Source organism: Streptomyces sp. NPDC051136 (genome assembly GCF_044455745.1).
In the GTDB taxonomy this organism is placed as follows: Bacteria; Actinomycetota; Actinomycetes; order Streptomycetales; family Streptomycetaceae; genus Streptomyces.
This window is the reverse complement of record NZ_JBITFE010000002.1, coordinates 1-57,671: the sequence shown is the minus strand read 5'-3', so window position 1 is coordinate 57,671 and position 57,671 is coordinate 1. Positions and strand designations below refer to the sequence as shown.

General features: G+C 73.5%; 38 protein-coding genes (1 of these 38 running past the window's edge). 23 read left to right on the top strand and 15 right to left on the bottom strand.

What is annotated here, in order from left to right; translation table 11 throughout:
* On the bottom strand, positions 1-1,399 hold the 5' portion of the coding sequence (locus tag ACIBCJ_RS05780; protein ID WP_362094252.1) for a serine/threonine-protein kinase. It extends 239 nt beyond the left edge of the window; the window shows 1,399 of its 1,638 coding nt (coding positions 1-1,399); it begins with the start codon at positions 1,397-1,399; its stop codon lies off the left edge, out of view.
* A gap of 396 nt (positions 1,400-1,795) precedes the next feature.
* On the opposite strand from ACIBCJ_RS05780, the gene ACIBCJ_RS05775 reads away from it, so the two are divergent.
* The 9 genes from ACIBCJ_RS05775 (at position 1,796) to ACIBCJ_RS05735 (ending at position 19,675) form a co-directional block, all read left to right on the top strand.
* Positions 1,796-5,659: an FHA domain-containing protein gene (locus ACIBCJ_RS05775; protein ID WP_365978952.1), complete on the top strand. Its 3,864-nt coding sequence runs from the start codon at positions 1,796-1,798 to the stop codon at positions 5,657-5,659.
* 245 nt (positions 5,660-5,904) lie between these two features.
* On the top strand, positions 5,905-7,302 hold the full coding sequence (locus tag ACIBCJ_RS05770; protein ID WP_362094245.1) for an ABC transporter substrate-binding protein: 1,398 nt from the start codon (positions 5,905-5,907) through the stop codon (positions 7,300-7,302).
* 76 nt (positions 7,303-7,378) lie between these two features.
* The gene (locus ACIBCJ_RS05765; protein WP_365979268.1) at positions 7,379-8,662 is read left to right on the top strand and encodes a sugar ABC transporter permease; all 1,284 of its coding nucleotides are present in this window, start codon (positions 7,379-7,381) and stop codon (positions 8,660-8,662) included.
* Positions 8,659-9,594 (top strand): carbohydrate ABC transporter permease, encoded by a 936-nt coding sequence (locus tag ACIBCJ_RS05760; RefSeq protein ID WP_362506929.1) that lies wholly within the window; start codon positions 8,659-8,661, stop codon positions 9,592-9,594. Before ACIBCJ_RS05765 ends, ACIBCJ_RS05760 begins: the two co-directional genes overlap by 4 nt.
* A gap of 164 nt (positions 9,595-9,758) precedes the next feature.
* The gene (locus tag ACIBCJ_RS05755) at positions 9,759-12,044 is read left to right on the top strand and encodes a bifunctional glycosyltransferase family 2 protein/CDP-glycerol:glycerophosphate glycerophosphotransferase (protein ID WP_365978951.1); all 2,286 of its coding nucleotides are present in this window, start codon (positions 9,759-9,761) and stop codon (positions 12,042-12,044) included.
* A 183-nt stretch (positions 12,045-12,227) separates the two neighbouring features.
* Entirely contained in the window at positions 12,228-14,438 is a 2,211-nt protein-coding gene (locus tag ACIBCJ_RS05750) for a CDP-glycerol glycerophosphotransferase family protein (RefSeq protein WP_365978950.1), read from the top strand.
* Between the two features lie 4 nt (positions 14,439-14,442).
* Entirely contained in the window at positions 14,443-16,680 is a 2,238-nt protein-coding gene (locus tag ACIBCJ_RS05745; RefSeq protein WP_365978949.1) for a CDP-glycerol glycerophosphotransferase family protein, read from the top strand.
* Positions 16,677-17,966 (top strand): hypothetical protein, encoded by a 1,290-nt coding sequence (locus tag ACIBCJ_RS05740; protein ID WP_365978948.1) that lies wholly within the window; start codon positions 16,677-16,679, stop codon positions 17,964-17,966. Before ACIBCJ_RS05745 ends, ACIBCJ_RS05740 begins: the two co-directional genes overlap by 4 nt.
* 155 nt (positions 17,967-18,121) lie before the next feature.
* On the top strand, positions 18,122-19,675 hold the full coding sequence (locus ACIBCJ_RS05735; protein ID WP_365978947.1) for a hypothetical protein: 1,554 nt from the start codon (positions 18,122-18,124) through the stop codon (positions 19,673-19,675).
* Positions 19,676-19,691: 16 nt separating this feature from the next.
* On the opposite strand, the gene ACIBCJ_RS05730 is transcribed toward ACIBCJ_RS05735, so the two are convergent.
* On the bottom strand, positions 19,692-20,105 hold the full coding sequence (locus ACIBCJ_RS05730) for an organic hydroperoxide resistance protein (RefSeq protein ID WP_133885409.1): 414 nt from the start codon (positions 20,103-20,105) through the stop codon (positions 19,692-19,694).
* A gap of 136 nt (positions 20,106-20,241) precedes the next feature.
* Here ACIBCJ_RS05730 and ACIBCJ_RS05725 point away from each other — a divergent pair, with 136 nt between their 5' ends.
* Positions 20,242-20,712 (top strand): MarR family transcriptional regulator, encoded by a 471-nt coding sequence (locus ACIBCJ_RS05725; RefSeq protein WP_365978946.1) that lies wholly within the window; start codon positions 20,242-20,244, stop codon positions 20,710-20,712.
* Positions 20,713-20,789: 77 nt separating this feature from the next.
* A complete protein-coding gene (gene galE / locus ACIBCJ_RS05720; protein WP_362094221.1) occupies positions 20,790-21,770 on the top strand; it encodes a UDP-glucose 4-epimerase GalE in 981 nt (326 codons plus the stop codon).
* An 82-nt stretch (positions 21,771-21,852) separates the two neighbouring features.
* On the opposite strand, the gene ACIBCJ_RS05715 is transcribed toward galE, so the two are convergent.
* Positions 21,853-22,290 carry a glutaredoxin domain-containing protein gene (locus tag ACIBCJ_RS05715; RefSeq protein WP_362094218.1) on the bottom strand — a complete coding sequence of 146 codons (438 nt, stop codon included), beginning with the start codon at positions 22,288-22,290 and terminating at the stop codon, positions 21,853-21,855.
* A gap of 123 nt (positions 22,291-22,413) precedes the next feature.
* On the bottom strand, positions 22,414-23,043 hold the full coding sequence (locus ACIBCJ_RS05710) for a TetR/AcrR family transcriptional regulator (RefSeq protein WP_362094216.1): 630 nt from the start codon (positions 23,041-23,043) through the stop codon (positions 22,414-22,416).
* 171 nt (positions 23,044-23,214) lie between these two features.
* On the opposite strand from ACIBCJ_RS05710, the gene ACIBCJ_RS05705 reads away from it, so the two are divergent.
* The 4 genes from ACIBCJ_RS05705 to ACIBCJ_RS05690 all read left to right on the top strand — a co-directional run bounded on the left by ACIBCJ_RS05705 (position 23,215) and on the right by ACIBCJ_RS05690 (position 29,154).
* A complete protein-coding gene (locus tag ACIBCJ_RS05705) occupies positions 23,215-24,147 on the top strand; it encodes an ABC transporter permease (RefSeq protein ID WP_362094213.1) in 933 nt (310 codons plus the stop codon).
* Positions 24,140-25,051, top strand: a complete 912-nt coding sequence (locus ACIBCJ_RS05700) for an ABC transporter ATP-binding protein (RefSeq protein ID WP_365978945.1) — start codon at positions 24,140-24,142, stop codon at positions 25,049-25,051. Before ACIBCJ_RS05705 ends, ACIBCJ_RS05700 begins: the two co-directional genes overlap by 8 nt.
* Positions 25,052-25,195: 144 nt before the next feature.
* Positions 25,196-27,445 carry a CDP-glycerol glycerophosphotransferase family protein gene (locus ACIBCJ_RS05695; RefSeq protein WP_365978944.1) on the top strand — a complete coding sequence of 750 codons (2,250 nt, stop codon included), beginning with the start codon at positions 25,196-25,198 and terminating at the stop codon, positions 27,443-27,445.
* Positions 27,442-29,154, top strand: coding sequence for a glycosyltransferase family 2 protein (locus tag ACIBCJ_RS05690; RefSeq protein ID WP_365978943.1), 1,713 nt, complete (start codon positions 27,442-27,444; stop codon positions 29,152-29,154). Before ACIBCJ_RS05695 ends, ACIBCJ_RS05690 begins: the two co-directional genes overlap by 4 nt.
* A 313-nt stretch (positions 29,155-29,467) precedes the next feature.
* On the opposite strand, the gene ACIBCJ_RS05685 is transcribed toward ACIBCJ_RS05690, so the two are convergent.
* From ACIBCJ_RS05685 to ACIBCJ_RS05675, 3 genes are all read right to left on the bottom strand, one after another.
* Positions 29,468-34,429 carry an NAD-glutamate dehydrogenase gene (locus ACIBCJ_RS05685; RefSeq protein WP_365978942.1) on the bottom strand — a complete coding sequence of 1,654 codons (4,962 nt, stop codon included), beginning with the start codon at positions 34,427-34,429 and terminating at the stop codon, positions 29,468-29,470.
* Between the two features lie 469 nt (positions 34,430-34,898).
* Positions 34,899-35,570: an HAD family hydrolase gene (locus ACIBCJ_RS05680; protein ID WP_362094198.1), complete on the bottom strand. Its 672-nt coding sequence runs from the start codon at positions 35,568-35,570 to the stop codon at positions 34,899-34,901.
* A gap of 61 nt (positions 35,571-35,631) precedes the next feature.
* A complete protein-coding gene (locus ACIBCJ_RS05675; RefSeq protein WP_365978941.1) occupies positions 35,632-36,135 on the bottom strand; it encodes a DUF6912 family protein in 504 nt (167 codons plus the stop codon).
* A gap of 318 nt (positions 36,136-36,453) precedes the next feature.
* On the opposite strand from ACIBCJ_RS05675, the gene ACIBCJ_RS05670 reads away from it, so the two are divergent.
* Positions 36,454-37,566: an Rv3235 family protein gene (locus ACIBCJ_RS05670; RefSeq protein WP_399281885.1), complete on the top strand. Its 1,113-nt coding sequence runs from the start codon at positions 36,454-36,456 to the stop codon at positions 37,564-37,566.
* A 206-nt stretch (positions 37,567-37,772) separates the two neighbouring features.
* Here ACIBCJ_RS05670 and secA read toward each other — a convergent pair whose 3' ends face one another.
* Positions 37,773-40,616 (bottom strand): preprotein translocase subunit SecA, encoded by a 2,844-nt coding sequence (gene secA, locus ACIBCJ_RS05665; RefSeq protein WP_362094192.1) that lies wholly within the window; start codon positions 40,614-40,616, stop codon positions 37,773-37,775.
* A 278-nt stretch (positions 40,617-40,894) separates the two neighbouring features.
* On the opposite strand from secA, the gene ACIBCJ_RS05660 reads away from it, so the two are divergent.
* A complete protein-coding gene (locus ACIBCJ_RS05660; protein WP_365978940.1) occupies positions 40,895-41,461 on the top strand; it encodes a GNAT family N-acetyltransferase in 567 nt (188 codons plus the stop codon).
* Positions 41,462-41,800: 339 nt separating this feature from the next.
* Complete coding sequence (locus ACIBCJ_RS05655; protein ID WP_362506965.1) at positions 41,801-42,976, top strand: DNA glycosylase AlkZ-like family protein; 1,176 nt, start codon at positions 41,801-41,803, stop codon at positions 42,974-42,976.
* Positions 42,977-43,005: 29 nt separating this feature from the next.
* Here the strand turns inward: ACIBCJ_RS05655 and ACIBCJ_RS05650 are convergent, their stop codons facing one another.
* The 7 genes from ACIBCJ_RS05650 to mtnA all read right to left on the bottom strand — a co-directional run bounded on the left by ACIBCJ_RS05650 (position 43,006) and on the right by mtnA (position 51,792).
* Positions 43,006-43,770, bottom strand: a complete 765-nt coding sequence (locus tag ACIBCJ_RS05650) for a response regulator transcription factor (protein ID WP_133885395.1) — start codon at positions 43,768-43,770, stop codon at positions 43,006-43,008.
* Between the two features lie 229 nt (positions 43,771-43,999).
* Positions 44,000-44,692, bottom strand: a complete 693-nt coding sequence (gene hpf, locus ACIBCJ_RS05645) for a ribosome hibernation-promoting factor, HPF/YfiA family (protein WP_133885394.1) — start codon at positions 44,690-44,692, stop codon at positions 44,000-44,002.
* 313 nt (positions 44,693-45,005) lie between these two features.
* Entirely contained in the window at positions 45,006-45,929 is a 924-nt protein-coding gene (locus tag ACIBCJ_RS05640) for a ComF family protein (protein ID WP_399281883.1), read from the bottom strand.
* Positions 45,930-46,044: 115 nt separating this feature from the next.
* A complete protein-coding gene (locus ACIBCJ_RS05635; RefSeq protein WP_365978939.1) occupies positions 46,045-47,892 on the bottom strand; it encodes an LpqB family beta-propeller domain-containing protein in 1,848 nt (615 codons plus the stop codon).
* The gene (mtrB, locus tag ACIBCJ_RS05630; RefSeq protein ID WP_362094176.1) at positions 47,882-49,954 is read right to left on the bottom strand and encodes a two-component system sensor histidine kinase MtrB; all 2,073 of its coding nucleotides are present in this window, start codon (positions 49,952-49,954) and stop codon (positions 47,882-47,884) included. The genes ACIBCJ_RS05635 and mtrB overlap by 11 nt, the downstream gene beginning before the upstream one ends.
* Position 49,955: 1 nt before the next feature.
* Positions 49,956-50,645, bottom strand: a complete 690-nt coding sequence (mtrA, locus tag ACIBCJ_RS05625; protein ID WP_003975799.1) for a two-component system response regulator MtrA — start codon at positions 50,643-50,645, stop codon at positions 49,956-49,958.
* A gap of 4 nt (positions 50,646-50,649) precedes the next feature.
* Positions 50,650-51,792, bottom strand: coding sequence for an S-methyl-5-thioribose-1-phosphate isomerase (mtnA, locus tag ACIBCJ_RS05620; protein WP_365978938.1), 1,143 nt, complete (start codon positions 51,790-51,792; stop codon positions 50,650-50,652).
* A gap of 140 nt (positions 51,793-51,932) precedes the next feature.
* Here mtnA and ACIBCJ_RS05615 point away from each other — a divergent pair, with 140 nt between their 5' ends.
* From ACIBCJ_RS05615 to ACIBCJ_RS05595, 5 genes are read left to right on the top strand one after another with little or no spacing between them, the layout of a single operon-like run.
* Entirely contained in the window at positions 51,933-53,279 is a 1,347-nt protein-coding gene (locus ACIBCJ_RS05615) for a glycerophosphoryl diester phosphodiesterase membrane domain-containing protein (protein ID WP_365978937.1), read from the top strand.
* A 22-nt stretch (positions 53,280-53,301) separates the two neighbouring features.
* Positions 53,302-54,015, top strand: a complete 714-nt coding sequence (locus tag ACIBCJ_RS05610; RefSeq protein WP_365979265.1) for a DUF4129 domain-containing protein — start codon at positions 53,302-53,304, stop codon at positions 54,013-54,015.
* Entirely contained in the window at positions 54,012-55,229 is a 1,218-nt protein-coding gene (locus tag ACIBCJ_RS05605) for a DUF4350 domain-containing protein (protein ID WP_365978936.1), read from the top strand. Before ACIBCJ_RS05610 ends, ACIBCJ_RS05605 begins: the two co-directional genes overlap by 4 nt.
* Positions 55,229-56,218 carry a MoxR family ATPase gene (locus ACIBCJ_RS05600; protein WP_362095497.1) on the top strand — a complete coding sequence of 330 codons (990 nt, stop codon included), beginning with the start codon at positions 55,229-55,231 and terminating at the stop codon, positions 56,216-56,218. The genes ACIBCJ_RS05605 and ACIBCJ_RS05600 overlap by 1 nt, the downstream gene beginning before the upstream one ends.
* Positions 56,218-57,528: a DUF58 domain-containing protein gene (locus ACIBCJ_RS05595; RefSeq protein ID WP_365978935.1), complete on the top strand. Its 1,311-nt coding sequence runs from the start codon at positions 56,218-56,220 to the stop codon at positions 57,526-57,528. Before ACIBCJ_RS05600 ends, ACIBCJ_RS05595 begins: the two co-directional genes overlap by 1 nt.
* Positions 57,529-57,671: the final 143 nt, after the last annotated feature.

Sequence of the window (57,671 nt, the reverse complement as noted above, 5' to 3'; positions counted from 1 at the left end):
GCCGGGGCTGCTGCGGCTCGGGCACGGGCGGCGGGGCGTAGCGCTGCGGCTGGGGCCGCTGCGGCTGCTGGGGTTGCGGGGTGGCGTAGCGCTGGGGCTGCTGCGGATAGCCGTAGCCCGGCTGCTGGGGCGGCGGGGCCTGGCGCGGCTGCTGCGGGCGGGAGACCTGCCGCTGGGGGCGGCGGCGCAGCGGGTCCTGGTTCGGGTCCAGGTACTGGACCTGCGTCTGCTCGTTGCGGTCGCGGGCGGCGCGCAGCTGGTTCTGCCAGGGGTGCGGGTCCTCGGGCCCGCCCTGTCCCGGCTGCCCCGGCTGCCCCGGGGGGACCGGCGGCATGACGGCGGTCGGGTCGGGCGCGCCGGTGCTCGGGAGGACGGTCGTGGGGTCGGCGGCGCCGGCCGGGCCCCCGGTGTGCGGCAGGACGCTGGTCGCGCCGTTCGGGTCGTAGGCGCCGTCGGGGACGCCGGGGACGCCGGGAACCTGCGCGGGTGCCGGGTCGGGGGCGAGGAGCGCGCCGACGCCCTCGGCGGCGCCGATCTGCGCGCTGTTCGCGTGCACGCCGATGCCCTCGGCGACGACGCGCAGTCCGCGGGCGAGGTTCTCGGCGCTGGGGCGTTCGTCCGGGTTCTTGCGCAGGCAGCGCTCGATGACCGTCCACAGCGGGTCGGGGACGGTGGAGGGGCGGCGCGGTTCGGCGCTCAGGTGCTGGTGCAGCACCTCGAGGGCCGATCCCCCGCCGAACGGGGGACGGCCGGTGACCAGCTCGTACAGCAGGATGCCGGCGCCGTACACGTCGACGGCGGAGGTCTGCGGGCGGCCCTCGGCGGACTCCGGCGCGACGTACGCGGGCGTGCCGACGAACTCGTGGGTGCGGGTGAGGCCGGGCGAGTCGGCGAGGCGGGCGATGCCGAAGTCGGTGAGCATCGGGTGCATCTCGCCGCCGGTCTGCTTCAGCAGGACGTTGGCCGGCTTCAGGTCGCGGTGGACGACGCCGTCGGCGTGGCTCGCCGCGAGCGCGTCGGCGATCTGCGCGGTGAGCAGGGCCGCGGCGACCGGGGTGAGCGGCCCGTTCTCGCGCAGGTAGCGGTGGAGGTCGGGGCCGTCGACGAGGTCCATGACCAGGGCGAGCAGCTCGCCCTCGACGACCAGGTCGCGGACCCGGACGATGTTGGGGTGGGTGAGCCGGAGCAGGACGGAACGCTCGCGCAGGAAGCGCATCACGATGTCGGCGTCGCTCGCGAGCTCCTCCTTGAGGACCTTGATCGCGACGGTCTCGCCGGGCTGCCCGGCCACGGCCGCCTCGGCGCCCGCGGTCTCGCGCTGGCGGGCCCGCCAGACGGTGCCCGTGGCACCGCGGCCGAGGGGCTCCTCGAGGAGGTACTTGCTGCCTACCGGCCGCACGTCATGCGCTCCTAGTTGCTTGCTGGCTGTTCGGACCCACTGTCGCAGAACCGGTCGGTCCCAGTCGGACCCAACTGTAGTGCCGCCTCCGCACCACGTTCGAAGGAAAGACGCGCGACCCGGTCCCTTGGTTGCCGCCGCCCGTACGTGACCGATCTCAAGCGGACGGCATTCGATCATCCGCAGAGCACCTGTCAGGCATTTTTGGGGGCAGAGCCGACCAATCAAGATCATTTGACGGCGGGCGGCGGGCGCGTTGTCAGTGGCAGGTGCGAGGATGCGTGCAGTACTGGCCGACGTGCTCGTGTGACGGTGGGGGAAGTCCGCGGTGGGGGACCATGGTGGCGGCTTCCGTCCCGGCGCCTGGGCGCCCGCGCGAAGGGACCGCTTACGGCGATGCAGATCCGGCTGACCGTCGTAGACCCGCTGGGCCCGCATGCTTCGGCTGCCCCGGCCGCGTCCGCCGCTCCGGCGGGGGGCCGCGCCGCACGGTGTGACGTACTCGTCACCGCACCGGCCGGCACCGCCCTGGCCGCGGTCGCCCCGGCGCTGGCCGCCACGCTCCCCGGCGAGGCCCCGGGCACCGGTCAGGTGGTGCTGTACGCGGGTGCCCAGCGCCTCGACGCCCAGCGCAGCACCCTGGGCGAGCCTCCGCTGATCGACGGCGCCGTGCTCTGCCTGGGCGCCCCCGGCGAGCCCGACCCGCACGCCGAGCCGGCCGACGTCCCCGCCCAGCTCCACGTGGTCGCGGGTCCCGACGCGGGCGGCGTCCACCTGCTGCACGGCGGCCAGATCAGGCTCGGGCGCTCCGCCGACGCCGACGTCGCGCTCGACGACCCGGACGTCTCCCGCATGCACTGCGCCGTGACCGTCGGTCCCGACGCCCGCGTGTCGGTCGCCGACCTGGGCTCCACCAACGGCACCACCCTGGACGGCACCCGCGTGGGCGGTCGCCCGGTCCGTTTCGCGCCGGGCGCGCTGCTGCGGATCGGCGAGTCGGCGCTGCGGCTGGTGCCGGTGCCCCCGGCGGCGGAGGTACGGGTCGCGACGACGCCGGACGGGGAGGGACACGTACGGCTGTCCGGGCTCCGGACGGCCGCAGCGGCGGACGGGGACGGCGACGCGGGGGCCCACACGCGCGTGGCGGACGGGTCGGAGGGGCAGGTGCGCGACGGGGACGGCCGCTCCCGCGCGCGGAGCGCGCACCCGGGACCCGCGTCCGCGCACGGACCGGCCGGAGCGCCAGGACGCGCACCGGCGCCCGACGGGACCGACGGGAGGTCCGCGGCCGACGACCGGACGCACCACGCGTACGGCTCCTCCCGTTACACCGCGGGCGGGCCGTCCGCGGCGCCGACGCACGTCCCCGGGCAGGGCGGCGCCCCCCGCATCGAGAGCCACGGCACCGGCCCCACGGCGGGCCTGCCCCGGCAGACCCCCGCCGGGGGCGAGACGCACGGCGGCGCGCGGGGCACGGGGCCGTACCCGGCCGGGGCCCCGGGAGCGGGCGGGTACGGCCCGGGCTCTGCGGCGCCGGGAGCGTACGGAACCGACGGACACGACACGGACGGGTACGGAAGCGGCACCCGCGACGCGGACGGGTACGGAAGCGGCACCCGCGACGCGGGCGCGCCCGGCGTTGGGTCTCCCGCACCGGCGGCGTACGGCGTCGGGTCTCCCGCACCGGCGGCGTACGGGCCGGACGCAGGCGCGTACGGCGGCACCGGCGGCCCCTCCGGAGCGGGCGGCCGGGGGGACGGCTCCGGCCCGGACGACCGCACCGGCCGGGAGACCGGCACCGGACGCGGCGGCGACACCGCCGCGGGTGCGCGCACCGCCCGCGAAGGGGCCCCTCTCCCGGGTGCCGACGTGCCGCAGGAAGCGCGCAGGCGCGGTGGGATAGGCGCGTGGGCGCGACGGCTGACCGGCGGGCGCGCGAGCGCCCCGGAGGCCACCGCGTCCGGCGGTCCCGCGCACGACGAGGCGGCACCCGGACCGGCCCCGGCGGCTCCGTCCGGTGCCCCGGGCGCCCGGGAGACCTGGCCGGACCCCGCCTCGCTGCTGCTGACGGCGCTGGGACCGGGGCCGCGGCTGTGGGAGCGCGGCCCGGGCCACCCGGAGGCGCTCACCGTGCGGCTCGGCACGGCCGACCGGGTGGCGCCGGGCGGTGCCGCCCCGCTGCCCGCGGTGCCGGTGACGGCCGATCTGCGCGAGGTCGGCGCACTCGGCCTCGCCGGCCCGCGGGAGCGTCTGGCCGGGCTGGCCCGCTCGGTGCTGGCGCAGCTCGCGGCGCTGCACTCGGCCGACACCCTGGAGATCGTGCTGATCAGCGCGGACCGTTCCCGGCCGCTCGCCGAGCGCAGCGCCGAGTGGTCCTGGCTCGGCTGGCTGCCGCAGGTGCGCCCGGGACACGGCCAGGACTGCCGCCTGCTGCTGGCCCACGACCGCGAGCAGGCCACGGCCCGCGCCACCGAGCTCCTCCGCCGCCTGGACGACCGCCTCGCCGACGAGAACCGGCCCGCCGCCCGCCAGGAGGACGCGGACGCGACCACCGCGGCCCCCTCCACCGCGGCCCCCGCCACCGGGGCCGTCCGGCCGCAGCCCTCCTGGGCCCGCGCCGACGACGGGAGCGGCGACGGGACCGACCTCACCGGCGGCTTCACCGGGCCCTGGACCGTGCTCGTCGTGGACGGGGACCCCGGCGGTGCCGACGTGCGCGAGGCGGTGGCCCGGCTGGCCCTGGAGGGGCCCCGGGCCGGTGTCCACGTCGTGTGCCTCGCCGAGACCGCCGCCGCCTCCCCCTCCTCCCCGGTGACCCGGACGTACGAGGCGGCCTGCGCGGTGTCACCGGTGTTCCGGGAGTGCGGTGCCGTGGCGCTGCTCAGCGGCGACGTGGCGACGACCCTGCGGCTGGTGCGCGTCGCCCGCACGGCCGCGCATCCGGGCCCGGGCGCCCCGGCCGCACCCGCCGGGCCGGTCCGTCACGGCACCCTCGGCACGGTGGACGCCGTCTCCCCGGCCTGGGCCGAGCGGTTCGCGCGCGCCCTGGCCCCCCTGCGCACCGACGCCGCCGGCACCGGCGGCGAGCACCACGCGCGCGTGTCCGCGCCCCTCCCCCAGGCGGCCCGGCTCCTCGACGAGCTGGGCCTGGCCCGCGCCACCCCGGCCTCGCTGATGGCCCGTTGGGCCGCCGCGGCCGACGACACGGAGTCCCTCGGGGGACGCGCGCAGGCGGTGCTGGGCGCCGGACCGCGCGGCCCCGTCCTGGTCGACCTGGCCGTCGAGGGACCGCACCTGCTGGTCGAGGGCCCGCCCGGCAGCGGCCGCACCGAGCTGCTGCGGGCGCTGGTCGCCTCGCTCGCCTCGGCCGAGCGCCCCGACCGGCTCGGTGTCGTCCTCATGGACGGCCGCGACAGCGTGAGCGCGGGCGGCGCCCACGGCGAGGGCCTGCGCGTGTGCACGGACGTCCCGCACGTCACTACCCACCTCACCGCCAACGACCCGGTGCGGATGCGGGAGTTCGCCCAGTCTCTGAGCGCCGAGCTGAAGCGCCGTGCCGAGCTGCTCGGGCGGTCGGACTTCGCCGAGTGGCACACCGGCCGCGAGGTGTCGGGCCGGCTCGTCGCCCAGCGCACCCCGACGACGGCGGCGCCCGCGCAGGTCGGCGACTCCGGGGACGTCGAGTCCCCGCCCAGCTCCACCCTGCGGCTGCGGCCCGCCGCCAAGCGCCGCACGGGGCCTGTCCCGCCCCTCCCCCGTCTGGTCGTCGTCGTGGACGACCTCGACGCCCTCGTCGCTCCCCCGCTCGGCTCCCCCGGGCGGCCCGCGGCGGGGTCGGTCGTGCGGGCGCTGGAGGCCGTCGCGCGGGAGGGCGAGCGGCTCGGCGTCCACCTGGTCGCCGCCACCGCCCCCGGGGGACGTACGGACCGCACCGGACCCGCCCTGCGCGCGACCCTGCGCGTCACCCTGGACGCGCCCGTGCCCGGGCCGGACGAACCGGCGCCGGGCCGGGGGCGGTTGACCCACCCGGACGGCCGCACCGTGGCCTTCCAGGGCGGCCGGGTCACCGGCCGCATCCCCCGCACGGCGACCCAGCGCCCCACGGTGGTCGCTCTGGAGTGGCACCGCATGGGCGACCCGCCCACCCGCCGCCCGGTCCGCGAACTGGGCAACGGGCCGACCGACTTGGCCCTGCTGGCCAGCGCCCTGGAGCGGGCGGCCCGGGAGGTCTCGGCGGCCGAGGTCCCGTCGCTCCTCTGACGCCGGACCGCGCGCCCCGGCCCGTCCGGCGCCCGGGGCCGAAGCCGCCCCGGGTCTCGGCGGGACCCGGCGCGGCAGCCCTCGGGACGCCCGCTCCCGCGCCGGGTTTCCGATCACGGTCACGACGCGGTCACGATCCCCCCGTCGACCACGGACGCGCCCTTGCCGCCCTCACCCCCCTGGCGTACACCAGAGCGCACGGGAGAGCGCCGAGCGTTCGACGAGGAACGAAGAACGGGGCAGTAATGCGCACGAGCAGCACCATCCGGACACGCGGAAGCGTCAAGAGGACCACCAGGACGGCCGCCGCCCTCGCCGCGGGAGCGCTCGCGCTCTCGCTCACCGCGTGCGGCGGCGGCGATGACGACAACGGCGGCGGCGACAAGGGCGACAAGGGCGGCGACAAGACACCGGCCTCCTCCGTCACCCTCCCGAAGCTGGACGGCGAGAGCCTGGAGGTCGCCGCCGTCTGGACGGGCACCGAGCAGGAGAACTTCAAGAAGGTCCTCGCGGAGTTCGAGAAGCGCACGGGCGCCAAGGTGACCTTCGTGCCCGCCCAGGACCCGATCATCAACTTCCTCGGTTCGAAGATCGCGGGCGGCGCCCCGCCGGACGTGGCGATGCTTCCGCAGCCCGGCGCCATCAAGCAGGCCGTCGACAAGGGCTGGGCCAAGCCGCTGGGCGCCGAGGCGACGAAGGAGCTCGGCGAGAACTACTCGCAGGGCTGGCAGGACATAGGCAAGGTCGACGGCAAGCAGTACGGCGTGTACTACAAGGCCGCCAACAAGTCGTTGATCTGGTACAACGCGCAGGTCTTCGAGAACGCGGGCGCCGCCGAGCCCAAGACCTGGGACGAGCTGCTCGACACGGCCCAGATGATCTACGACTCCGGCGTCGCCCCGTTCTCCGTGGGCGGCGCGGACGGCTGGACGCTCACCGACTGGTTCGAGAACGTCTACCTGTCGCAGGCGGGCCCGGAGAAGTACGACCAGCTCGCCCGGCACGAGATCAAGTGGACGGACCCGTCCGTGAAGGAGGCCCTGACCACCCTCGCGCAGATCTGGGGCAAGAAGGACTTCGTCGCGGGCGGCGCGTCCGGCGCCCTCCAGACGGAGTTCCCGGCCTCGGTGACGCAGACCTTCACCGGCGGTGACCAGCCCAAGGCGGGCATGGTCTACGAGGGCGACTTCGTCCAGGTCAACATCGGTGAGACGAAGGCGAAGGTCGGCTCCGACGCGAAGGTGTTCCCGTTCCCGGCCGTGGGCGACACCGCGCCGGTGGTGTCCGGCGGCGACGCGGCCGTGGTCTTCAAGGACTCGAAGGCGGCGCAGGCGCTGGCCACCTGGCTGGCCTCGCCCGACGCGGCGGGGATCCAGGCGAAGCTCGGCGGGTTCCTCTCGCCCAACAAGAGCATCGACTCCTCGGTGTATCCGAACGAGGTGCAGAAGAAGATCGCCGAGGCGCTGGTCGCGGCCGGCGACGACTTCCGCTTCGACATGTCCGACCAGGCCCCGCAGGCCTTCGGCGGCACCCCCGGCAAGGGCGAGTGGAAGACGTTGCAGGACTTCCTGAAGAACCCGAAGGACATCGCGGGCGCCCAGGCGAAGCTGGAGGCGGACGCGGCCGCCGCCTACGGGGGCTGACGCGATGACGTCGGCCACGGCGGCCAAGACCCCGCGGGGCACCGCCGCCCCCCAGTCACCCGAGTCGCGCAAGAGCGTGACGGGCACCCGCAGGTCCGTGGCGGCGCTGTTCCTGCTGCCCGCCCTGGTGCTGCTCGGCGCGCTCGTGGTCTACCCGATCGGGTACTCGCTGATCCGCAGCTTCTACGACCAGTCCGGCGACTCCTTCGCCGGGTTCGACAACTACCAGACGCTGTTCACCGACGACGGCATCCGCACCGCCCTGAAGAACAACATCATCTGGGTGGTGTTCGCGCCGACGGTCGCCACCGCGCTCGGTCTGATCTTCGCGGTGCTGACCGAACGCATCCGCTGGGGCACGGCGTTCAAGCTGGTCGTCTTCATGCCGATGGCGATCTCGATGCTCGCGGCCGGCATCATCTTCCGCCTGGTGTACGACCAGGACCCGGACAAGGGCGTCGCCAACGCGGTGTGGGTCGGCGTGCACGACACGTTCGCCGAGTCGTCCGCGTTCCCGAAGGCGCACCCGGGCCGCGACTCGCCGCTGAAGCCCGCCGGCGGGGGCGCGTTCGTCACGAAGCAGCCGGTCCGCGCGGGCACCCCCGTCGTCCTGCCCCTCGTCGGCGTCGCCCCCGACCTGATGCCCGACGACGCGAAGAAGGCCGCGGTGCCCGAGCCCGCGGACGACGAGGTCACCGGCACCACCTGGCAGGACTTCACCCGGGGCAAGGGCGTCGGCAAGCTCGGCGGCGTCGACGCGGCCGAGCTGGGCTACGCCGGGATGAAGATCGAGGCGGTCAAGGACGGCGAGGTCGTCGCGACGGCCACGGCGGCCGGGGACGGCACGTTCACCCTGCCCGCGGCGGCCGACGGGGCACTGCTCAGGCTGCCCGCCGACAACTTCAAGGAACCGTACAACGGCCTGAACTGGCTCGGCCCCTCCCTCGTCACTCCGGCGATCATCGGATCGTACGTATGGATGTGGGCGGGCTTCGCGATGGTGCTGATCGCGGCGGGCCTGGCCGGGGTGCCCCGGGAGCTGCTCGAAGCCGCCCGGGTGGACGGCGCCAACGAGTGGCAGGTCTTCCGGCGGGTCACGGTGCCGCTGCTCGCGCCGGTCCTCGCGGTCGTGGTCGTCACCCTGATGATCAACGTCCTGAAGGTCTTCGACCTGGTCTTCATCATCGCTCCGGGCTCCTCCCAGGACGACGCGAACGTGCTCGCCCTGGAGCTGTACCGCAAGGGCTTCGCCTCCGACCAGCCGGGCGTCGCCAGCGCCATCGCGGTGTTCCTGCTGCTCCTGGTCATCCCGGTGATGTGGTTCAACGTACGGCGACTTCGGCGGGAGGTGCGGCGATGACCGCGGACGCGGGTTCCCTCACGGGAACCGGAACCGGCAGCGGGACCGCCGCCGAGGCACCCGGCGGGACCGTGAAGGCGAGGCAGTCGCTCGGGTCCCGGCTCGTCGAGGCCCTCAGCGGCGGGCTGGTCCGGGTGTTCCTGACCGTGGTGGCCCTGTTCTGGCTGGTCCCGACGATCGGGCTGCTGCTGTCCTCGCTGCGCACCCCCCAGGACATGGCGGCGAGCGGCTGGTGGAAGGTCTTCACCGAACCGTCCCAGCTGACCTTCCAGAGCTACGAGGAGCTGCTGAAGAACGGCGACATCACCTCCTCGCTGCTCAACACCGCGCTGATCACCGTCCCCGCGACCGTCCTGGTCGTGGTCATCGGCGCACTGGCCGGATACGCCTTCGCGTGGATGGACTTCCCGGGCCGCGACTGGTGGTTCCTGGCGGTGGTCGGGCTGCTCGTCGTGCCCGTGCAGGTGGCCCTGATCCCGATCGCCGAACTCTTCGGCAAGATCGGCCTGTTCGGTTCGATGCTCGGCGTGATCCTCTTCCACGTCGGCTTCGGCCTGCCCTTCGCGGTGTTCCTGCTGCGGAACTTCTTCGCGGAGATCCCGAGGGAGCTGCTGGAGGCGGCACGCCTGGACGGGGCGGGCGAACTGCGGCTGTTCGCGCGGGTGGTGATGCCGCTCGGCGGGCCCGCGATCGCGAGCCTGGGCATCTTCCAGTTCCTGTGGGTGTGGAACGACATGCTGGTCGCGCTGATCTTCTCGGACTCCGACAGCCAGCCGATCACGGTCGCCCTGCAGACCCAGGTACGGCAGTTCGGCAACAACATCGACGTGCTGGCCCCGGGGGCGTTCATCTCCATGGTGATCCCGCTGGCCGTGTTCTTCGCGTTCCAGCGGCAGTTCGTCTCCGGCGTGATGGCGGGCGCCGTCAAGTAGCCGACCCCGCACCACCCTTGAGGGGGCGGACCGGTCACCGGTCCGCCCCCTCATCCGTACGGGCACAACGTCCCCCGAATGCCCCGGGGGCCGTAACCAAGTCGCTCCGGCGGCCGTTGCCGGGCAGAAGCCCGCACCGATCCCGCCGACCCATGGATGTCCCCGTGCCCCGGTTCAGTGTCATCGTCCCCGCGTACCAGGTGCAGGCGTATCTGCACGCGTGCCTGGAGTCGGTGCTGGCCCAGTCGTACCCGGACTTCGAGGTGATCGTGGTCGACGACTGCTCGCCGGACGCCTGCGGCGCGATCGCCGACGAGTTCGCCGCCCTCGACCCGCGCGTACGCGTCGTCCGCCTGCCGCGCAACGAGGGCCTGGGCCCCGCCCGCAACGCCGGGATGGAGCGGGCGTGCGGCGACTACCTGGTCTTCCTCGACGGCGACGACACCCTCACCCCGCACGCCCTGCGGAGCATCGCCGACCGGATCAAGGAGACCGGCGAGCCGGACGTCCTGGTCTACGACTACGCGCGTACGTACTGGACCGGCGAGACGGTCCGCAACCAGGCCGCCGCGCACCTCACCGAGCAGGGCCCGGCGCCGTTCCGGCTCGCCGACCGGCCGGGGCTGCTGAAACTGCTGATGGTGGCCTGGAACAAGGCGGTGCGACGGGAGTTCGCCGAGCGCGAGGGCCTCGTCTTCCCGCCGGGGTACTACGAGGACACGCCGTGGACGTACCCGGTCCTGATGACGGCGGGGTCCGTCGCCACCCTGGACCGGGTCTGCGTGCACTACCGTCAGCGCCTGCGGGGCAGCATCCTCGGCACGCCGAGCGCGCGGCACCTGGACGTGTTCACGCAGTACGACCGCGTCTTCGCCTTCCTCAGCTCGCGCATGGAGACGCGCCCCGAGGCGCGGCCGGAACTGATCCGCTGGCGGCCGCTGCTGTACCGCCGCATGGCCGACCACCTGACGACGGTGTACACCCGCCCCGACCGCCTCCCGCGCGCCCTGCGCGCCGAGTTCCTGCGCCGGGCCCGCGTCCACTGCCGCCGCTACCGGGTCCCCGGCGCTCCCGCCCCGCTGCCCGTCCGCCTCCGCCACGCCCTGCTCCGCCTCGGCCTGCGCCGCACCTACGGAGCCCTGCGCCTGGCGTCGGCCCTGCACCGCCGTACGGCGCGGGCGGGCGCGGGTCTGCTGGGCGCCGCCCGGTCCCGCGCCCTGCGCCTGCACTACCGCGTCCAGCGCTGCCTCCCGCTCCGCGCCGACCGCGCCGTCTTCGCCGTCGAGGGGAACCGGGGGTACGGGCGCGATCCGGGCGCGCTGGAGGAGGCGTTCCGCCGTCTCGCGCCGCACGTGCGCACGGCGTGGGCCGCCGACCCCGTGCACCACCACACCGTCCCGCCCGGTACCCGCCGGCTGGCCGCCGGCACGGCCGCGCACTGGACGGCTCTGGCCCGCTCCCGCTACCTGGTGTGCGACGCGGCCTTCGCCGCCGGGCTGGTCAGGCGCCGGGGCCAGGTCCTGGTCCAGACGCAGGCCGGGACGCCGCTCAAGCACATGGGCCTGGACCTCCGGGAGCGCCCGGCCGTCGGGCGCGGCACCGACTTCGCCCGGCTGCTGCGCGAGGCCGGCACCTGGGACTACGTGGTCTCGGCCAACCGTCACTCCACCCTGACCTGGGAACGCGTGCACCCCGGCGGCTGGACCGCCCTGGAGTGCGGCCAGCCGCGCACCGACGTCCTCCAGCGGGCGACGGCGGCGGACGTGACCCGGCTGCGCGAGACGCTCGGCATCCCCGAGGGCACGGTCGCGATCCTGTACGCGCCCACCCACCGCGACTACCGGCGCACCCAGCGCGCCGCCCTGGACCTGGACCGCGTCGTGCGCCGCCTCGGTCCGCGCTTCATGGTGCTGGCCCGCGCCCACCCAGGCCACGGCGGGCCGCTCACCGCGTCGGGCGGCCGGGTGCTGGACGTGAGCGACCACCCGCACGTGGAGTCGCTCTGCCTGGCGTCGGACGTACTGGTCACCGACTACTCGTCCCTGATGTTCGACTACGCGGGCCTGGACCGCCCGGTCGTGCTGCACGCCGACGAGCCGGAGGCGTTCGAGGCGGTCCGCGGCACCTACGTCGACCTGCGTTCCTTCCCGCCGGGAGCGATCGCGCGGGACGAGGACGAGCTGATCGGCGTGTTCGCGAGCGGCGACTGGCACGGCACCCGGACCGCCCGGCTGCGGGCCGCCTTCCGCGAGCGGTTCTGCCCGTACGACGACGGCCGGGCCGCGGACCGCGTGGTACGCCGCGTCGTCCTGGGCGAGAGCGGACTGCCGCCGGTCGTGCCGCTCGCCGAGCGCCGCCCCGCGCCCTCCGCCGCCGCGGCCCTCGCGCGTCCTCCGCTGACCACGGTGCCGCAACCCGCGGGGCCCCGCACCGTCACCGAGAGCCTCTGACCACCGTTGGTCCTCCGGGAGTTCCCATGCCCCGCAGTTCGTCGCGGCCCACCCCGACCCGGCCACCCACGTGGCGGCCCGCGGGACGGCCGGGCCGAGGGCGCGGCACGCAGGGGACTCCCGCCGGACCGGGACGGACCGGTCCGGGGCGCGTCGGACCAGGATCACGAGAGAAAGAGCAGCATGCCCCGCTTCAGCATCATCGTCCCGTCCCATGGGGTCGCGGGGCGGCTCTCCCAGGCACTGGACTCGGTCCTCGGCCAGTCCTTCGGCGACTTCGAGCTGATCCCGGTCTGCGACGGCCCGGACTCCGCCGCGGCGGACGTCGCCGGTGAGCACGCCGGGCGGGACTCCCGGGTGACGCCGGTGCACTCGCCGCCGTCCGCCGGTCTCGCCGGGGCGCGCAACGCCGGGATGCGGGCGGCGACCGGCGCGTACCTGCTGTTCCTCGACGGTGACGACGTCCTGGTGCCGGGGGCGCTGGCGGCGCTGGACGCACGCCTTGCGGACACCGGCGGCGTCGACGTCCTCCACTTCGAGTACGAGCGCGTGCCCTGGTGGGAGGGCGAGACCACCAACCCGGCCGCCCCGCTGCTGGCCAAGGCCCCGGGCGGCGCCTTCACCCCCGACCGCGCCCCGCAGCTGTCCGGCGTGCACCTGCCCGCGTGGAGCGCGGTCCACCGCCGTACCTTCCTCACCGAGCGCGGGCTCGACTTCCCCGACGGGCACTTCACGGACCTCGGCTTCGGCGCCCGGGTCGCGGTGCGCGCGGAGCGCGTGGCGGTCCTGCGCTCCGTGGTCGTGCGGCACCGGGTGCGGCGCCAGGGCAACCGGCTGAACCTGCCCGGCGGGCATCACGCGGACCTGCTCGACCAGACCGAGTCGGCGCTCGTGTACGCCGCCGAGCGCGGTCTGCCGGCCGAGCGGTACGGCCCGCTGTTCGAGCAGCTCTTCGCGGCGGTCCTGAAGACGGCCGTCCACCCCCGGCGACTGACCCGCCGCGAGCGGCGCGCCTTCTACCGCCGGGCGAGCCGGCTGTACCGGCGCCACCGGCCCGCGGGCTTCCGGCCACCGGGCGGACGGCTCGGCGTGCAGCACCGGCTGCTGGCGGCGGGCTCGTACACCGGCTTCCGCGCCCTGCGCGCCGCCAACCGCGCGGTGACCGGTGTCCTGCGCCGCCTGCCGTGGCCCCGGGGGCTGCGCACCCGCCTGCTCTACCGCCGCCACCTGCGCCGTCCGCTCGACCCCGGCCTGGCGGTGTACTGCGCCTACTGGGGCCGCGGTTACGCCTGCAACCCGGCCGCGATCCACGCCAAGGCCCGCGAACTCGCCCCGCACATCAGGTCGGTGTTCCTGGTCGAGCCGGACCAGGCGCACACCGTGCCGAAGGACGTCGAGCACGCCGTCATCGGCAGCCGGCGCTACTGGGAGGTACTGGCCCGCGCCACGTACCTGGTGAACAACGCCAACTTCGCCGAGGGCGTCGTCAAGCGCCCCGGCAGCGTGCACGTGCAGACGCAGCACGGCACGCCGCTGAAGACGATGGGTGTGGACCAGTCGCCGTACCCGGTGGTGGCGGCGGCCACCGGCAGCTTCACCAAGCTCCTGGGCCGGGTGGACCGCTGGGACTTCAACCTGTCCGCCAACCGGCACTCCACCCGGACGTGGGAGCGGGCCTTCCCCGGCTCCTACGAGCACCTGGAGTACGGCTATCCGCGCAACGACGTCTACGTGACGGCGACCGCCGAGGACGTGGCCCGGGTCCGGCGCGAACTGGGCGTCCCGGAGGGGAAGACGGCCGTCCTGTACGCGCCCACGCACCGGGACTGGGAGACCGGTTCCGAGACGGCGGGCCTCGACCTTGAGGCGTTCTGCGAGGCGGCCGGCGAAAACGTGGTGGTGCTGTCGCGCGCCCATTACTTCCACGACCGCGGCGGCAGCCGGCAACGCACCGGCCGGGTCATCGACGTGACCGCGCACCGCTCCTCGGAGGACGTGTGCCTGGCCGCGGACGCGCTGATCACGGACTACTCGTCGATCATGTTCGACTACGCCAACCTGGACCGCCCGATCGTCGTGTACGCCGACGACTGGGACGTCTACCGGGAGACCCGCGGCGTCTACTTCGACCTGATGGCGGCCCCGCCGGGACCGGTGGCGCGCACGCCGCAGGAGCTGGCCCGCGTCTTCGCCGACGGCACGTACGCGGACGCCGGTTCGGCGGCGCTGCGGGCGGCGTTCCGGGAGCGGTTCTGCGAGTTCGACGACGGCCGGGCCGCCGAGCGCGTCGTGCGCCGGGTGCTGCTCGGCGAGCCGCCCGAGGCGCTGCCGCCGGTGACCCCGCTCGCACAGCGCGTCCCGGCCCCCGCCGCCGCCACCCTGGTAAGGAGCTGACCCCGTGCCCCGCTTCAGCGTCATCGTCCCCTGCTTCAAGGTGCAGGGTTTCCTGCGCGAGTGCCTCGACTCGGTCCTGGACCAGTCCTTCCGGGACATCGAGGTGATCGCCGTCGACGACTGCTCGCCGGACGGCTCCGGCGCGATCCTCGACGAGTACGCGGCCCGCGACGACCGGGTGCGGGTGCTGCACCTGGAGGAGAACGTCGGCCTCGGCCGGGCCCGCAACGCCGGGATGCCGCACGCCACCGGCGACTACCTGTTCTTCCTCGACAGCGACGACAGCCTCACCCCGGGCGCCCTGCACGCCATGGCCGACCGGCTCGCGGAGACGCAGGACCCGGACGTCCTGGTCTTCGACTACGCGCGCACCTACTGGTGGGGCGGCACCCGGCGCAACGCCCTCGCCCGGGTGCTGGCCGAGGCGGGCGACGGCACGTTCACGGCGGCCGGGCACCCCGAGATCCTCGACCTGCTGATGGTGGTGTGGAACAAGGTCTACCGCCGCGACTTCGTCGAGCGGGAGGGCTTCGCCTTCCCGCCGGGCTACTACGAGGACACGCCCTGGACCTTCCCGGTCATGTTCAGCGCGGAGCGGATCGCCGCGCTGGACCGCATCTGCCTGAACTACCGGCAGCGCCGCCAGGGCAACATCCTGTCCACCACCAGCCGCAAGCACTTCGACGTGCACGCGCAGTACGAGCGGGTCTTCGCCTTCCTCGACGCCCGGCCGGAACTGGCGGCGCGGTGGCGGCCGTTCCTGCACGCCAAGATGGGCGAGCACTGCCTGGACATCCTGTCCAAGCCGGACCGGCTGCCGCCGTCCGACCGGGCCGAGTTCTTCCACCGCACCGCCGGGATGTTCCGCGCCCACCGGCCCGAGGGCGCGCAGGTCCCGGCCGAACTGCGGGTGCTGGAGGGGCCGTACGCCGTCTACCGGTTGCGCCGGGAGTCGGGGCGGGCGGCGCGGGAGCTGGAGCGCCGGACGCGGCAGGTGCGCGGCGCGGCGGGTGTGCGGGCACGCCGGGCCGCGACCGCCGTGCTCCCCCGCCGTTCCCTGGACCCGGACCTCGTCGTGTACTCGGCGTTCTCCCACCGGGGCGTCATGGGCGACCCCGCGGCGATCCACCGCGCGGCCCGCGCACTCGCCCCGCACCTGCGCGGGGTGTGGGTGGTGCGGGACGAGGAGTGCGCGGCGGACCCGGCCCTGGTGCCGCCGGGCACGGAGCACGTGGTGCTGGGCAGTGCCGCCTACCGCCGGGCGACCGAGCGGGCGGCGTTCTTCGTCAACAACGTCAACTGGCCCGGCACCGTGACCAAGCGGGACGGCAGCGTCCACATCCACACCCACCAGGGCACCCCGCTCAAGTACATGGGCGTCGACCTGCTGGGCAGGCCCGGCGCCCGGCTGGGCGTCGACGTGCCGCAGATGCTGCGCCGGGCCGACCGCTGGGACCACAGCCTGGTCGCGGGCCGGTACGCGGAGCGCGTGTGGGAGCGGGCCTATCCCTGCCACTTCACGTCCGCGCGCACCGGCAGCCCGCGCAACGACGTCCTGGTGAACGCCGGCCCCGAGGACGGCCGCCGGGTCCGCGAGCGGCTCGGCGTCCCCGACGGGCACACCGTCGTGCTGTACGCGCCGACCCGCCGCGAGTACCGGCGCGGGGGGCTCGTCGAGCGCCTCGACCCGGCCGGGCTCGCCGCCGACCTCGGCGCGGACCACACCCTGCTGGTCCGGCTGCACCCCTCCCTCGCCACCGGCCCGGCACGCGGCCTGGGTCTCGCGGAGCTGCACCGGCGGGGCGTGGTGATCGACGCGACGGACGAGCCGCACGTGGAGGACCTGATGCTCGCCTCCGACCTGCTGATCACCGACTACTCCGCCCTGATGTTCGACTACGCCCTGCTGGACCGCCCGATCGTGATCCACGCCGACGACTGGGGCCCGTACACGGCGACGCGCGGCACGTACTTCGACATCACCGAGGAGGCGCCCGGGCACGTCTCGCGCAGCTACCGGGAGCTGGCGTGGCTGCTGGCCTCCGGGGCATGGCGGGACGAGGAGGCGGCCCGGCTGCGGGCGGCCTTCCGGTCGCGGTACTGCGAGTACGAGGACGGCCGGGCCGCCGAGCGGGTGGTGCGGACGCTGCTGCTGGGCGAGGCGATGCCCGAGCCGGAGCCCTCCGGCGTCCCGGGCGCCCGCGGCGTCCCGTCCGGACGCGACCTGCTGCCCTCCGCATGAGACCCCGCAGCTGGGTGCTGGTCCTGGCCGCCGTGTTCGCCGTGCTCCAGCTCGCGAACGTCACCGGCCGGGACACCCCCGACACCAAGAACTACCTGTCGTACGCGCTGAGCCTGACCGGTGAGGGCAAGCGCGCGGCGGCGACCGCAACCATCGACTACGTGTGCGCGAGCCGGGCGGAGCACGCGAAGCGGGACCAGAGCGTGCACGTGGTCCGCTTCCACCGCCCCGACCCCACCGACGAGGTGGTGGCGGCCTGCCGTGCGCAGGAGTGGGCGGTGGTGGGGCCGCGGCTGGCGGCCGGGCAGACCGGCGGGCACACCGTGCCGTACATGCCGGAGCGCTTCATGCGGATCTTCGAGGCACGGCCGGGCTACCCGGCTTTCCTGGTGCCGTTCGTCCTGGCCTTCGGGGCGACGTGGGGCCTGTGGGCGGCGGGGGTCGTCATCGCGTGCGCGGGCGGGGTCCTGGTCTTCCTGGTCCTGCGGACCCTGGCGGCCCCGGTACCGCTCGCCCTGACCGGGCAGGCGCTGTACTACGTGCTGCCGTGCGGGACGACCGCGATGCGCCCGATGGCCGAGGGCCTGCTGATGGCGCTCACGCTGGCGGCCGTGTGGGGCTGCGCGCTGGTGCTGCGGGCGGGACGGCCGCGGACCGGTCTCGCGGTGGTCGCCGGTTCGCTGCTCGCCCTGTTCACGGTCAAGCACTCCCAGGCGCTGTTCCTGGGCCTCGGCCTGGCGGCGGCGGGCGCGCTGATCGTCCTGCGGGGCCGCCGGCGACCGCGGCGGGGCACCCCGGTGCCGCGGGGGGTGAAGGCGCTCGCGGCCGTGGGACTGGCCGGCGCGGCCGCCACCCTGCTGCTGGCGTCGCTGCTGGACTACCCCTCCGAGGCGGACAGCCTCCAGGACCTGCTCACCGGCCACTTCGCCCGTCCCGACCGGACGCGTCCGTGGCCGGAGTTCTGGCAGTTGCAGGGCAACTTCTGGGTGGAGTGGCTGCGCAGGCAGGCCTGGCAGCCGCTGTTCGCGGCGGCGCTGGCCGCCGGGGCGTGGGGCGCGCTGCGGCGCGGGGGTGCGGTCGGCGTCTTCCTGGTCGCGGCGGCGTTCACCGGGATCCTGACCCAGGCCGCGCATCCGGACATCAACATCTGGGGCGAGCGGCTGATCGTGCTGGCGTGGCTGCTGCCGGTGGTGGGAGTGCCGCTGCTGCTGGAGCCGGTGGTGCGGGGCGGCCGGCTGCCGTTGCCCGCGCAGGGGCAGCCGGAGCGGGCGGACGCGGTGGGCTGAGCGGACGCGGTGGAACGAGCGGGCGCGGTGGAACGAGCGGGCGCGGCGGGCCGAGCGGGCTGAGCCTCACCCGTTGAGGTGACTTGGGGTCATGGGCGGGACCCCACCGGGAACATACGGCAAATGTCCAGAATGCCCCTTCCCGTCACCGTGCCGTGAGCGCCGGCGTCCTCGTCCGGCGGCCCGTGCGCGGTGCGACGGCGCTGCGCGGCGGCCGCACCTGGCGCCCCACCCCGTTCCAGGTGGCCGGTTTCTGCTTCTTCCTCGTGATGACGCTGGCGTACTGGGCGGTTCCGCTGTGCTGCGACGCCGGTCAGCACGCGGCCGTCGTCGAGCGTCTCAAGGCCGACCTCCTCCATCCGCGTCACCCGATGGCCGACCTGCCGGGTGCGGGCAGCGCGTACTACTCGCCGTACGCGGTGGCCCAGGGCGTGTTCGCCCGGCTGACGGGGCTGGGCGGCTGGGAGGTGGTGCGGCTCGCCGGGCCGCTGAACCTGCTGGTACTGCTGACCGGCCTGAACCGCTTCGTCCGGGTGCTGAGCCCGCGGCTGTGGGCGCCGGTGCTGGCACTGGGCGCGATGACGCTGCTGTGGGGCACCGAGCGGGCCTGGTGGAGCGGCTACCTCGGGCTGATGTCGATGACGGGCAACCTCGGCTATCCGTCGACGTTCGCGATCGGGCTCACCTTCTGGGCCTGGGCGCTGACCGGGGCACGGGCGCGCGACGGGCGCAGGGTGCGGTACGTGGGCCCGGGCGGACTGCGCGGACTGCCCGGGTACGCGGGCCTCGGCGTCCTGTACGGCCTGATCCTGCTGGTCCACCCGATCACCGCGGTGGCGGCGGCGCTCGGCGCGGTGGCGCTGGTGGCCGGATGGCAGGACGGGTGGCGCGGGCCGGTCGCGGGGCGGTGGGCGCTGACGGCGGCCGTGGCGGCGGGGATGGCGGGCGGCTGGCCGTACTTCGACGTGTTCGCGCTGGCGGGCGACGACAGCGTGGACGGGATGCACCGGGTTCTGTACCTCCACCTGCCCGGGCAGTTCTGGCTGGCACTGCTCGGCCTGCCGGCCCTGTGGGCACGCGGACGCCGCTCGCCGAGGGACCCGCTGGTGCTGCTGTTCGCGCTGGACTGCGCGGTGGTGGCGTACGGCTGGTTCAGCGGCCACTACACCTACGGCCGGATCCTCGGCCTCACGCTGGTGCCGGCGCAGTTCGCCCTGGCGGTGGAGCTGGCGGCGCCCCGGCCGTGGACGCGGTGGCGGGCGGCGCTGGGCTCGGCCGCGACGGCCGGCGCCCTGCTGGGGTTCCTCACGGTCCACGCGGGGGCGGTCGTGCCGCGCGCCCTGGACCCGGTCGGTTTCGAGCAGCCGCCCCACTGGCCGGCGTACGCGTGGGCGGCCCGGCACATCGGCCCCGGCGAGGCCGTGATCACCGACGGCTACTACGCCGGGCACGCCATCGCCGGGTACGGCCCCGACCTCGCGGCGCCCGCCTGGCCCGACCCGTCGCTGGACGAGCGGGTGCGCGGGCGGCGGGCGGCCGACGTCCGGGCGTACCTCGCGGCGGACTCGACCCGCGCCGAGCGCGCCGCCGTCGTCCGCCGCTACCACGTCCGCTGGCTGCTGCTGACCCGCTGGCACCCGGTGCCCGAGGAGGCGGTGGTGGTGGCGTGGAGCGGGCGGACGGGCGAGGTGCTGGCGCGGGTCGGGTGAGCGGCCCCCGCGGGGACTACTCGACGACGAGGTCGACCGGGATGTTGCCGCGGGTGGCGTTGGAGTACGGGCAGACCTGGTGGGCCTGCTCGACCAGCTTGCGGCCGGTCTCCTCGTCGACCCCCTCGGGCAGCTCGACCCGGAGCGTGACGGCGAGCGCGAAGCCCTCGCCCTGCTTGCCGATGCCGACCTCGGCGGTCACCGCGGCGTCGCTGACGTCGACCTTCGCCGCCCGGCCGACCAGGCCGAGGGCGCTGCCGAAACAGGCGGCGTAACCGGCGGCGAACAGCTGCTCGGGGTTGGTGCCCTGGCCGTTGCCGCCCATCTCGACGGGGATGCCGAGGGCGAGGTCGACCTTGCCGTCGGAGCTGACGGTACGGCCGTCACGGCCGTGGGTGGCGGTGGCGGCGGCGGTGTAGATCGCGTCCATGGGAAACCGGCCCTTTCGGAAGAAGGCTTGGGGAGGCTTGCGTGCCTGGCGTCTGCCCGACACCCACAAGTAGAGCACACGATTAAATTGTGCACAACTAAATGGCGGACAATTCCTGTCGGTTACGCTGGGGAGCATGACCACGCCCGCATCCGACTGGCTCCGCCTGGACCAGCAGATCTGCTTCTCCCTGAACGCCGCGTCGCGCGCCTTCGGCAGCGTCTACCGCGTCGTCCTCAAGGACCTCGGGCTCACCTACCCGCAGTACCTGGTGATGCTGGTGCTGTGGGAGCACGGCGAGCTGCCCGTGAAGAAGCTCGGCGAGCACCTGCGCCTCGACTCCGGGACCCTGTCGCCCCTGCTCAAGCGGCTGGAGGCGACCGGCCTGGTGCGGCGCGAGCGCAGCGTGCGCGACGAGCGGTCGGTGGAGGTGCGGCTGACCGGGGAGGGCGTGGCACTGCGCGACCGGGCCGTCGAGGTGCCGCGCCGGATCGCCGCGGCGACCGGCCTGGACCTGGCCGAGATCCAGGACCTGGGCGCCCGCCTCGACCGGCTCACGACGGCCCTGGACGCGTACGGCACCGGTTCGGGCCCCGTACCGTCCTGACGGGTGCCGGCGTCCGGCGGGAGCCGGGATGACGGATCATGGGTACCGAGAACCACCGAACGAAGGGGACGGCCGCAATGACCTGGCTGATCACCGGCGGCGCCGGATACATCGGGGCGCACGTCGTAAGGGCGATGACCGAGGCGGGCGAGAAGGCCGTGGTCTACGACGACCTGTCGACCGGCATCGCCGACCGCGTGCCCGACGGCGTCCCCCTGGTGGTGGGCTCGGTCCTGGACGGCGAGCGGGTCGCCCGCGCCCTGGCCGACCACTCCGTCACCGGTGTCGTCCACCTGGCCGCCAAGAAGCAGGTCGGCGAGTCGGTGGACCTGCCGCTGCACTACTACCAGCAGAACGTGGAGGGCCTGCGGGTCCTGCTGGACGCGGTCACGAAGGCCGAGGTCCCGTCCTTCGTCTTCTCCTCCTCCGCCGCCGTGTACGGCATGCCCGACGTCGACCTCGTGACCGAGGAGACGCCGTGCGCGCCCATGTCACCCTACGGCGAGACCAAGCTGGCCGGCGAGTGGCTGGTCCGGGCCGCCGGCAAGGCGTCGGGCCTGGCCACGGCGTCCCTGCGGTACTTCAACGTGGCGGGCGCCGCGAGCCCGGAGCTGGCGGACACCGGCGTCTACAACCTCGTCCCGATGGTCTTCGAGAAGCTGACGGAGTCCGCGGCCCCCCGGATCTTCGGCGACGACTACGCGACGCCGGACGGCACCTGCGTGCGGGACTACATCCACGTGGTCGACCTGGCCGAGGCCCACGTGGCCGCGGCCCGCGCGTTGCAGGCCTCCCCGGGCCGCGCCCTCACCCTCAACATCGGCCGGGGCGAGGGCGTCTCCGTCCGCGAGATGATCGACCGCATCAACGCCCTGACCGGCTACGACCAGCCCCCGACGGTCACACCCCGTCGCCCCGGCGACCCGGCCCGCGTCGTCGCCTCGGCCGACCGTGCCGCCGTCGAGCTGGACTGGAAGGCCAAGTACGACGTCGAGGACATGATCACGTCGGCGTGGGCGGGCTGGGTGCGGCTCCACCCGGAGGCGGCCCGGGACTGACCTGCGGACGGGGGCGCGGGGCGCCGACGCCGGGTCACCGGGCCGCCGGGTCACCGGGTCACCGGGTCACCGGGTCACCGGGTCACCGGGACGAGGAGACCTGCTCGCGTACCCACGCGGGGTCGGGGTTGGTGTACGGCCGGCCCGCCACGAGCAGGGTGGGCACGGTCTCGTTGCCGTCGTTGGCCTCCCGCACCAGCTCCGCCCCGGCCTCGTCCCGCCAGATGTCGACCCAGTACAGCCGCCGCGCCTTGCGGCCCAGCCGGATGCGCAGCCGCATGCAGTAGGTGCACCCCGGCCGCCAGAAGACGACCGGCCGGCCGTCGACGGCGCTGCGCCGCCGCGCCTCCAGCGCACCGATCGACCTGGGGAAAAGCAACGGCGAGGTCATCGCCGCCAGCAGCACGAACATCAGCAGCAGCACGCCGCCCGCCCACGGCCGCTCCTGGCGGAACAGCCCGGTCGCGGCCCCCGCTCCGGCGATCAGCAACAGCACGGGACTCGTCCACGCGCGCCTCATGTCCACCCCTCCCCCGGTGACGGCGGACCCGGCCCGCCGTCCCGCGGCGGCCCGCCTGCCGAGCCGCCTGCTCCGGTCGGCATTATCGGCGCCCCCGCCCGCTGCCTCGGAGCCCGGGTCCGCTCAGAGCGCCTTCAGGCCCTCCGCCGTGGCCCGCGCCAGCGCCGCCAGGTAGCCCTTCGGCAGCTTCGGGCTGCGGACGACCACCGAGCGCCAGTACAGCGGGCCCGAGATCAGGTCCAGGGCGAGGTCGGTGTGCACGGCGGGGCCCAGCTCGCCGCGTTCCGCCGCCGCCGCGAGGATCTTGCTGGCGACGCCGTCCTGGCCCTCGCGCAGGGTCTTCTGCAACGCCTCGGCGATGTCGGGATTGCGGGCCGCCTCCGCCTGGAGGTCCGGGATGATCTGCGAGGCCACCGGGTGGCGCAGGGCGCGGGACGTCACCTCGTACAGCAGGCGCAGGTCGCCCTCCAGGGAACCGGTGTCCGGCGCGGGCAGCCCCTGGACGGCCAGGGCCGAGACGACGTCGAGCACCAGGTGCAGCTTGGAGCGCCAGCGCCGGTAGACGGCGGTCTTGCCGACGCCCGCCCGGCGTGCGATGCCCTCGATGGACATGCGCGCGTAACCGACCGCAGCGAGCTCCTCGAAGACCGCCGCCCGGATGGCCTCCGTCACGTCCTCGCGGAGCACCGCCGCCCCGGCGGGGGCCCGGCGGCGCGGGCGCGGCGACTCGTCGGCGGCGGCGTTGGTCGTCATGCGCGTCAAGCATAGGGCGTCACGACGAAACGGTTGCGTTCCGGCGTCGTCACGCCCTACGCTCACGTCACGACGATACGGTGCCGTCCCGACGTAAGTGAACGCACGCGGTCACCCGGGTGAACGACGGACGTCGCCTCTCGCCCCCTCCCCCGAGCGAAAGCACCGGATGTGAGCCAGGTCCTCGATCCACCGACCCCGACAGCGGTCCCGGCGGCCGCGGCAGCCGCCGACACCGACCTCGCGGCACTCGCCGCCCGCCACGGCCTGTCGGTCAGCGGCGCCCGCCCCTCCCTGCCCCGGTACGTCCGTCAGCTGTGGGCGCGCCGGCACTTCATCGGCGCCTTCTCCACCGCCAAGCTCACCGCCCAGTACAGCCAGGCCAAGCTGGGTCAGGTCTGGCAGGTGATGACGCCCCTGCTCAACGCGGCGGTGTACTACTTCATCTTCGGTCTGCTGATGGACACCAAGCGGGGCGTGGAGGACTTCGTCCCGTTCCTGGTGACCGGCGTGTTCGTGTGGACGTTCACGCAGAGCTCGATCATGGCGGGCACCCGCGCCATCTCCGGCAACCTCGGTCTGGTGCGGGCCCTGCACTTCCCGCGGGCGGCGCTGCCGGTGTCGTTCTGCCTCCAGCAGCTCCAGCAGCTGCTGTTCTCGATGGCGGCCCTGCTCGTGATTCTGCTGGGCTTCGGTGTGCCGCCCGCCCCGTCCTGGGTGCTCGCCGTCCCGGCGCTGGTGCTGCAGTTCGTGTTCAACGCGGGCGTGGCCATGGTCATGGCCCGGGTGGGCTCGAAGATCCCCGACATGGCCCAGCTGATGCCGTTCCTGCTGCGCACCTGGATGTACGCCTCGGGCGTCATGTTCAGCATCGAGCACATGACCGGCCCGGACAGCGGCCTGCCGTCCTGGGTCGGCACCGCCCTCCAGCTCAACCCCGCCGTCGTCTACATCGACCTGATGCGGTTCGCGCTCATCGACAGCTTCGGCGGCGACATGCTGCCGCAGCACGTCTGGGCCCTGGCCCTGGGCTGGGCGCTGGTCGCCGGGATCGGCGGCTTCATCTACTTCTGGAAGGCCGAGGAGACGTACGGTCGTGGCTGACAACACCCCCGCCGAGCGGGTTCCCACCGTCATCGCCGACGGCGTCGACATCGTCTACCGGGTCAACGGCACCGGCGCGGGCCGCGGCTCCGCCACCGCCGCCCTCAACCGCATCCTGCGCCGGAAGAAGACCGAGAAGGCGGCGGGCGTGCGCCGGGTGCACGCCGTGAAGAACGTGTCCTTCGTGGCGTACCGGGGCGAGGCCATCGGCCTCATAGGGACCAACGGCTCGGGCAAGTCGACGCTGCTCAAGGCCGTCGCCGGGCTGCTCCCGGTGGAGAACGGCCGCATCTACACCGACGGGCAGCCCTCCCTGCTCGGCGTCAACGCCGCCCTGATGAGCGACCTCACCGGCGAGCGCAACGTGTACCTCGGCGGCCTGGCGATGGGCATGTCCCGCGCGCAGATCAAGGAGCGGTACCAGGAGATCGTCGACTTCTCCGGGATCAACGACAAGGGCGACTTCATCACCCTGCCGATGCGCACGTACTCCTCCGGCATGGCCGCCCGGCTGCGCTTCTCCATCGCCGCCGCCAAGGACCACGACGTCCTCCTGGTCGACGAGGCGCTGGCCACCGGCGACCGCTCCTTCCAGAAGCGCTCCGAGGAACGCATCCGGGAGCTGCGCCGGCACGCCGGCACCGTGTTCCTGGTCAGCCACAGCAACAAGTCCATCCGCGACACCTGCGACCGGGTGCTGTGGCTGGAGCGCGGCGAGCTGCGGATGGACGGGCCGACGGACGAGGTGCTGAAGGAGTACGAGAAGTTCACCGGCGGCCCGGACCGGGCGGCCAAGCCCAAGGCCGCACCGAAGCCCGCGCCCAAGGCCGCAGCCGGGGCCGCAGCCGCGGCAACGTCCGAGGCGGCTCCCGAGGGGGCGTCCGAGCCGAAGGCGGTCGCGTGAGCGTTCCGTCCCCCGGGAGGCGTACGCTCCCGCCTCACGATTAAGCCTTTTGCCGGATTGATGTCACTATGACCGAATAGATACCGACCCACAGGAGTGTTCCGGGAGCGACCGAGCGAAGGCCGAGGCGAAGGAGTCCCCGCGATGTCCGACACGGTCCCCGACCCGTTCCCCGGGGCGACCCCCGACCTCAGCGTCGTCGTCCACGGCCGCAACGTCCAGGACCACCTCCCCGCCCTCCTCGACTCCCTGGACGCCCACCCCCTTCCCGGCGTCGAGGTGATCGTCGCCGCCGTCGGGGACTGGGCGCGGGAGACGGCCGAGCGGCACACCCCCGCCTTCACCGTGCTGCCGCTCCCGGACGGCGCCGGGGACGCCGCGGCCCGTTCGGCGGGGGCGGCCCGGGCGCGCGGCCGGTGGCTGCACTTCGTGCACGCCAAGGACGGGCTGCCCGTCGGCGCCCCGCCCGCCGTCGCCCGGCACACCGCGGGCCTCTCCGACGCGGTGGACGTCCTGCTCCTGGACCACGTCCGCAGTTCCTGGCGGGTCTCCGGCCTGCCCTCCCCCGACGGACCCCGCCTCGCCCGCGCGGGCCGCGCCGCCGAGGGCGTCGCTCTCGACGACCGGGCGGCGCTGCTCCGGCTGACCCCGCTGCTCGGCAACCGCACCGTGCGCACCGCTTTCTGGCGGGCCCACGAACGGCTCCTGACCACCGAGGACGAGCCCTTCGCCGCCTGCGCCGCCCTGCTGCTCGCCGACCGCGTGGCCTGCCTGCCGCACCCGGCGTACGAGGACCGGCTGCTGCGCCCCGAGAGCCTCCCGCCGCCCACGGCGGCCGAGCGGTACGCGCTGGTCGACCGCTACGAGGCGCTGCTGGGCCTCACCGCCGACCGCCCGGCCGTCCACGGCGTGCTGTACGACCTGATGGTCCGCGACTGCCTGCGCACCTTCGCCCGCGCCGGGATGCCGGACGACGTGGCGCGGGAGTTCTTCCGCCGGGCGTCCGTGACCGCCCGGCGCCACCGCCCCGACGGGCTGCGGCGCCCGGCCGGCCTGGAGGGGATGCGCCGGTCGCTCCTGGAGGAGGGCGCCTACGGCAAGTACCGCGCCCTGCGCAGCGCCAACCACGCCCGCCGCGGGGTGCGCTCCGCCGCGCGCACCGGCAGGCGCCGGGCCGGGAACCGGCTGCGCGCCCTCCAGTACCGCGCCGCCCTGGCCCGCCCGGTCGACCCGCACCTCGCGGTCTTCTCGGCGTACTGGAACCGCGGCGTGGCCTGCAACCCGGCGGCGATCGCCGCCAAGCTCGCCGAACTCGCCCCGGGCGTCCACCCGGTGTGGGTCGTCACCGAAGCGGGCGCCGCCCTGCTGCCGCCCGGCACCGACCACGTCGTCCCCGGCACCCGCCGCTACTGGGAGGTGCTGGCCCGGGCCAAGTACCTGGTCAACAACGTCAACTTCCCGGACGCGGTGGTCAAACGCCCCGGCACCGTCCACGTGCAGACCCATCACGGCACCCCCCTCAAACGCATGGGCGTGGACCAGCTGCCGTACCCCGCCGCCGCCCACGGCCTAGACTTCCAGGCGCTGCTCGAACGCGTCGACAAGTGGGACTACAGCGTCTCCGCCAACCGCCACAGCACCCGCATGTGGCAGCGGGCCTACCCGTCCCGGCACGTGTCCCTGGACCACGGCTATCCGCGCAACGACGTCTACTACACCGCCGGCGCCGTCGAGGTCCGCGCGGCCCGCGAACGCCTCGGCATCGCGCCCGGCCGCCGCGCGGTCCTCTACGCGCCGACCCACCGCGACTACGAGGCCGGCTGGACCCCGCGCCTGGACCTCGTCGCCCTCGCCGACCGACTCGGCGAGGAAACGGTTCTGCTGGTGCGCGCCCACTACTTCTACGACAGCGCGTCCGCCCCCTCCGCCCCGCTCGCGGACCTGCGCCGCACCGGCCGCCTCGTCGACGTCTCCTCCTACGAACCCGTCGAGGAGCTGTGCCTGGCCGCCGACGCGCTGGTCACCGACTACTCGTCGATCATGTTCGACTACGCCAACCTGGACCGCCCGATCGTCATCCACGCCGACGACTGGGAGACGTACCGCACCACCCGCGGCGTCTACTTCGACCTGATGGCCGAGGCCCCCGGCCCGGTCGCCCGCACCCAGGCGGAGCTGACGGAGATCCTCACCACCGACGCCTGGCACGACGAACGCGCGACGAAGGCACGGGCCGCCTTCCGGCGCCGGTTCTGCGAGTACGACGACGGGCACGCCGCCGAACGCGTCGTACGCCGCGTCTTCCTCGGCGAGGACGAGCGGACGCTGCCCCCGGTCGTGCCGGTCGAGGACCGCGTCCCGGCCCCGAGCCCCGAGGAGGCCACCGCGTCATGAGGACAGCCACCACGAGCCCGGCCACGGGCACGCTCCTGCCCCTGCGGGTGCCCGACGTCACCGTCACGGTCATCGTCTACAACGACGCCGAGCGCCTCCCTCGCGCGGTCGCGTCCGTGCTGCGGCAGACGCACGCGAACATCGAGGTCGTCATCAGCGACGACCACTCGACGGACGCCACCGAGGAGGTGGCCCGCGAACTGGCCGCCCGTGATCCGCGGGTCGTGTACCTGCGGCTGCCGGAGAACAGCGGCGGGTGCAGCGCCCCGCGCAACCGCGCCCTGGAGATCGCGCGGGCGCCGTACCTGATGTTCCTGGACAGCGACGACGAACTGCCCGAGCGCGCCGTGGAGGTCCTGCTCGCCGCCCACCGCGAACGCGACCTCGACTTCGCCATGGGCGCGGTGCACCGCGTCCGCGTGGACGGCGGACGCCGCACCACCTGGATGCCGCACCTGGTCGCCGAGCGCCGCACCCTGGACGGCATCGAGGCCGACCCCCGGCTGCTCTTCGAGCACCTGTCGACCAGCAAGATGTACGCCCGCGCCTTCCTCGACCGGCACGGCCTGCGCTTTCCCGAGGGCATCCACTACGAGGACCAGCTCTTCTCGGCGCAGGCCTACTGCCTGGCCAAACGGTTCACGGTCGTCCCCGAGCCGGTCTACCGCTGGTACATAGCCCCGTACGCCGCCTCCGAGGCCGCCTCCATCTCCAACCAGCGGCACAAGCTCTCCAACGTCCGCGACCGCGTCCACGTGCAGCGGCTCATCGACGCCTTCCTGGCCGAGAGCGGGCACGAGGCGCTGCGCGAGGACAAGGACTTCAAGTTCCTCAAGCACGACTTCCGGATGTACGCCGGTGACCTGCCCTACCGGGACGACGCGTGGCTGGCTTCCTTCGCCGACCTGATGAACCCCTACCTGGACACGCTCGCCGAGGGGGCCTACGCCCGGCTGCCGCGCGCCGAACGGGTCGTCCTGCGGCTGCTGCGCGACCGGCGCCTGTCCGACCTGCGGACGGCTGCCCGGGGCCTGGGCCACGACGTGGCACCCCGCCGGGTGACGCCGGACGAGGAGAGCGGCCGCGTGTACTGGGGCGAGGAGGTCCCGCGGTCCCCGCAGGCCCGGCGCGAGCTGGACCTGACGGACCTCGCCCTGGACACCCGCCCGTTCTTCACCGCCCTGCTCCGGCACGAGATCACGGAGATCACGCGCGGTCCCGGCGCCGCCGTCGACCTCACCGTCCGCACCTACGACCCGGCCCTGCGTCTCCCGGTCGGCCCCCAGCGCGCCGTGCTCCACCTCTCCCCCGGCCGCCGGCGCCTCACGGTCGCCTTCCGCCTCTCGCCCGTCCGCCCCGGTCTCTTCGAGGGCCGCGTGCGCCTGGACCTGGCGGCGGCCCGTCTCCCGCTCCAGGGCTTCGAGGGCACCCGTCATCCCGTGCTCCGGCTGCGCCACCGGGGCCGCACCCACACGGGCATCCTGCTGGCGCCGTTGGCCTTCACGCCCCTCACGGCCCGCGTCCCCCACCGCGCCGGCCTCACCCCCCACCGGGTCACCCTCCGCCCGGAGGGCCACAACCCGGGCCGCCTCCAGATCACCTGGCACCCCGTGGGCCCGACGGCCACGCTCATCCGCCCCGCAGCCCGCCGCCTGTCCACCCCGAGAACCCGAAGGGCAGCCCGCCTGATGGCCAACGTCCTCCGCTGACGCACCGCGGGCAGCCGTGCCGCCGCCGCCAGCTCGGGCAGTCGTGCCGCCGCCGCCCCCAGCTGCGGACAGTCGTGCCTGCCACCCCCATAGCTGCGGGCAGTCGTGCCGCCGCCGCCCCCAGCTGCGGGCAGTCGTGCCGCTGGGGCGGCACGGGTGGGCGCAGGCGGCGCCCCGTAAGCGCCGGGCCGCGCGACCCACCCCCGCCCACCCCCACACCAGGCACGACACGAAGGCGCCCCGGACCGAACCCGGCCCGGGGCGCCTCCCACGGCACCGGCGATAACGCCGTACCGCCGTACCGCCGTACCGCCTACGAATGCGTGCGCAGCAACGTCCGCATCGTCCGCATCGCCACCGAAAGATTCGACAGATCGAACTCGTCCGACGACCGGATCTCCTCCAGCGTCGTCCGCGCCCGCCCGAGAATCGCCGCGTTCCTCTCCTCCCACGCCTTGAACCGCTGCTCCGGCGTGGACGTACCGTTCCCCACCGCCAGGACGTCCGCGGTCAGCGACGCGTGCGCCGCGTACAGGTCCTCGCGGATCGCCGCCCGGGCCATCGACTGCCAGCGGTCGTCCCGCGGCAGGTCGCTGATCCGGTCCATCAGCTGGGTGACGCCGAGCCGGTCGGCGAGGTCGTAGTACACCTCGGCGACGTCCAGCGGCTCCTTGCCCATGCGGTCGGCCACCGACACGATGTCCAGCGTCGCGAACGCCGAGGAGAACCCGGCCACCCGCGTGGCCGGCTCGTCCGGGACACCGGCGGCGGTCAGCTCGTCGTAGATGTGCTGGTACCACTCGGCGTCCGCACCGCGCAGCAGCTTCGGCAGCTGCGCCCACACCTGCTCGACCCGCTCGGCGAAGAAGTCCACAGTCTCGGCCAGCTCCAGCGGCTGCGGCCGGTTGTTGAGCAGCCAGCGCGTGCCACGCTCAACCAGGCGGCGCGAGTGCAGCCGGATCCGGGTCTGGACGGCCGCGTCGACCTTGGTGTCCAGCGCCTCCACCGCGTCCCACACCGGGGCGGAGCTGAAGATCGCCCGCGCCGCGGTCTGCGCCCGCACGATCTCCTCGAGCGACGCGCCGGTCTCCTCACGCATCCGGTGCAGATACGTGGTACCGCCCGTGTTGACCGTGTCGTTGACCAGGACCGTCGTCGTGATCTCGCGGCGCAGCGGGTGGCTGTCGACCTGCTCGGCGAACTGCTCGCGCAGCGCCGTCGGGAAGTAGGCGTGCAGCAGACCCTTGAGGTACGGGTCGTCCGGCAGCGAGGTGTGCAGCAGCTCCTCGGCGACCGTGATCTTCGTGTACGCCAGCAGCACGGCCGTCTCCGGGCCGGTCAGGCCGCGTCCGCCGCCGAGCCGCTCGCGGATCTGGCGGTCCGTGGGCAGGAACTCCAGGGCCCGGTCGAGGTGGCCCTCCCTGACCAGGTGGCGCATGAAGCGCTGCTGGGCGTGGAGCATGTCCTTGGACTGCGCGAGCGCGTTGGCGATCGCCGTGTTCTGGGCGTAGTTGTTGCGCAGGACCAGTGCGCCGACCTCGTCGGTCATCTGGGCGAGCAGCTTGTTGCGCTGCTTGACGGTCATGTCGCCGTCCTTGACCAGACCGTTGAGCAGGATCTTGATGTTCACCTCGTGGTCGGAGGTGTCCACGCCCGCGCTGTTGTCGATGGCGTCGGTGTTGATCCGGCCGCCCTGCAACGCGAACTCGATCCGGCCCAGCTGGGTCAGGCCCAGGTTGCCGCCCTCGCCGACGACCTGGACCCGCAGGTCCTTGCCGTCGACGCGGATGGCGTCGTTGCCCTTGTCGCCGACGTCGGCGTTGGACTCGGTGGACGCCTTCACGTACGTGCCGATGCCGCCGTTCCACAGCAGGTCCACCGGGGAGCTGAGGATCGCCTTCATCAGCTCGGCCGGGGTCATCTTGGTGATGCCCGGTTCGATGCCGAGGGCCTCGCGGACGTGCGCGTTGACCGGGATGGACTTGGCCGTGCGCGGGAAGATGCCGCCGCCCGCCGAGAGCAGCCCGGTGTCGTAGTCCTCCCAGGAGGAGCGGGCCAGCTCGAACAGCCGGCGGCGCTCGGCGTACGAGGTGGCCGCGTCCGGCGTCGGGTCGATGAAGATGTGCCGGTGGTCGAAGGCGGCCACCAGGCGGATGTGCTCGCTGAGCAGCATGCCGTTGCCGAAGACGTCGCCGGACATGTCACCGATGGCGACGACGGTGAAGTCCTGGGTCTGGGTGTCGACGCCCAGCTCCCGGAAGTGCCGCTTGACGGACTCCCAGGCGCCGCGGGCGGTGATGCCCATGCCCTTGTGGTCGTAGCCCGCGCTGCCGCCGGAGGCGAAGGCGTCGCCGAGCCAGAAGTTGTAGGACTCGGCGACCTCGTTGGCGATGTCCGAGAACTTCGCGGTGCCCTTGTCGGCGGCGACGACGAGGTAGGTGTCGTCCTCGTCGTGCCGGACGACGTCGGCGGGGTGCACGACCTCGCCGGCCACCATGTTGTCGGTGATGTCGAGCAGCGCCGAGATGAAGGTGCGGTAGCTGGCGATGCCCTCCGCCATCCAGGCGTCGCGGTCCACGCCCGGGTCGGGCAGCTGCTTGGCGACGAAGCCGCCCTTGGCGCCGACCGGCACGATGACGGTGTTCTTCACCATCTGCGCCTTGACCAGGCCGAGGATCTCGGTGCGGAAGTCCTCCCGGCGGTCCGACCAGCGCAGGCCACCGCGCGCGACCTTGCCGAAGCGCAGGTGCACGCCCTCGACGCGCGGCGAGTACACCCAGATCTCGAACGCCGGGCGCGGCGCGGGCAGGTCGGGGATGGCCCGCGGGTCGAACTTCATGGAGACGTAGTCGTGCGGGACGCCGCCGCTCGCCTTCTGGAAGAAGTTGGTCCGCAGCGTCGCCTTGATGACGGTGAGGAAGGACCGCAGGATCCGGTCCTCGTCGAGGCTGGCGACCTGGTCGAGGGCGGCGTCGACCTCTTCGAGCAGGGCGTCGACGATCTCGCGCCCGGCGCGCTGCCGCTCCGGCGCCATCCGCGCCTCGAACAGGGAGACGAGCAGCCGCGTGGTGTGGACGTTGTTGCGGAGGGTGTCCTCCATGTAGTCCTGGCTGAACGTCGAACCGGCCTGCCGCAGGTACTTCGCGTACGCGCGCAGCACCATCGCCTGCCGCCAGGTCAGCCCGGCGCTGAGCACGAGGGCGTTGAACCCGTCGTTCTCCGCCTTGCCGGTCCAGGTGGCGGCGAAGGCGTCCTGGACGCGCTCGCGGGCGTCGTCGCCGCGGTAGTCGACGCCGCCGGCCGGCGCCTTGGGCATGCGCAGGCCGAAGTCGTAGATCCAGGCCGTGGTGCGGTCCGCGCAGCGCAGCTCGTAGGGCCGCTCGTCGGTGACCTCGACGCCGAGCCGGCTGAGCACCGGCAGCACGGCGGACAGGGAGACCGTGCCGCCCTTCTGGTAGATCTTGAAGCGCCGCTCCTCGGGGGCGGCGCCGACCGGCTCGTACAGGCTCAGCGCGAAGGTCTTCTCCTCGTCGAGCTGCTCCAGGTGGCCCAGGTCGGCGACCGCGGACCGCGGGCCGTGGTCGGCCTTGTAGCCCTCGGGGAAGGCGGACCCGTAGTGGCGCAGCAGCTCCGCGGCGCGCTCCTCGCCGACCTCGGCGGTCAGCGCCTCGCCGAATCCGTCGGCCCAGGAGCGGGCGGCCTCGACGAGCCGGGTCTCGACGCGCTCCTTGTCGGCGTCGGACAGGTGCGGCAGTTCGGTGCCCTGCGGGACGCGGACCACGAAGTGCAGCCGGGACAGGATCGACTCGGTGTTCCAGGCCGTGAAGTCGACGCTGGTGCCGCCGAGCTCCTCCTTGAGGATGTCGATGATCCGCAGCCGGACCCCGGTGGTGTAGCGGTCGCGGGGGAGGTAGACGAGGGCCGAGTAGTAGCGGCCGTACTCGTCCTGGCGCAGGTAGAGGCGCAGGCGGCGCCGCTCCTGGAGGTAGAGCACGGAGGTGACGATCGGCTCCAGCTCCTCGACCGAGGTCTGGAACATCTCGTCGCGCGGGTACGTCTCCAGGATCTGCAGCAGGTCCCGGCCGTCGTGGCTGTTGGGCGAGAAGCCGGCCCGCGCCAGCACCTCCTCCACCTTGCGCCGCACGACCGGCACCCGGCGCACGGACTCGGTGTACGCGGCGGAGGAGAACAGGCCGAGGAAGCGCCGCTCGCCGACCACGTTGCCGTTCTCGTCGAACTTCTTGACGCCGACGTAGTCGAGGTACGAGGGCCGGTGCACGGTGGCCCGGCTGTTCGCCTTGGTCAGGACCAGCAGCCGGTGCTCGCGGGCCTTGGCCCGGGCGTCGGCGGGCAGCCGCTCGAAGGAGGGGCTGACGGGGTGGCTCTCGTCGGTCTCGTGGTGCGGGTCGGAGCGCAGGATGCCGAGGCCGGTGCCGGCGACGGCGGCGAGGGAGTCGTCCTCGCGCAGCTGGTACTCGCGGTAGCCGAGGAAGGTGAAGTGGTCGTCGGCCAGCCAGCGCAGCAGCTCGCGGGCCTCCTCCAGCTCCCGCGCGGGGAGGTCCTCGGGGGTGGCCTCGGTCGGCAGCTGGTCCGCGATGCGGACGGCCGCCTCCCGCATCTTGCTCCAGTCCTCGACGGTCTCGCGGACGTCGTTCAGGACGCGCAGCAGATCGGCGGTGATCTGCTTCAGGTCGCCGCGGTCGGTCTCGCGGTCGATCTCGACGTGGATCCAGGACTCGGTGTGCGCGTCGTGCGGCAGGTCGTCGGTGGGCGGTCCGGCGAGGACCTCGACGAGCTTGCCGGCGATGTCGCGCCGCACCACGATCTGCGGGTGGACGACGACGTGGATGCCACGGCCCTGGCGGGTCAGCTCGTTGGTCACGGAGTCGACGAGGAAGGGCATGTCGTCGGTGACCACCTCGACGACGGAGTGACTGCACGTCCAGCCGTTCTCCTCGACCGTCGGGGTGTGCACGCGGACGTTGGCCGTGCCCTGCGGGCGGTTCTCGGCCAGCCGGTAGTGCGAGACGGCGGCTCCGAAGACGTCGACCGGGTCGCGGTCGGTCAGGTCCTCCGGGGCGGTGTGCCGGTAGTAGCGCTGGAGGAACGCGACCACGGACGCGTGGTCCGGGGTGCCGTCCGGGCCGTCCGGGGTGCCCGGAGATCCCTCGCCCGTCGACCCAGTCGGTAGGTGCCCCCCGACCGGGCTGTTCTCAGCTACCCGCGCAGCCCTTTCGAGCAGCTCGGCCTTGGCTTCGTCCAGCTTGGTCTGCATTGTCCTCTGACTCCTGTCGCGCGCCGTTGCGTGACGTAGAAGGAAGTACGGTCTCCTGCCTTCCGGCATGACGTCGGGACACGGGGTGTCCGGTCTGCTCCGACGCTATGCCGCAAGATGAGAGGAGCGGGGGCATATCAGCCAATGTCGCCGCTTCCGCCGGGTGTGACTTCGCTCTCGCCGTCACCGTCCGGGGCGTGTGCGGCGGCCCGACGGGGGTCTGTGCCGCCCCGTCCCGCCCGCGGGGATCAGCGACCGCCGCCCGGGCACGGATGTCGTCCGTGTGTACCGGGCGCAGGGCAGGGGCACCAGTGCCCCCGCGAGCTATCGCGCTGATCACGCCACAAGGCTATCGCCCCGCACGGGCTCCCCGTCATGAGCCGCTTGTGTACAAAAGCGGGCTCACGACTTGGACGTTCCGCACAGCTACCCTCGGGTAACGGCGGGCCGGACGCACCGGGCGACACCGTCACCCCGCCAGCTGCTCCGCCACCACCACGGCCTCCCCCAGCGTGTCCACCACCGGCACCCCGATCCCCTCCAGGCTGGCCCGGCTGTGCGATCCCCCGGTGTACAGCACGGCCCCTGCACCCACGTGGCGCGCCGCCACCGCGTCGTCCGCGGCGTCGCCGATCACCACCGTACGCGCGGGCTCCACCCCGGACAGCGCCAGCTGCGCGAGGTGCCGCACCATGTGCTCGGCCTTGCTGCCCCCGGACGGACCGGTCCGCCCGTCGACGCGTATGAAGTGCGCCTCGATCCCGAGCCCCTGGACCAGCGGCACCAGCTCGTCGTGGCCGTACATGCTGAGGATCGACTGGCTGCGCCCGGCCGACCGCCATCCGGCGAGCAGCTCCGTGACGCCGTCGGCGAGCCGGCACCGCGCCCGGTGCGCGCTGTAGTGGCGCTGGAAGGCGGCGTCCATCAGCTCCCACTCGGCGTCGGTGGGCATCCTGCCCATCAGCCGCTCGTAGAACTTCGGCACCGGCACGCAGTACAGCGTCCGGTAGCGCTCCAATGTGATCGGCGCCAGCCCCAGCTCGGCGAACGCCGCGTTCGTCGCCCCGATGATCGCGTCGTTGTCGTGGAACAGCGTGCCGTTCCAGTCCCACACGATGTGTGCGCCCGTCTGCATCCCCATGCCCGAAAACGTACCGGTCGCCACTGACAACCGGGGCGCCGCGGTGGCGATGGGGTCCGCGTCACACCAGGTTCGGGATCTCCTGCGTCGCGTACCAGAGCAGCTCGTGGTCCTCCGCGCCGTCCACGACGGCCTGGGCGTCGTCGTCGCCGCCGTCGGCCGCCGCGAGGGCCCCGGCCGCGGCGCGCACGTCCGCCTCCGCGTCGTCCGCGTCGACGTGCACCGCGGCCGCCTTGGCCAGCCGCAGCGGCCCGGCGACCCGGACCTCGCCCGGCGCCGCCGGGTCCGATCCCCGGTCCGGGCCGGCCGCGGCGGCGCCGTCGGGCACGTCGGCGGCGACCACGACCCGGCGCCGCGCCGCGTCGCCGTCGGCCGCCAGCAGCCGCAGCGAGGCCAGCGCGGCCCGGTTCAGGGCGGCGTACTCCAGCTCCTCGACGTCGTCCGACCGGTACCACTCGCGCAGCGCCGGAGTGACGGCGTAGGCGACGAGCGATCCGGCCCCCAGCTCCCGCGCCCGGTGCGCCTCGGCGAGGCCGGACAGGGTCAGGGGGACGTAGACGCGCATGAGTCTGCCGCTTTCGTGGTCGGGACGCCGCCGGAGCGCTCGGTGGCCCGGCGGGAGAGCCTTCAGGATACGTGCGGGTGTCCCCTTTCGGGTCCCCGCCCACGGCGTCCGACGCGTCCACCGAGAGCCCGGAATTCACCCGGTCCACCCACGGCGGTTCGGGCCCTCCGGGCACCCCGATCACTCGGATAAGTGAATCTCCCTACCCCCTCGGCGCGCTCGCCCGCCGCCTTGCCGCGCCGCCCTTCCAACCCGTACAAGATCCCCGACCGCGAAGTTACCGTCCGGTATCACCCGGGCCGCCGAACGGGGACCCCCATGCGCAAGGTCATGACCAGGACCCAGCTCCGCCCCAGCCGTCCACCCCTGAACCGACCGAACGGCTCCCCGGCCTCCCCCGGACCGAACGGCTCGCCCGCCTCGCCCGGACCGCACGGCTCGTCCGCCTCACCGACGCCGCACAGCTCGTCCGCCTCACCGGGGCCCTACAGCTCGTCCGCCTCACCGACGCCGTACAGCTCGTCCGCCTCACCCGCGCCGTACGACGCTTCCGCCTCACCGGCACCGCACGGCGTCGGCTCCGGCACCACGGCCCGGCCACTCGGCCGCGCCGGCACGCGGCCGTACGGCGCCGACGCCGACGCCACGCCCCGGTTGCTCAGCCGCAGCGCTCCGGACGACCGCACCGCCCCGGACGGCCGGGCCCACGCCCTCGCCCCCGCGTTCTCCGGTCCGCCGCACCGCAGGCCCGGCGCGGAAGCCGCCGACCCGGCGGAGACCCCGCCACCCGTACCCGGCGGCCTGCCGCCCCGCAGGCCCGGCGGACGCGCCACGCGCGCCACCGCACCCGGCGGGCGTCCGCCGGGCTCCCCCGGACGGTCCCAGCGGACCCGTACCCGGCCGGCGGACACCCGGCCGCCCACACCCGGCCAGGTCCGGGCCGTCGGAACGGGCCCGGCCTCACCCGCGGGCGTCTCCGGCCGCCCGGTCCCCGCCACGCGCCCGCTCGACGCCCCGGCGGTGAAGCGCTCGGCCCACCCGGCCACGGCGCCGCTCGTCCCCGGGCAGACCCCGCGCCGTCCCGTCCCACAGCTGCGTCCCACCGACCACTTCGCCGAGCTGCTCCTCGGCGTGCTCAGCGGCAGGCGCCCCGTCCACTCGATGCTCCGCCACACCGTCGGCCACGCCTACGACGATCTCGCCGACCTCGCCGAACGCGGCCCGCTGCGCACCCGCGGCGCCGCCCCCGTGGTCCGCGACATCGGCTACTTCGAGCCCCGGCCGGGAGCCCTGGAGGTCTTCGCGCGCATCGGCGCGGGCGACCGCCTGCGTGCCCTGGCGTTCCGCCTGGAACAGGGACGTGACCTGCGCTGGCGCTGCACGGCGGTGGAACTGGGCGGCCGCCGACGGACGCACGCGGACAACGACTGACCGCCCCGGCCGACGGACGGCACCCGACCGCCGGAACACGACCGCCTGAGCACGAACACCGGAACACGGCCGCCAGAGCACGACCACCGGAACACGGCCGCCAGAGCACGACCACCAGAACACGACCGCCGGAACAGGCCGAAGGGCCGGCCACCCCCGGGTGACCGGCCCTTCTCACTGCTACGGCGTCCGCAGGCGCCGCGCCGTCACTTCTTGCGGCGCCGCCCGCCCTTGGCCTGCTTGCGGCGCTCCGCGCGCGTGAGCCCGTCGGTCTGGGCCTGCCCGGCCTCGCCGTCGGTGAACTCACCCTCGACGACACCGCCCTCGCCGTCCACGGTCGGCGCGGAGAAGTGCAGGTCCCGGCGCTGCGGCGCGTCGAGGCCCTTGGCCCGGATCTCCGGACGGGCGCCCGCCTGGGCCGGGACCGCGTCCTGCGCGCCCTTGTCGAGCGACGGCGCCGTGTCCTCGACGGGGACCTCCTCGACCTGCTGCTCGACCTGGACCTCCAGGTTGAACAGGTAGCCGACGGACTCCTCCTTGATGCCCTCCATCATGGCCTGGAACATGTCGAAGCCCTCGCGCTGGTACTCGACCAGCGGGTCCTTCTGCGCCATCGCGCGCAGGCCGATGCCCTCCTGGAGGTAGTCCATCTCGTAGAGGTGCTCGCGCCACTTGCGGTCCAGGACCGAGAGGACGACCCGGCGCTCCAGCTCGCGCATGATCTCGGAGCCGAGCTGCTTCTCGCGCGCCTCGTACTGCTCCATGACGTCGTCCTTGATGGACTCCGCGATGTAGTCGGCGGTCAGGCCCGCGCGGTCGCCCGCGGCCTCCTCCAGCTCCTCGACGGTGACCTTCACGGGATAGAGCTGCTTGAAGGCGCCCCACAGCCGGTCGAGGTCCCAGTCCTCCGGGAAGCCCTCGGCGGTCTCGGCCTGCACGTAGGCGTCGATCGTGTCGTTCATGAAGTGCTGGATCTGCTCCTGCAGGTCCTCGCCCTCCAGGACGCGGCGACGCTCGCCGTAGATGACCTCACGCTGGCGGTTGAGGACCTCGTCGTACTTCAGGACGTTCTTGCGCGTCTCGAAGTTCTGCGTCTCGACCTGCGACTGGGCGGACGCGATCGCGCGCGTGACCATCTTGTTCTCGATCGGCACGTCGTCCGGCACGTTCGCCATGGACATCACGCGCTCGACCATCTGGGCCTTGAACAGCCGCATCAGGTCGTCGCCCAGAGAGAGGTAGAACCGGGACTCGCCGGGGTCGCCCTGACGGCCGCTGCGTCCGCGCAGCTGGTTGTCGATACGGCGCGACTCGTGCCGCTCGGTGCCCAGGACGTAGAGCCCGCCCAGCTCCTTGACCTCTTCGAACTCGGCCTTGACCGCCTGCTCGGCCCGCTCCAGGGCGGCGGGCAGGGCCGCGGCCCACTCCTCGATGTGCTCCTCGGGGTCCAGCCCGCGCTGGCGCAGCTCCGCCTCGGCGAGGTCCTCGGGGTTGCCGCCGAGCTTGATGTCCGTACCGCGGCCGGCCATGTTGGTGGCCACCGTGACCGAGCCCTTGCGGCCGGCCTGGGCGACGATGGTCGCCTCCCGGTCGTGCTGCTTGGCGTTGAGCACCTCGTGCTGGACGCCGCGCTTGCTGAGCTGCTGCGAGAGGTACTCGGACTTCTCGACGGAGGTGGTGCCGACGAGGATCGGCTGACCCTTGCGGTGCTTCTCCTCGATGTCGTCGACGACCGCCTCGAACTTCGCGACCTCGGTGCGGTAGATCAGGTCGGACTGGTCCTTGCGCACCATGGGGCGGTTGGTCGGGATGGGCACCACGCCGAGCTTGTAGATCTGGTGGAACTCGGCGGCCTCGGTCATCGCCGTACCGGTCATGCCGGACAGACCGGGCTGCTCCTTGCCGTCGTGGTCGTGGCGCTTGTAGAGGCGGAAGAAGTTCTGGAGGGTGATCGTGGCGAGCGTCTGGTTCTCGTCCTTGATGTCCACCCCCTCCTTCGCCTCGATGGCCTGGTGCATGCCCTCGTTGTAACGGCGGCCGGCGAGGATACGGCCGGTGTGCTCGTCGACGATCATGACTTCGCCGTCGAGGACGACGTAGTCCTTGTCCTTCTTGAACAGTTCCTTGGCCTTGATGGCGTTGTTCAGGTAGCCGACCAGCGGGGTGTTCACCGACTCGTAGAGGTTGTCGATGCCCAGCCAATCCTCGACCTTGGACACGCCCGACTCGTGGATGGCGACGGTGCGCTTCTTCTCGTCGACCTCGTAGTCGCCGGTCTCCTCGATGCCCTTGAGGGTGTTGCCGGCCTCGCCCTTCTTCAGCCGGGTGACCAGCTTGGCGAAGTCGCCGTACCACTTGGTGGCCTGGTCGGCCGGGCCGGAGATGATCAGCGGCGTACGGGCCTCGTCGACGAGGATGGAGTCGACCTCGTCGACGATGGCGAAGTTGTGGCCGCGCTGGACGAGCTCGTCCTTGGACCACGCCATGTTGTCGCGCAGGTAGTCGAAGCCGAACTCGTTGTTCGTGCCGTACGTGATGTCGCAGCCGTACATCTCGCGGCGCTGGGCCGGCGTCTGGTTGGCGAGGATGCAGCCGACGTTCAGGCCCAGGAACTTGTGGACGCGGCCCATCAGCTCGGAGTCGCGCTCGGCCAGGTAGTCGTTGACCGTGACGATGTGCACGCCCTCGCCGGACAGGGCGTTGAGGTAGGCGGGCAGGGTGCCGACGAGGGTCTTGCCCTCACCGGTCTTCATCTCGGCCACGTACCCCATGTGCAGGGCCGCGCCGCCCATGATCTGCACGTCGTAGTGGCGCTGGCCCAGGACGCGCTTGGCGGCCTCACGGACGGTGGCGAAGGCTTCGGGCAGCAGGTCGTCCAGGCTCTCACCGTCGGCGTAGCGCTGCTTGTACTCGTCGGTGAGGGCCCTCAGCTCGGCGTCGGAGAGGTCAGCGAAGTCCTCTTCGATGGAGTTGACCTGGTCCGCGATGCGGTGCAGCTTGCGCAGGATCTTGCCTTCGCCTGCACGCATGATCTTGGAGAGGACGGACACGGGGGTTGGTCTCCTTGCCGGTCGGGCCTGGGACGGTCGGTTTCCTGTGACGGACTGAGCAACGGCCATCGTATGCGAGGACCCCGCCGCCCCGGGAGGCCTGCCGCAACGGGACCGACCGCTCCTCACATCCAGCATTCCTGTCCGCTGTCACCCCTTTCAACGTCCGGGCCCCGCGGATGGTGCCGGGCCCTCCGGCGAATCGCACGCGAGGTGACCGGATGTTCACGCACGGCAAAACATTGGCGCCGCCCCGGGGCGCCGCGCAGAATCGGCCGATGGAACCCGTCACGCTCACCACCGACCGCCTGGTCCTGCGCACGGTCGGCCCGCAGGACACCGACGCCGTGTACGCCGCCTGTCAGGACCCCGACGTCCAGCGGTGGACGACGATCCCCTCGCCCTACCTCCCGGAGCACGCGCGGGGCTTCACGGAGCAGATGGCCCCCGACGGCTGGGCGAACGACTCGATGTACACCTTCGGTCTCTTCCTCCCCGCCGGGGACCTGGCGGGCATGCTCGGCGTCACGATGATCGCCCTGGGCGTCGGCGAGATCGGGTTCTGGGCCGCCAAGGAGCACCGCGGCCGGGGCCACGTCACCGAGGCCGCGGTCGCCGTCGCCCGCTGGGCCTTCACCGAGCGGGCCGTCGACCGCCTGGAGTGGCGCGCCGAGGTCGGCAACACGGCCTCCCGCGCGGTGGCCCAGCGCGCGGGCTTCACCATGGAGGGCACGTTGCGCTCCGCGATCAACAACAGGGGCGTACGCCGCGACAGCTGGATCGGCTCCCTCCTCCCCTCCGACCTCGCCCTCCCCTCCACGTCCCCGTACCTCCCCGCGCCCTAGCTGCGACTGGTCGTGCCCCCCACCCCGCCATAGCCGCGGGCAGCCGCGCCCCCACCCCGCCGTAGCCACGAGCAGCCGTGCCCCCACCCCGCCGTAGCCGCGGGCAATCGCGCCCCCGCCCCGCCGTAGCTGCGGGCAATCGTGCCGCTGGGGCGGCACGGGTGGGCGCAGCGGCACCCGGCCGACGCCGGCCCACAGACCCACCCCACCCCCGTCCAACCCGCACCCGCCCTCACACCCACACCCGCACCAACACCAACACCCACACCCGACTTCACCGCACCGCTTCCCCCACTTTCCGGCCCCCGCTGTCAGACCCACCCCCTATCGTGCGGACGTATGACGACCCTCCCGCCCCCCGCCACGGAACTGTCCGCAGACGAGGCCCGCCGCCTCGCCCTCCGCGCACAGGGCTTCCTCGGCGCCCCCGACCGCCGCGCAGGCGTCCGCGGTGTTCTCCGTCACCTGGGCGCGGTGCAGCTCGACACCATCTCGGTCCTCGCCCGCTCCCACGAGCTCATCCCGTACGCCCGCCTGGGCGCGGTCGGCCGCCGGACGGTCGACGAGGCCTACTGGACGGACACGCACGCCTTCGAGTACTGGTCCCACGCCGCCTGCATCCTCCCCATCGAGGAGTGGCCCCACTTCGCCTTCCGCCGCCGCGCGTACCGCGACCGCCCGCACTGGAACCAGCACCTCCCCGAGGGCGACTACGACCGCGTCATAAAGCAGCTCCGTGCCGAGGGCCCGCTCACCGCGACGGATCTGGGCGGCGCGAAGAAGACCAGCGAGTGGTGGGACTGGTCGGGCACGAAGGTCGCCGTCGAGCGCGCCCTCATGTACGGCGAGGTGGTGTGCGTCGAACGCCGCGGCTGGAAGCGGGTGTACGACCTGGCCGAGCGCGCCGTCCCGGCCGCACTGCTCCACGACGACCTGGACGACACCGAGTGCCTGCGCCGCCTGGTCCGCCTGGCCGGGCAGTCCCTGGGCGTCGGCACGCGCGCGGACATCGCGGACTACCACCGGCTCAAGGCGGAGCAGGTCGACGCCGTGATCGCCGACTCGGGTCTGGTGCCGGTCACGGTGCAGGGCTGGGGCCGTCCGGCCTGGGCGGACCCGGCGGCTCTGGAGACGGTCCCGCGCGGCCGTCACCGCACGACGCTGCTCTCCCCTTTCGACTCCCTGGTCTGGGAGCGGGCGCGCACGGAGCGGCTCTTCGGCTTCATCCACCGCCTGGAGGCCTACGTGCCCAAGCAGAAGCGGGTGCACGGCTACTTCGCGATGCCGGTCCTGGCCGGCGGCCGGCTCGTCGGCCGCGTGGACCCGGCCCGCGAGGGGCGCACGCTGGTCGCGAAGCAGGTCACGCTGGACGGCCGGAAGGCGGCCCCGGCGGTGGCGCAGGCCCTGGTCGAGGCGGCGAGCTGGGTGGACTGCACGGACGTACGCGTGGAGCGGGTCGAGACGCCGGATCTGCGCGAGCCCCTCGCCCGGGAGGTGGCCCGGCTGCTGGCCTGACCGCCTCACCGGATCACCGGGTCACCGGGTCACCGGATCTCGAGAATCTTCTCCCGCATCGCGTACACCACGGCCTCCATCCTGGAGTGCAGCTGCAGTTTCTCCAGGATGTTGCGCACGTGGTTCTTCACGGTGTTCTCGGAAATGAACAGTTCCTTGGCGATGTCCCGGTTGTTCATTCCCGTGGCCACGAGCTTGAGGACCTCCAGCTCGCGATCCGTGAGCCGGGGCGCGGGCACCAGTCGGCGTTCGTCGGTCCGCTGGATCATCGACTTGAACTCGGTGAGCAGTTTCGACGCCATGGACGGACTGATCTGGGACTGACCGTCGGCCACCGCGCGAATGGCGGTGGCCACCTCGTCCGTGGAGATCTCCTTGAGGAGATAACCGGTCGCGCCCGCCTTGATCGCGTCGTAGAGGTCGGCCTCCTCGTCGCTGATCGTCAGCATAATGATCTTCGCGCTGGGGGCGACCTCCTTGATGGAGGTGCAGGCCTCGATACCGCCCCGCTTGGGCATCCGCACATCCATCAGGATGATGTCCGGCAGCAGATCGGCGGCCTTCTCCACGGCCTCCGCGCCGTCACCTGCCTCGCCGACGACCTGGATGTCCTCCTCGGCCGCGAGCACGATCTCCAGGCCGCGACGGAAGAGGGCGTGGTCGTCGACGACCAGCACCCTGATCGGCTCCTCGCGCGCGGAGCCGGCGTCGGCGTCCGGGCCCATGCCGACGGCCCCGTCGTCGATCCCGTGGTCGACGCCCGAGCCCCGCATCGGTCCGAAACTGTCCGCCATCGTTCCTCCCCCTGAAGGCTGTGGCCCGAGGTCCTGAGCCATCGCCAACCCAGAGCAACGACCCACCGGTTGGGCCGTTGCCGCCATGATTCCATGCCAGGCCGACAGCGGGGTGACCGAACGGGCACCGATGGGGTCGCACACCCGCGCGCACCGTGGCACACCGGTGCCCCTGGGGGCGCACACATGCGCTCCAGGGGCACCGGTCCGCTGTCTCCCGCGGTGCGCGTCAGCCGCCGAGTGCGTCGCCCGCGTCGGGCGCGTGCGCCTGGGTGACCATCGTGTCCGTGGTGAGGTGGATCACGCCGTAGTCGTAGGCGTGCCGCCGGTAGACGACGCTGGGTTCCTTCGTCTCGGAGTCGACGAACAGGTAGAAGTCGTGCCCGACCAGCTCCATCTCGTAGAGCGCCTGGTCGAGGGACATGGGCGCGGCCACGTGGGTCTTCTCCCGGACGACGAGCGGACCGTCGCCCTGGACCTCCAGCGAGCCGATCTTCTTGGTGGGTACGCCGTCCTGCTTCTCCGTCGGGACGACGTCGCCGTTCCCGTTGAGCGTCGCCGCGTCGGGGACGTGGTCGGCGACCTCCGCCGCCGGGATCCGGCGCGCGCCACGGCGCGAGAAGCGCTTGTCGTGCTGCTTGCGCAGCCGTGCGCCGAGCTTCTCCGCCGCCAGGTCGAGCGCCGCGTAGGGGTCGCTCGCCGCCGCCTCCGCCCGAATCACCGGACCGCGGGAGCGGAGGGTGATCTCCACTCGGTCACAGCGGTCGGCCTGCCGGGGGTTCGGCTCCTTGGACACCTCGACGTCGAGGCTGATCACCTTGCCATCGAGCTTCTGGATCTTCTCCAGCTTCAGCTTCTCGGCCACGTGCTTCCGGAACCGCTCGGGCACCTCGGTCTTGCGGCCCTTGACGACGATGTCCACGCAGAACTCCGTTCCCGGATCGCTCCGCTTCCACGGCGGAGCATCTCCCTTTTGCACCAGGCTCCGGTCTCTCCCGGAACCTCGGACTCGGTGACGTCCACCTCCTCCCCCGCGGGCGAGATCTCCACTCCACCGGTGCGGGTGATGACGGTGAAACCCGCAGCACGGCATTCGGATTTGAGAGGTGTGGCCTGCGGCTTTGCCTCACAACCGAACATATCTCGCCCGGACGGATGTCGTCACCCTCTACCGCCCCGTACCTCCGTTCCGGTGAATTACTCCTGTCATTACCTGCAACGACGAAACTTCTCAGTCAGTTCCGGTTTATTTCGAAGGAATTAGGTGAAGCCGCAACCACTGCCGCGCAGATCGCTTCCCGGATCACGTCACCGCCTCCGTACCGGCCCACCATTCGGGGCCTGGTCTTCCGTTCCTCTCTGCCTTCCCCTGCCGCCGCCGGATACACAGCCGATCTCGCCCTCCCGTACGTTCCCGGCCCCGCCCGCGACTCAGCGGCGGCGCCCTCGGCCGCGCGCACCGCACGCGCGGCCTCGGACAAGGACGCCCCCGTCGTCATCAGGTCGTCGACCAGGACGACCGCCCCGCCGTCCAGCAACCCGCCACCGCCGGGGGCCACCGCCAGCGCGCCGGCGAGGTTGTCCACCCGCTGCGTGGCGTCGAGCCCCGACTGGTCCGCCACGGCGTACCGCTGCCGCAGCACGCTCAGCACCCGGGCGGACGTCCCGGTGCGTCGCAACTCCGCCGCCGCTGCGAGGGCGATCCGCCGCGCCGGGTCGTGGCCACGCCTCCGCACCGCCCCGCGCGCCGACGGCACCGGCACGAGCAGTACCGGCCCCCACGCCGGTACGGCACTTTCGTCACCGGCTTCCGCATCAGCGCTCGCGTCACGGACCGCCGCGCGTACCTCGCGAAGCCCCGCCCGCACCGCTTCCGCCAGTGCCGCGCCGAGCGGCGCCGCGAGGGCCAGCACCCCGCGCTCCTTGTGGGCCAGCAGCGCGGCCCGCACCTCGTCCGCGTAGGGCGCGGACGCGTGCACCACAGGCAGGCCGGGCGGCTCCGGGTCCGGACGCACCCGGCGCGGCGGCACTCCGCTCAGGGCCGCGCGGCACCCGGGACACAGCACCGCACGCTCCCGGCCGCAGCCTCCGCACTCGGCCGGCAGCACCAGGTCCGTGAGGTCCGTCCACCATCTCCGCACTGCTCGTGATCCCCGCATGGCCACCACTGTGCCCAAGCGGACGAGACCCCACCAGGCCTGTGGAAAACGCGGAGGACACCGCAGGCCGTCCTGTGGAAAACGTCGTCACCCGCGACGGCCGGCCGCCCCCGCCTCACCCCGGATAGACCGGCGCGGTCCCTTCCGTCACCTTCTGCCACTGGAGCCCGGACGGCAGCCGCACGATCAGATCCTCCGAGTACGCCACCAGCGGCAACCGCTCGTCCTCGGTCGCGGCGATCTCCTTGACCCCGGTCAGCGCCGCGGGCACCGAGGCCTCCGGCGTCGAGCCGTCGACCTGGACGTACCCGATCTGCTGGACGCCCCCGCGCTCGCGCCCGACCACCACGAGGCGGGCGTCACCGGCCCACGACATGGCCGTGACCTCCTCCAGCTCGGGGGTGGCGGAGCGCAGTTCGAGGACGGTGACCGCGGCCGGTCCACCGGCCCGCTCGTCCCGTTCGATCCGGCCGATGAGCAGCGAACGCTTGCCGTCCTTCTCCACGACCAGCGCGATCCGCACCCCGTCGGCGGCCACCCGCACGGCCTGCACGCGCCCGTCGAGGCCCGGCGTCCGGACCTCCACCGGGTCACCCGCGCCCTTCTCCAGCAGCAGCAACCGGGGGTCCGCCGGGTCGCGGTCGGCGATCCAGAGGTCGCCCTGCGTGTCCCAGCTGGGCGGGGTCAGCCGATCGGTCTCCGCCTTGCCCGCGCTGGTCAGCACGGGATCGCCGAGGGAACCGCCCGACACCAGCGAACCGACGTAGAGCGACTTGCTGTCGAGGCCGATCCCGGCCGCACTGTGCTCGTCGCGCGACACGGCGACCGACCGCATGGGCCGCTGTCCCTCGCCCAGGGGGCCGGGCACCGGTTCGGCCCGGGTCCCGTTGCTGCCGGCGGCGATGTGCACCAGGCGGTCCTGCTCGTCGACGAAGTACAGGTAGTCGGGGCGCTGCGCCGAGCCGCGCGTCGCGACGGTCTCGGCCCGGTCCTCGGAGAGCGAGCACAGCTGCTCGTCGCCCGAGCGCAGCTCGACCTCCTCCACCGCGGGGGTGAGGTTCTGCAGCGTGAACAGGAGCTGCGCGGCCATCTCGTCGCACTTGCCGTCGCCCGCCGCGGCCGCCTTGCCGTTCAACGGCACGGTCAGCCTGCTGCGGTCGTCGGGCGTCAGCGGACCGACGTTCTTCGCCAGCGCCGTGCCGGTCGGGAAGCTGGACCTGACGACGGGGTCCAGCAGGCTCGTGGGCCCGTCGAGCAGGGAACGCACCACGTGGGTGAGCGGATCCACGCGTCGGCGGACGTAGACGGGATCGGCGACGGCGGCCGGTTCCCGGACCGGTCCGGTGCCGGCGTCCGCCCGCGTCGCGGTGTTCGAGGCGAAGTAGTAGCGGTTGACCGACATGTAGTTGCGCTGGAAGTCCGACTTGCCCATGACGACGCCCTGCGGCAGCACGTCGATGCGCCACTGCTTGGTCTTGCCGTCCCGGGTGAGGTGCACCGACTCGCGGTACGCGCCCTCGGCCGGCGCGTACGACTGCTGCGCGTCCACCGTGGCGACCCTGGTGCCGGTCAGGTTGACCGAGTAGTCGTTGGCGTCCTCGCGGTTGCCCGAGTGGTCCGACATCGTCCCGGGTCCGTCCGCGAGCACCGTCGCCGACCGGTCCGGCCGCCAGTTCTTCGCGGCGTCGCCGGTCAGGTACTTCCGGGCCGTCTCGTAGTGCGGATCGTCGCTGGTCAGCGCCTCCAGGAAACCCTGCACGATGTCGGCGGGCGGGTCGTCCTCCTGCGGCGGCATCGCGAACACCCGCACCTGCGGGTCCTGCCGCGGCGTGGACTCCACCCCCCGCAGGTCCCCGCTGTCGGGCATGGACGCGCAGCCCGCCAGCAGGACGAAGCCGCAGGCGGTGTACGCCCACACCCGTGCCGGCCGCCGCCGACCGCTCCCCTCGCGGTCAGCGCCCACGAGATGCCTCCCCTTGCCTGCTCGAGTCCTCGGGACCGGCCTCCGGGCGGCTCCCCGCCCCCGGCGCCGGCTCGCCGTCCTGTCTCCGGGCGCCCGACACGGGCCTCGGCACCACGCGCGCGCCGTTGCCGGGCAGGGCCGTCGGATCGGCCGTGGGGGCCACCGTGGCCTGCCGCGGCGTTATCGGCCCCCGCGCGGACACCGGGGAGCCCTGTCCGGCCGCCGCCTGCGCCGGAACACCGACCGCCTTCGGCGCGCCGTGCGGCGCCGCGGGGTCGCCCAGGCCCGCGTCGTGGAGCCCGCGATTACGGCGCGAGTCCTTCGGCTCCAGCGGTATCGGCGACCCCCGCAGCGGCTCGTCCGCGGTCCTGGGCAGCGTCAGACGGAACTGCGAGCCGCCGCCGGGCTCGCCCCATGCCTGCAGCCAGCCGCCGTGCAGCCGCGCGTCCTCCAGGGCGATCGACAGTCCGAGCCCCGTGCCGCCGGTGGTACGCGCGCGTGCCGGGTCGGCCCGCCAGAAGCGGCTGAAGACCCGGGTGGCCTCGCCCGGCTTGAGCCCGACGCCGTAGTCGCGCACCGCGACGGCGACCGCGCCCCCGGCGGCGGCGAGCTTGACGACCACGTCCCGGCCCTCGCCATGCTCGACGGCGTTGACGACGAGGTTGCGCAGCACGCGCTCGACACGCCGGGCGTCGGCCTCGGCGACGACGGGCTGCTGGTCGCCCAGGACGCGTATCCGCGTCCCCTTGCGCTCGGCGAGCGGCTCCGCGCCGCTGACGACGCGCCGGACGACGTCCCTGAGGTCTATCGGCTCGGCCTCCAGGGCCGCGGCGCCCGCGTCGAAGCGGCTGATCTCCAGCAGGTCGGCGAGCAGCGTCTCGAACCGGTCCAGCTGGTCGGCGAGCAGCTCGGCCGACCGCGCGGTCACCGGATCGAAGTCCACGCGCGCGTCGTGGATGACGTCGGCCGCCATCCGTACGGTGGTCAGCGGCGTCCGCAGCTCGTGCGACACGTCCGAGACGAACCGCCGCTGCATCCGCGACAGGTCCTCCAGCTGACTGATCTTGAGCTGGAGGTTCTGGGCCATCTTGTTGAAGGCCTCACCGAGCCGGGCGATGTCGTCCTCACCGGTGACCTTCATACGTTCCTGAAGCCGGCCCGCGGACAGCCGCTCGGCGATGCTCGCCGCCATCCGTACGGGCGTGACGACCTGGCGCACCACGAGCCAGGCGATGGCCCCGAGCAGCACGACGACGAAGAGCCCGGCCGTCGCCAGGGTGCCCCTGACCAGGCTGAGCGACTTCTCCTCCTGGGTGAGCGGGAAGAGGTAGTACAGCTGGTACGGCTCGCCGTTCGGGTCGTTGACCTGCTTGCCGATGACCAGTCCGGGCTGGGACGCCTGGCCGGAGTTGTAGACGATGCGGGTGTAGCTCTGGGCGGCGGCGGTGTCGCCGTCGATCCGCTCCCGCAGGTCCTCGGGGACGCTGACCGCCCAGTCGACCGAGCCGGAGGCGCGCGGACCGCGTCCGCTGCCGCTCTCGCCGCCCATCGGGAGGGTGACCACGTCGAAGGCGCTCTGGCCGCCGCTGGAGAGCGACTTCACGAGTTCACTCATCCACTGGATGACGTTCTGCGAGGGGCGGCCGTCCGCGGGGGTCGTGTCGTCGCCGCCGGTGCTCGCCGCCTCCTCGGCCTTCTGCTTGGCCGCCGTGAAGCCGCCGGTGGCCTGGCTCTGGGAGGCCTTCACCTTGGCGTCCAGCAGGCCGTTGCGGACCTGCCCGATCACCACGAAGCCGAGCAGCAGCACCACGCCCAGCGACATCAGCAGGGTGGTGGCGACGACCTTGAGCTGGATGTTGCGCCGCCACAGCCGCATCACCGGCAGCAGGGGCCTGCGCACCCAGCGCATGAACAGCCGGAGCACCGGGCTGCCCTGCACCCCGCCGTGCAGCAGCCCGCTCTCCAGCACGGCGCTCAGGCGCGAACCGGCGCCCCGGTGGCCGACAGGCCGTCCGGCGCGGGCCTCGGACCCGGGCGCCGAAACGGCACTGTCCCTGGCCATGTCAGCTCGGTCCGGCCTTGTAACCGACGCCGCGGACGGTCACCACGATCTCCGGCTTCTCCGGGTCCTTCTCGACCTTGGAGCGCAGCCGCTGGACATGCACGTTGACCAGCCGGGTGTCGGCGGCGTGCCGGTAGCCCCAGACCTGCTCGAGGAGCACCTCGCGCGTGAAGACCTGCCACGGCTTGCGGGCCAGCGCCACCAGCAGGTCGAACTCCAGCGGCGTCAGCGCGATCGACTGCCCGTCCCGCTTCACGGAGTGACCGGCCACGTCGATGACCAGGTCGCCTATGGCGAGCTGTTCCGGCGCCGGCTCCTCCGACCTCCGCAGGCGCGCCCGGATGCGGGCCACCAGCTCCTTCGGCTTGAACGGCTTCACGATGTAGTCGTCGGCGCCCGACTCGAGACCGACCACGACGTCGACGGTGTCACTCTTCGCCGTCAGCATCACGATCGGCACACCCGACTCCGCCCTGATCAGGCGGCACACCTCGATGCCGTCCCGGCCGGGCAGCATGAGGTCGAGCAGCACCAGGTCGGGCTTGGTCTCCCGGAAGGCGGCCAGCGCCTTGTCGCCGTCGGCTACGAAAGACGGCTCAAAACCCTCACCACGCAGCACAATGCCGAGCATCTCGGCCAGTGCGGTGTCGTCGTCGACGACAAGGACTCGTCCCTTCATAAACGACATCATCCCATTAGCTAATCGTTACCTGGCGTGACCTGGCACACAGCGCGGCCAGGGCCTCGGTCGTCACGGGCGAAACCACGCCGTCCTCGGTGACGATCGCCGTCACCAGCTCGGGCGGAGTCACGTCGAAGGCGGGGTTGTACGCCTGGGTCCCCAGGGGTGCCACCGGAATCCCGCCTCCCGCTCCCGCCACCGGCACCTGAGGCGCTGTGACCTCGGTCACCTCGTATCCGGGGCGCTGTTCCACTTCGATGGACGCCCCGTCCGGCGTCTCCGGATCCACCGTCGTGGCCGGCGCCACCACGATGAACGGCACGTGGTGGTACCGCGCGAGCACCGCGAGCGGATAGCTCCCCACCTTGTTCGCCACCGAACCGTCGGCCGCGATGCGGTCCGCGCCGATCAGCACCGCGTCCACCTCGCCCGCCGCGAACAGCGAACCCGCCGCGTTGTCGGTGAGCAAGGTGTACGCCATGTCGTTGCGGGCCGCCTCGTATGCCGTCAGGCGAGCACCTTGCAGCAAGGGACGCGTTTCGTCCACCCACAGGCGTCGCAGCCGCCCCGACCGGTGCGCCGCGAGGGCCACCGCGAACGCGGTCCCCTCACCGCCCGAGACCAGCGAACCGGTGTTGCAGTGCGTGAGGACGCGGTGCCCTCCGGCGGGCAGCAGCTCGTCGAGCAGCGCCAGCCCGTGCGCGGCCATCCGCTCGCTGGCCGCGGCGTCCTCCCGGTGCAGCGCCCGCGCCGCGGACAGCGCCGCCTCGGCGGCCTGCCGGGCGTCACCGGTCCTGGCGAGCGCCTCCCGGTGGGCGGCCTGCGCCCGGCGCACCCCCACGGCGAGGTTCACCGCGGTGGGACGGGCACCCGCCAGCGCCGCCGCGGCCTCCTCGACCTCGAAGCCCCGGACGGCGGCGAGCGCGACTCCGTAGGCGCCCGCGATGCCCAGCAGCGGCGCCCCGCGCACGGCGAGCGAACGGATCGCCTCGACGAGCGCGGCCGCGTCCGTGCAGACCAGCTCGACCTCCTCGGCGGGCAGCCTGGTCTGGTCCAGCAGCACCAGCACCGGACCCTCGGGGGGTTCCTCCCAGCGGAGCACCGGTATCCCGGTCGGCCGGTTGCCCTCGCCGCTTCGCGCGCTTCGATCAGCCATGCGGTCAGTCTGCCCCCTGTACGACGGACAATTGAAGGTGCGCAGCCCCTACCGCGCCCGGTCCGCACCCGACGCCCCCATGGCACGATGGCTGCCAACCTGCCGCCGCGACCGCGGACGGGCACCGTGAAGGAGCGACGATGAACGACACTCCGGGCTGGGCATCGCCCGGATCCGCCCCGTCCGACGGGCCGGAGCCCGGCGCGTCCGGCCCCGCCGAGCCCGCCGACCGCCCCGCCGGCGCCGATCGGCCCGCGACGCCCGCTGACCGGCCGGATGCGGAACCGACGAGCCCCGGCACGAAGTGGTCCAAGGAGCAGCCGCCCGCCGGCCGGTGGTCCGCACCCACCGCCCCCGCCGACCAGGGCCAGGCCCCGCCCCCGCCCGGCCCGGGCTGGGGCACCCCGCCGCCCGGGCCCCCCGGAGGCGGCCACGGGGGCCACGGGGGCTACGGCGCCCCCGGTGGACACGGCGGCTGGGGAGGCGGCTGGGGCGGGCCCCCGCCCGCGGCCAAGCCCGGGGTGGTCCCGCTCCGCCCGCTCGGCGTCGGCGAGATCCTCGACGGCGCCGTCTCCACCATGCGCACCTACTGGCGCACCGTCCTCGGCATCTCCCTGACCGTCGCCGTCCTCACCGAGATCGTCGTCGTGCTGCTCCGGGGCCTCGTCCTGGACGACACCAGCACCGACGTCCTCAACGACCCCGACGCCACCCTGAGCGAACTCGGCGACGCGCTGGCCGACACCACGATCAACTCGGGGGTCGTCTTCCTGATCTCCCTGATCGGCACCGTGCTGGCCACCGCGCTGCTCACCACCGTCACCAGCCGCGCCGTGCTCGGCAAGCCGGTGACCACCGATCAGGCCTGGCGGGACTCCCGCCCCCAGGTGCTGAAGCTGTTCGGCCTGATCCTCCTGCTGCTGCTCATCGTCGCCGGACTCCTCACGGCCGGCATGGCACCCGGCCTGATCGTCACGGCCACCGCGGGCGGCGGGGCCGGCGTCGCCCTGGCCGCCCTGGGCTTCCTCGTGGGCTGCGTCGTCGCGGTGTGGCTCATGGTCCGCTTCTCGCTCGCCTCCCCCGCGCTGATGCTGGAGAAGCAGGGCGTCAAGAAGGCGCTCGGCCGCTCGGTGAAGCTGGTGCGCGGCTCCTGGTGGCGCGTCTTCGGCATCCAGCTGCTCGCCACGGTCATCGCCAACGTCGTCGCCTCGATCATCGTCATCCCCTTCACCTTCCTCGCCGCGGCCCTCGGCGGCGACGGCGTCGGCGGCTTCCTGGAGGGCACCGGCGACCTCGGCTGGACGTTCCTCGTCGTCAGCGGCATCGGCTCGGTGATCGGCTCCATGATCACCTTCCCGATCACGGCGGGCGTGACCGTGCTGCTCTACATCGACCAGCGCATCCGCCGCGAGGCCCTCGACCTCGAACTGGCCCGCGCCGCCGGCACCCGGGGCCCCGGCGCATCCGGCGCCGTCCCGGGGAGCTGATGCGGTGAGTCCGACGGGGGGAATGCTCACGGGGGTGCTGTCACGGCCGCGTTCCGGCGACGAACCGCCGGTGACGATCCCGCGCGACCCGGCGCGGGAGGCCGCACGGCGCGAGCTGTCCAAGGGGATGTACCACGAGAGCGATCCCGGCTGGTTCCAGCGGGCTCTGAGTACCTTCTGGGACTGGGTCGAAGAGCTGTTCGGCAAGGCGTCCACCGCGACACCCGGCGGGACGCTCGGCCTGGTCGTCGTCATCGTGGCCGTACTGGCCGTGCTGGGCGCCCTCTGGTGGCGCCTGGGCACCCCGCGCCGGGGCGCCGTCTCCGCCCCCACCCTCTTCGACGACCGTCCCCGCAGCGCCGCCGACCACCGCGCCGCCGCCCAGGCCCACGCCGCCGCAGGACACTGGAACCAGGCCGTGCAGGAACGCATGCGGGCCGTCGTCCGCGCCCTGGAGGAACGCGCCCTGCTCGACATCCGCCCGGGCCGCACCGCCGACGAGGCCGCCACCGAGGCGGGCCGCGCCCTGCCCGCCCACAGAGACCGACTGCGTACCGCCGCGCGGGACTTCGACGACGTGGCGTACGGCGGCCGGCCCGGCAGCGAAGACTCGTACCGGCGCCTCACCGAACTCGACCACGACCTGGAACGCAGCAAGCCGCACCTGGCGAGCAGCACGACCGGCGGCCCCACGGGGGACGCGGACCGGGACACCCGCCGGGGAGCCGCCGAATGACCACCGAGGCCACGCTCCCCAGCACCGCGGCCTCGCCCACCGCCCGCCAGGTGTGGACCCGCGCGCGGGGCATCGCGCTCGCGCTCGCCCTGCTGCTCGTCGGAGCCGTCACGATCGCCGTCGTCCGCTCCGACGCCCGGCACGGCGAACTCGACCCGCGCTCCGCCGACCCCTACGGCAGCCGCGCCGTCGCCGAACTCCTCGCCGCCCGGGGGATCTCCACGCGCGTGGTCACCACCCCGGAGGAAGCGCGGTCCGCGGCCGGACCGGACACCACCCTGCTGATCGCCGCCCCCGACCTCCTGACGGGGCGTGAGCAGGACCGACTCCACTCGGCGACGACCGGCTCCGGGGGACGCACCGTCCTCGTCGCTCCCGGCGGCGGCGCCGTCGAACGCCTCATCCCCGGCGTCACCGCCGACCCCGCGCTCAGCTTCGACTCCACGCTGGCCCCCGCCTGCGACCTGCCCGCCGCCCGCCGCGCGGGCAACGCCGACACGGGCGGCATCCGTTACAGCACCCACCTCGAAGCCGACGCCTGCTATCCCAGCCGCCGCCTGGCCACCCTGCTGCGCGTCCCCGACGCCTCCGCGAAGGCGTCCCCGGGCCTCGCCCAGGGCGACACCGTCGTCCTCGGCGCCCGCGACATCCTTCTCAACAACCACCTCGACGAGCACGGCAACGCCTCGCTCGCCCTTCAACTCCTCGGCTCCCGCGACCATCTGGTCTGGTACCTCCCCTCCCTCTCCGACGTACCGGGCCCGGACGAGGAACGCAGCTTCTTCGACCTGCTCCCCTCGGGCTGGCTCTGGGGCGCCCTGCAGCTCTTCATCGCCGCCGCCCTCGCCGCCCTGTGGCGGGCACGCCGACTGGGCCCGCTGGTGCCCGAAAAACTCCCCGTCGCGATCCGCGCCTCCGAAACCGTCGAAGGCCGCGCCCGCCTCTACCGCAAGGCGAACGCCCGCGACCGCGCCGCCACCGCTCTTCGCTCCGCCACCCGCACCCGCCTCGCTCCCCTCGTCGGCATCCCCGTCACCCGGGCGCACACACCCGAGTTCCTGCTCCCCGCCCTGTCCGCGCACCTGCACGGCGCACCCGGCGACGGACAGACCCTGCACGCCCTCCTCTTCGGCCCGCCGCCCGGCGACGACGCGGCCCTGATCGCACTCGCCGACCAACTCGACGCCCTCGAAAGAGAGGTACGCCGTCCATGATGGACCCGACCACTGACAACGCCGGGCAGACCGCGGCCCCGGGCGACGCCCGCGCCGCCCTCGAAGCCCTGCGCGCCGAGATCGCCAAGGCCGTGGTCGGCCAGGACGCCGCCGTGACCGGTCTCGTCGTCGCGCTCCTGTGCCGGGGCCACGTCCTGCTCGAAGGTGTCCCCGGAGTCGCCAAGACGCTGCTCGTCCGCACACTCGCCGCGGCCACCGAACTCGACACCAAACGCGTCCAGTTCACCCCCGACCTGATGCCGAGCGACGTCACCGGCTCCCTGGTCTACGACGCCCGCAGCACCGAGTTCTCCTTCCAGCCGGGGCCGGTCTTCACCAACCTGCTGCTCGCCGACGAGATCAACCGCACGCCCCCGAAAACCCAGTCGTCCCTCCTCGAAGCCATGGAGGAACGCCAGGTCACCGTGGACGGCACGCCCCGCCCGCTGCCCGAGCCGTTCCTCGTCGCGGCCACCCAGAACCCGGTCGAGTACGAGGGCACGTACCCCCTCCCGGAAGCCCAGCTGGACCGCTTCCTCCTCAAACTGACCGTCCCCCTGCCCACCCGCCAGGACGAGATCGACGTCCTCACCCGCCACGCCGCCGGGTTCAACCCGCGCGACCTGCACGCCGCCGGCGTACGCCCCGTCGCCGCCGCCGCCGACCTGGAGGCCGCCCGCGCCGAGGCGGCCAAGACGACCGTCTCCCCCGAGATCACGGCCTACGTCGTCGACATCTGCCGCGCCACCCGCGAGTCGCCGTCCCTCACCCTCGGCGTCTCCCCGCGCGGAGCCACCGCGCTGCTGTCGACCTCCCGCGCCTGGGCCTGGCTCACGGGCCGCGACTACGTCACCCCGGACGACGTGAAGGCCCTGGCCCTGCCCACCCTGCGGCACCGCGTCCAGCTCCGCCCGGAGGCGGAGATGGAGGGCGTGACCACGGACTCGGTCATCAACGCGATCCTCGCCCACGTCCCCGTCCCCCGCTGATGGCACTCACCGGACGCGCCGCTCTCATCGCGGCCCTCGGCTCCGTCCCCGTCGGCATCTGGGCCCCCGGCTGGACGGGCATCCTCGCGGTCAACGTCCCGCTGGCCGCCGCCTGCGCCTGCGACTTCGCCCTGGCCGCCCCCGTACGGCGCCTCCGCCTGTCCCGCTCCGGCGACACTTCCGCCCGTCTGGGTGACACCGCCGACGTCACCTTGACGGTCACCAACCCGTCCGGCCGCCCGCTCCGGGCCCGTCTGCGCGACGCGTGGCCACCCAGCAGCTGGCAGTCCGGCACCGAGACGGCGGCCTCCCGCCACACCATCGCGGTGCCCGCCGGCGAACGCCGGCGCATCACCACCCGCCTGCGCCCCACCCGTCGCGGCGACCGCCACGCGGACCGCGTCACGATCCGCTCGTACGGCCCCCTGGGCCTGTTCGCCCGCCAAGGCACCCACCGGGTTCCCTGGACCGTGCGCGTCCTGCCCCCGTTCACAAGCCGCAAGCACCTCCCCTCCAAGCTGTCCCGCCTGCGCGAACTCGACGGCCGCACCAGCGTCCTCACCCGCGGCGAGGGCACGGAGTTCGACAGCCTGCGCGAGTACGTCCCCGGCGACGACACGCGTTCCATCGACTGGCGGGCCACGGCACGCCAGTCCACCGTCGCGGTACGCACCTGGCGCCCTGAACGGGACCGGCACATCCTGCTCGTCCTCGACACCGGACGAACCTCGGCGGGCCGTGTGGGCGATGCCCCTCGCCTCGACGCCTCCATGGACGCCGCGCTGCTCCTCGCCGCCCTGGCCTCCCGCGCCGGCGACCGTGTCGACCTCCTCGCCTACGACCGCCGGGTACGTTCCCTGCTCCAGGGCCGCACGGCGGGAGACGTCCTTCCGTCCCTGGTCAACGCCATGGCGACCTTGGAACCGGAGCTGGTGGAAACCGACGCACGCGGCCTCACCGCCACCGCGCTCCGGTCCGCGCCCCGCCGGTCCCTGATCGTCCTGTTCACGACGCTCGACGCGGCCCCGGTCGAGGAGGGACTACTCCCCGTCCTGCCGCAGCTGACCCAGCGCCACACCGTCGTCGTGGCCTCGGTGGCCGACCCGCACGTGGCAAGAATGGCCGACGCCCGGGGCCACACGGATGCCGTGTACGAAGCCGCAGCGGCCGCACAGGCCCGAACAGAACGCCGCCGCATCGCCGACCAGCTCCGACGGCACGGTGTGACGGTCGTCGACGCGATCCCGGACGACCTGCCGCCGGCACTCGCGGACGCGTATCTCGAACTCAAAACGACAGGCCGCCTGTAACGGTCCGAAGCAGTGGCGGGGGGGGGGGGGGGGGGGGCGCCCCCCCCCCCCCCCCCCCCCCCCCCCACCCACCCGGGGAGAGGCGGGGGGGGCGCGGGGCCCGCCCCCCGCGGAACGGGGGGGGGCGGGGGGGGCCGCCGGGG

What these genes read in the sequence shown, in the direction of transcription:
- ACIBCJ_RS05640 (WP_399281883.1), bottom strand. Translation starts at nt 45,929, where the DNA reads ATGCGGGGATCACGAGCAGTGCGGAGATGGTGGACGGACCTCACGGAC.
- ACIBCJ_RS05655 (WP_362506965.1), top strand. Translation starts at nt 41,801, where the DNA reads ATGACGACCCTCCCGCCCCCCGCCACGGAACTGTCCGCAGACGAGGCC.
- ACIBCJ_RS05710 (WP_362094216.1), bottom strand. Translation starts at nt 23,043, where the DNA reads ATGACGACCAACGCCGCCGCCGACGAGTCGCCGCGCCCGCGCCGCCGG.
- ACIBCJ_RS05750 (WP_365978950.1), top strand. Translation starts at nt 12,228, where the DNA reads ATGCCCCGCTTCAGCATCATCGTCCCGTCCCATGGGGTCGCGGGGCGG.
- ACIBCJ_RS05615 (WP_365978937.1), top strand. Translation starts at nt 51,933, where the DNA reads ATGAACGACACTCCGGGCTGGGCATCGCCCGGATCCGCCCCGTCCGAC.
- ACIBCJ_RS05715 (WP_362094218.1), bottom strand. Translation starts at nt 22,290, where the DNA reads ATGAGGCGCGCGTGGACGAGTCCCGTGCTGTTGCTGATCGCCGGAGCG.
- mtnA (WP_365978938.1), bottom strand. Translation starts at nt 51,792, where the DNA reads ATGGCTGATCGAAGCGCGCGAAGCGGCGAGGGCAACCGGCCGACCGGG.
- ACIBCJ_RS05605 (WP_365978936.1), top strand. Translation starts at nt 54,012, where the DNA reads ATGACCACCGAGGCCACGCTCCCCAGCACCGCGGCCTCGCCCACCGCC.
- ACIBCJ_RS05760 (WP_362506929.1), top strand. Translation starts at nt 8,659, where the DNA reads ATGACCGCGGACGCGGGTTCCCTCACGGGAACCGGAACCGGCAGCGGG.
- ACIBCJ_RS05675 (WP_365978941.1), bottom strand. Translation starts at nt 36,135, where the DNA reads ATGCGCGTCTACGTCCCCCTGACCCTGTCCGGCCTCGCCGAGGCGCAC.
- ACIBCJ_RS05695 (WP_365978944.1), top strand. Translation starts at nt 25,196, where the DNA reads ATGTCCGACACGGTCCCCGACCCGTTCCCCGGGGCGACCCCCGACCTC.
- ACIBCJ_RS05775 (WP_365978952.1), top strand. Translation starts at nt 1,796, where the DNA reads ATGCAGATCCGGCTGACCGTCGTAGACCCGCTGGGCCCGCATGCTTCG.
- ACIBCJ_RS05690 (WP_365978943.1), top strand. Translation starts at nt 27,442, where the DNA reads ATGAGGACAGCCACCACGAGCCCGGCCACGGGCACGCTCCTGCCCCTG.
- ACIBCJ_RS05660 (WP_365978940.1), top strand. Translation starts at nt 40,895, where the DNA reads ATGGAACCCGTCACGCTCACCACCGACCGCCTGGTCCTGCGCACGGTC.
- ACIBCJ_RS05670 (WP_399281885.1), top strand. Translation starts at nt 36,454, where the DNA reads ATGCGCAAGGTCATGACCAGGACCCAGCTCCGCCCCAGCCGTCCACCC.
- ACIBCJ_RS05770 (WP_362094245.1), top strand. Translation starts at nt 5,905, where the DNA reads ATGCGCACGAGCAGCACCATCCGGACACGCGGAAGCGTCAAGAGGACC.
- ACIBCJ_RS05730 (WP_133885409.1), bottom strand. Translation starts at nt 20,105, where the DNA reads ATGGACGCGATCTACACCGCCGCCGCCACCGCCACCCACGGCCGTGAC.
- ACIBCJ_RS05610 (WP_365979265.1), top strand. Translation starts at nt 53,302, where the DNA reads ATGCTCACGGGGGTGCTGTCACGGCCGCGTTCCGGCGACGAACCGCCG.
- ACIBCJ_RS05595 (WP_365978935.1), top strand. Translation starts at nt 56,218, where the DNA reads ATGGCACTCACCGGACGCGCCGCTCTCATCGCGGCCCTCGGCTCCGTC.
- galE (WP_362094221.1), top strand. Translation starts at nt 20,790, where the DNA reads ATGACCTGGCTGATCACCGGCGGCGCCGGATACATCGGGGCGCACGTC.
- ACIBCJ_RS05725 (WP_365978946.1), top strand. Translation starts at nt 20,242, where the DNA reads ATGACCACGCCCGCATCCGACTGGCTCCGCCTGGACCAGCAGATCTGC.
- ACIBCJ_RS05650 (WP_133885395.1), bottom strand. Translation starts at nt 43,770, where the DNA reads ATGGCGGACAGTTTCGGACCGATGCGGGGCTCGGGCGTCGACCACGGG.
- ACIBCJ_RS05740 (WP_365978948.1), top strand. Translation starts at nt 16,677, where the DNA reads ATGAGACCCCGCAGCTGGGTGCTGGTCCTGGCCGCCGTGTTCGCCGTG.
- mtrA (WP_003975799.1), bottom strand. Translation starts at nt 50,645, where the DNA reads ATGATGTCGTTTATGAAGGGACGAGTCCTTGTCGTCGACGACGACACC.
- ACIBCJ_RS05685 (WP_365978942.1), bottom strand. Translation starts at nt 34,429, where the DNA reads ATGCAGACCAAGCTGGACGAAGCCAAGGCCGAGCTGCTCGAAAGGGCT.
- ACIBCJ_RS05600 (WP_362095497.1), top strand. Translation starts at nt 55,229, where the DNA reads ATGGACCCGACCACTGACAACGCCGGGCAGACCGCGGCCCCGGGCGAC.
- mtrB (WP_362094176.1), bottom strand. Translation starts at nt 49,954, where the DNA reads ATGGCCAGGGACAGTGCCGTTTCGGCGCCCGGGTCCGAGGCCCGCGCC.
- ACIBCJ_RS05680 (WP_362094198.1), bottom strand. Translation starts at nt 35,570, where the DNA reads ATGGGGATGCAGACGGGCGCACACATCGTGTGGGACTGGAACGGCACG.